Annotated in this window: 49 protein-coding genes (1 of these 49 cut by a window edge); 14 read left to right on the top strand and 35 right to left on the bottom strand. The window is 70.9% G+C overall.

Features of this window, described 5'->3' with window-relative positions:
• From ACIOGX_RS03420 to ACIOGX_RS03395, 6 genes are all read right to left on the bottom strand, one after another.
• Positions 1-546: the 5' portion of an FAD-dependent oxidoreductase gene (locus ACIOGX_RS03420; RefSeq protein ID WP_401909887.1), read on the bottom strand. It extends 909 nt beyond the left edge of the window; only the first 546 of its 1,455 coding nucleotides appear in the window; it begins with the start codon at positions 544-546; the stop codon falls past the left edge of the window.
• Positions 547-780: 234 nt separating this feature from the next.
• Positions 781-1,191 (bottom strand): PTS fructose transporter subunit IIA, encoded by a 411-nt coding sequence (locus tag ACIOGX_RS03415; RefSeq protein ID WP_356509471.1) that lies wholly within the window; start codon positions 1,189-1,191, stop codon positions 781-783.
• The gene (gene dhaL / locus ACIOGX_RS03410) at positions 1,188-1,802 is read right to left on the bottom strand and encodes a dihydroxyacetone kinase subunit DhaL (RefSeq protein WP_401910527.1); all 615 of its coding nucleotides are present in this window, start codon (positions 1,800-1,802) and stop codon (positions 1,188-1,190) included. The genes ACIOGX_RS03415 and dhaL overlap by 4 nt, the downstream gene beginning before the upstream one ends.
• Before the next feature lie 102 nt (positions 1,803-1,904).
• Complete coding sequence (gene dhaK, locus ACIOGX_RS03405) at positions 1,905-2,897, bottom strand: dihydroxyacetone kinase subunit DhaK (protein ID WP_356509473.1); 993 nt, start codon at positions 2,895-2,897, stop codon at positions 1,905-1,907.
• 170 nt (positions 2,898-3,067) lie between these two features.
• Positions 3,068-3,991, bottom strand: coding sequence for an RNA polymerase sigma-70 factor (locus tag ACIOGX_RS03400; RefSeq protein WP_356509475.1), 924 nt, complete (start codon positions 3,989-3,991; stop codon positions 3,068-3,070).
• A 34-nt stretch (positions 3,992-4,025) separates the two neighbouring features.
• Entirely contained in the window at positions 4,026-4,499 is a 474-nt protein-coding gene (locus ACIOGX_RS03395; RefSeq protein ID WP_401909883.1) for a carboxymuconolactone decarboxylase family protein, read from the bottom strand.
• Positions 4,500-4,755: 256 nt separating this feature from the next.
• On the opposite strand from ACIOGX_RS03395, the gene ACIOGX_RS03390 reads away from it, so the two are divergent.
• Positions 4,756-5,802, top strand: coding sequence for a hypothetical protein (locus ACIOGX_RS03390; RefSeq protein WP_401909880.1), 1,047 nt, complete (start codon positions 4,756-4,758; stop codon positions 5,800-5,802).
• A 171-nt stretch (positions 5,803-5,973) separates the two neighbouring features.
• Here ACIOGX_RS03390 and ACIOGX_RS03385 read toward each other — a convergent pair whose 3' ends face one another.
• Entirely contained in the window at positions 5,974-7,473 is a 1,500-nt protein-coding gene (locus ACIOGX_RS03385) for a phosphoesterase (protein WP_383968729.1), read from the bottom strand.
• Positions 7,474-7,753: 280 nt separating this feature from the next.
• On the opposite strand from ACIOGX_RS03385, the gene ACIOGX_RS03380 reads away from it, so the two are divergent.
• Positions 7,754-8,794, top strand: a complete 1,041-nt coding sequence (locus ACIOGX_RS03380; RefSeq protein ID WP_356509483.1) for an NlpC/P60 family protein — start codon at positions 7,754-7,756, stop codon at positions 8,792-8,794.
• Positions 8,795-8,920: 126 nt separating this feature from the next.
• On the opposite strand, the gene ACIOGX_RS03375 is transcribed toward ACIOGX_RS03380, so the two are convergent.
• From ACIOGX_RS03375 to ACIOGX_RS03360, 4 genes are all read right to left on the bottom strand, one after another.
• On the bottom strand, positions 8,921-9,823 hold the full coding sequence (locus ACIOGX_RS03375; protein WP_401909876.1) for a M56 family metallopeptidase: 903 nt from the start codon (positions 9,821-9,823) through the stop codon (positions 8,921-8,923).
• Positions 9,820-10,185 (bottom strand): BlaI/MecI/CopY family transcriptional regulator, encoded by a 366-nt coding sequence (locus tag ACIOGX_RS03370; RefSeq protein WP_129767620.1) that lies wholly within the window; start codon positions 10,183-10,185, stop codon positions 9,820-9,822. The genes ACIOGX_RS03375 and ACIOGX_RS03370 overlap by 4 nt, the downstream gene beginning before the upstream one ends.
• Positions 10,186-10,312: 127 nt before the next feature.
• Positions 10,313-11,362 carry a sodium:calcium antiporter gene (locus tag ACIOGX_RS03365; RefSeq protein ID WP_401909873.1) on the bottom strand — a complete coding sequence of 350 codons (1,050 nt, stop codon included), beginning with the start codon at positions 11,360-11,362 and terminating at the stop codon, positions 10,313-10,315.
• Between the two features lie 215 nt (positions 11,363-11,577).
• Positions 11,578-12,471 (bottom strand): MBL fold metallo-hydrolase, encoded by an 894-nt coding sequence (locus ACIOGX_RS03360; RefSeq protein WP_401909870.1) that lies wholly within the window; start codon positions 12,469-12,471, stop codon positions 11,578-11,580.
• A gap of 116 nt (positions 12,472-12,587) precedes the next feature.
• Here ACIOGX_RS03360 and ACIOGX_RS03355 point away from each other — a divergent pair, with 116 nt between their 5' ends.
• Both ACIOGX_RS03355 and ACIOGX_RS03350 read left to right on the top strand, forming a co-directional pair.
• A complete protein-coding gene (locus tag ACIOGX_RS03355; RefSeq protein ID WP_401909867.1) occupies positions 12,588-13,457 on the top strand; it encodes a LysR substrate-binding domain-containing protein in 870 nt (289 codons plus the stop codon).
• A 39-nt stretch (positions 13,458-13,496) separates the two neighbouring features.
• Positions 13,497-13,685: a hypothetical protein gene (locus tag ACIOGX_RS03350; protein ID WP_356509891.1), complete on the top strand. Its 189-nt coding sequence runs from the start codon at positions 13,497-13,499 to the stop codon at positions 13,683-13,685.
• A 51-nt stretch (positions 13,686-13,736) separates the two neighbouring features.
• Here the strand turns inward: ACIOGX_RS03350 and ACIOGX_RS03345 are convergent, their stop codons facing one another.
• Both ACIOGX_RS03345 and ACIOGX_RS03340 read right to left on the bottom strand, forming a co-directional pair.
• Positions 13,737-16,061, bottom strand: coding sequence for an FdhF/YdeP family oxidoreductase (locus ACIOGX_RS03345; protein ID WP_356509495.1), 2,325 nt, complete (start codon positions 16,059-16,061; stop codon positions 13,737-13,739).
• A 164-nt stretch (positions 16,062-16,225) separates the two neighbouring features.
• Positions 16,226-16,738, bottom strand: a complete 513-nt coding sequence (locus ACIOGX_RS03340; protein ID WP_401909864.1) for an SRPBCC family protein — start codon at positions 16,736-16,738, stop codon at positions 16,226-16,228.
• Positions 16,739-16,986: 248 nt separating this feature from the next.
• Between ACIOGX_RS03340 and ACIOGX_RS03335 the strand changes: the two genes are divergently transcribed.
• Positions 16,987-19,749 carry an ABC transporter substrate-binding protein gene (locus ACIOGX_RS03335; RefSeq protein WP_384765253.1) on the top strand — a complete coding sequence of 921 codons (2,763 nt, stop codon included), beginning with the start codon at positions 16,987-16,989 and terminating at the stop codon, positions 19,747-19,749.
• A 120-nt stretch (positions 19,750-19,869) separates the two neighbouring features.
• Here the strand turns inward: ACIOGX_RS03335 and ACIOGX_RS03330 are convergent, their stop codons facing one another.
• The 7 genes from ACIOGX_RS03330 to ACIOGX_RS03300 all read right to left on the bottom strand — a co-directional run bounded on the left by ACIOGX_RS03330 (position 19,870) and on the right by ACIOGX_RS03300 (position 30,253).
• Positions 19,870-21,144 carry an SGNH/GDSL hydrolase family protein gene (locus ACIOGX_RS03330; RefSeq protein ID WP_401910524.1) on the bottom strand — a complete coding sequence of 425 codons (1,275 nt, stop codon included), beginning with the start codon at positions 21,142-21,144 and terminating at the stop codon, positions 19,870-19,872.
• Positions 21,145-21,227: 83 nt separating this feature from the next.
• Entirely contained in the window at positions 21,228-23,642 is a 2,415-nt protein-coding gene (locus ACIOGX_RS03325) for a glycosyl hydrolase family 95 catalytic domain-containing protein (protein WP_401909861.1), read from the bottom strand.
• Between the two features lie 176 nt (positions 23,643-23,818).
• Entirely contained in the window at positions 23,819-25,714 is a 1,896-nt protein-coding gene (locus ACIOGX_RS03320; protein WP_401909858.1) for an alpha-galactosidase D, read from the bottom strand.
• A 155-nt stretch (positions 25,715-25,869) separates the two neighbouring features.
• The gene (locus ACIOGX_RS03315) at positions 25,870-26,793 is read right to left on the bottom strand and encodes a carbohydrate ABC transporter permease (RefSeq protein ID WP_401909855.1); all 924 of its coding nucleotides are present in this window, start codon (positions 26,791-26,793) and stop codon (positions 25,870-25,872) included.
• Positions 26,790-27,734, bottom strand: coding sequence for a carbohydrate ABC transporter permease (locus ACIOGX_RS03310; RefSeq protein WP_129767610.1), 945 nt, complete (start codon positions 27,732-27,734; stop codon positions 26,790-26,792). The genes ACIOGX_RS03315 and ACIOGX_RS03310 overlap by 4 nt, the downstream gene beginning before the upstream one ends.
• Positions 27,735-27,755: 21 nt before the next feature.
• The gene (locus ACIOGX_RS03305; protein WP_401759388.1) at positions 27,756-29,069 is read right to left on the bottom strand and encodes an ABC transporter substrate-binding protein; all 1,314 of its coding nucleotides are present in this window, start codon (positions 29,067-29,069) and stop codon (positions 27,756-27,758) included.
• A gap of 8 nt (positions 29,070-29,077) precedes the next feature.
• Positions 29,078-30,253 (bottom strand): ROK family transcriptional regulator, encoded by a 1,176-nt coding sequence (locus tag ACIOGX_RS03300; RefSeq protein ID WP_129767608.1) that lies wholly within the window; start codon positions 30,251-30,253, stop codon positions 29,078-29,080.
• Between the two features lie 179 nt (positions 30,254-30,432).
• Between ACIOGX_RS03300 and ACIOGX_RS03295 the strand changes: the two genes are divergently transcribed.
• On the top strand, positions 30,433-32,565 hold the full coding sequence (locus ACIOGX_RS03295; RefSeq protein WP_401909851.1) for an alpha-galactosidase: 2,133 nt from the start codon (positions 30,433-30,435) through the stop codon (positions 32,563-32,565).
• A 35-nt stretch (positions 32,566-32,600) separates the two neighbouring features.
• Here ACIOGX_RS03295 and ACIOGX_RS03290 read toward each other — a convergent pair whose 3' ends face one another.
• A complete protein-coding gene (locus ACIOGX_RS03290) occupies positions 32,601-33,467 on the bottom strand; it encodes a helix-turn-helix domain-containing protein (RefSeq protein WP_401909848.1) in 867 nt (288 codons plus the stop codon).
• Positions 33,468-33,708: 241 nt separating this feature from the next.
• Between ACIOGX_RS03290 and ACIOGX_RS03285 the strand changes: the two genes are divergently transcribed.
• A complete protein-coding gene (locus ACIOGX_RS03285) occupies positions 33,709-34,113 on the top strand; it encodes a cupin domain-containing protein (protein ID WP_401909845.1) in 405 nt (134 codons plus the stop codon).
• A 107-nt stretch (positions 34,114-34,220) separates the two neighbouring features.
• The gene (locus tag ACIOGX_RS03280; protein ID WP_401909842.1) at positions 34,221-35,258 is read left to right on the top strand and encodes an alcohol dehydrogenase catalytic domain-containing protein; all 1,038 of its coding nucleotides are present in this window, start codon (positions 34,221-34,223) and stop codon (positions 35,256-35,258) included.
• A gap of 154 nt (positions 35,259-35,412) precedes the next feature.
• Here the strand turns inward: ACIOGX_RS03280 and ACIOGX_RS03275 are convergent, their stop codons facing one another.
• From ACIOGX_RS03275 to ACIOGX_RS03260, 4 genes are all read right to left on the bottom strand, one after another.
• Positions 35,413-36,522, bottom strand: coding sequence for a glycoside hydrolase family 19 protein (locus ACIOGX_RS03275; RefSeq protein ID WP_356509899.1), 1,110 nt, complete (start codon positions 36,520-36,522; stop codon positions 35,413-35,415).
• A 244-nt stretch (positions 36,523-36,766) separates the two neighbouring features.
• Complete coding sequence (locus tag ACIOGX_RS03270; protein ID WP_401909839.1) at positions 36,767-38,308, bottom strand: hypothetical protein; 1,542 nt, start codon at positions 38,306-38,308, stop codon at positions 36,767-36,769.
• 291 nt (positions 38,309-38,599) lie between these two features.
• Positions 38,600-39,466: a dimethylargininase gene (gene ddaH / locus ACIOGX_RS03265; protein WP_401909836.1), complete on the bottom strand. Its 867-nt coding sequence runs from the start codon at positions 39,464-39,466 to the stop codon at positions 38,600-38,602.
• Between the two features lie 128 nt (positions 39,467-39,594).
• Complete coding sequence (locus ACIOGX_RS03260; protein ID WP_356509518.1) at positions 39,595-40,086, bottom strand: Lrp/AsnC family transcriptional regulator; 492 nt, start codon at positions 40,084-40,086, stop codon at positions 39,595-39,597.
• A gap of 246 nt (positions 40,087-40,332) precedes the next feature.
• Between ACIOGX_RS03260 and ACIOGX_RS03255 the strand changes: the two genes are divergently transcribed.
• Complete coding sequence (locus ACIOGX_RS03255; RefSeq protein ID WP_401909834.1) at positions 40,333-42,225, top strand: LamG-like jellyroll fold domain-containing protein; 1,893 nt, start codon at positions 40,333-40,335, stop codon at positions 42,223-42,225.
• A 108-nt stretch (positions 42,226-42,333) separates the two neighbouring features.
• Here the strand turns inward: ACIOGX_RS03255 and ACIOGX_RS03250 are convergent, their stop codons facing one another.
• Entirely contained in the window at positions 42,334-42,753 is a 420-nt protein-coding gene (locus tag ACIOGX_RS03250; RefSeq protein ID WP_401909831.1) for an SH3 domain-containing protein, read from the bottom strand.
• Between the two features lie 169 nt (positions 42,754-42,922).
• On the bottom strand, positions 42,923-43,576 hold the full coding sequence (locus tag ACIOGX_RS03245) for an N-acetylmuramoyl-L-alanine amidase (protein ID WP_356509524.1): 654 nt from the start codon (positions 43,574-43,576) through the stop codon (positions 42,923-42,925).
• 253 nt (positions 43,577-43,829) lie between these two features.
• Between ACIOGX_RS03245 and ACIOGX_RS03240 the strand changes: the two genes are divergently transcribed.
• Positions 43,830-44,480: a GNAT family N-acetyltransferase gene (locus tag ACIOGX_RS03240; protein WP_401909828.1), complete on the top strand. Its 651-nt coding sequence runs from the start codon at positions 43,830-43,832 to the stop codon at positions 44,478-44,480.
• Between the two features lie 168 nt (positions 44,481-44,648).
• Here the strand turns inward: ACIOGX_RS03240 and ACIOGX_RS03235 are convergent, their stop codons facing one another.
• The 4 genes from ACIOGX_RS03235 to ACIOGX_RS03220 form a co-directional block, all read right to left on the bottom strand.
• Positions 44,649-45,278 (bottom strand): DUF305 domain-containing protein, encoded by a 630-nt coding sequence (locus ACIOGX_RS03235; protein ID WP_401909825.1) that lies wholly within the window; start codon positions 45,276-45,278, stop codon positions 44,649-44,651.
• Positions 45,279-45,425: 147 nt separating this feature from the next.
• Positions 45,426-45,908, bottom strand: a complete 483-nt coding sequence (locus ACIOGX_RS03230; protein ID WP_401909823.1) for a DUF6153 family protein — start codon at positions 45,906-45,908, stop codon at positions 45,426-45,428.
• A 147-nt stretch (positions 45,909-46,055) separates the two neighbouring features.
• Positions 46,056-47,120: a FecCD family ABC transporter permease gene (locus ACIOGX_RS03225; RefSeq protein WP_401909819.1), complete on the bottom strand. Its 1,065-nt coding sequence runs from the start codon at positions 47,118-47,120 to the stop codon at positions 46,056-46,058.
• Positions 47,117-48,226 (bottom strand): FecCD family ABC transporter permease, encoded by a 1,110-nt coding sequence (locus ACIOGX_RS03220; RefSeq protein ID WP_401909816.1) that lies wholly within the window; start codon positions 48,224-48,226, stop codon positions 47,117-47,119. Before ACIOGX_RS03220 ends, ACIOGX_RS03225 begins: the two co-directional genes overlap by 4 nt.
• A 130-nt stretch (positions 48,227-48,356) precedes the next feature.
• Between ACIOGX_RS03220 and ACIOGX_RS03215 the strand changes: the two genes are divergently transcribed.
• Positions 48,357-49,418: an ABC transporter substrate-binding protein gene (locus ACIOGX_RS03215; protein ID WP_401909813.1), complete on the top strand. Its 1,062-nt coding sequence runs from the start codon at positions 48,357-48,359 to the stop codon at positions 49,416-49,418.
• 114 nt (positions 49,419-49,532) lie between these two features.
• Here the strand turns inward: ACIOGX_RS03215 and ACIOGX_RS03210 are convergent, their stop codons facing one another.
• Complete coding sequence (locus ACIOGX_RS03210) at positions 49,533-50,117, bottom strand: TMEM165/GDT1 family protein (RefSeq protein WP_129767590.1); 585 nt, start codon at positions 50,115-50,117, stop codon at positions 49,533-49,535.
• 458 nt (positions 50,118-50,575) lie between these two features.
• Here ACIOGX_RS03210 and ACIOGX_RS03205 point away from each other — a divergent pair, with 458 nt between their 5' ends.
• On the top strand, positions 50,576-51,205 hold the full coding sequence (locus tag ACIOGX_RS03205) for a hypothetical protein (RefSeq protein WP_383968641.1): 630 nt from the start codon (positions 50,576-50,578) through the stop codon (positions 51,203-51,205).
• Positions 51,206-51,439: 234 nt separating this feature from the next.
• Here ACIOGX_RS03205 and ACIOGX_RS03200 read toward each other — a convergent pair whose 3' ends face one another.
• Positions 51,440-52,375: a DUF2382 domain-containing protein gene (locus ACIOGX_RS03200; RefSeq protein ID WP_384765218.1), complete on the bottom strand. Its 936-nt coding sequence runs from the start codon at positions 52,373-52,375 to the stop codon at positions 51,440-51,442.
• 342 nt (positions 52,376-52,717) lie between these two features.
• Here ACIOGX_RS03200 and ACIOGX_RS03195 point away from each other — a divergent pair, with 342 nt between their 5' ends.
• Together ACIOGX_RS03195 and ACIOGX_RS03190 are read left to right on the top strand one after the other, a co-directional pair.
• Positions 52,718-53,779 (top strand): NAD(+)/NADH kinase, encoded by a 1,062-nt coding sequence (locus ACIOGX_RS03195; RefSeq protein ID WP_401909809.1) that lies wholly within the window; start codon positions 52,718-52,720, stop codon positions 53,777-53,779.
• Positions 53,780-53,974: 195 nt separating this feature from the next.
• The gene (locus tag ACIOGX_RS03190) at positions 53,975-54,649 is read left to right on the top strand and encodes an HAD family hydrolase (RefSeq protein WP_401909806.1); all 675 of its coding nucleotides are present in this window, start codon (positions 53,975-53,977) and stop codon (positions 54,647-54,649) included.
• 97 nt (positions 54,650-54,746) lie between these two features.
• On the opposite strand, the gene ACIOGX_RS03185 is transcribed toward ACIOGX_RS03190, so the two are convergent.
• Positions 54,747-55,805 carry a PHP domain-containing protein gene (locus ACIOGX_RS03185; RefSeq protein WP_356509544.1) on the bottom strand — a complete coding sequence of 353 codons (1,059 nt, stop codon included), beginning with the start codon at positions 55,803-55,805 and terminating at the stop codon, positions 54,747-54,749.
• A gap of 419 nt (positions 55,806-56,224) precedes the next feature.
• Positions 56,225-56,878, bottom strand: a complete 654-nt coding sequence (locus tag ACIOGX_RS03180) for an LAETG motif-containing sortase-dependent surface protein (RefSeq protein WP_356509546.1) — start codon at positions 56,876-56,878, stop codon at positions 56,225-56,227.
• Positions 56,879-57,150 lie beyond the last annotated feature (272 nt).

The raw sequence follows: 57,150 nt of genomic DNA, 5'->3' as shown, positions 1-57,150 counted from the left end.
ACGGCCGCCGGCCCCCCGCTCGCGCAGCCGGACGCCCCGGACGCGGGCCGCGTCGCCGATCAGCCCCACGACCTCCGTGCCCTCATGGAGCGTGATCCGCGGATCCGCCAGGACCCGGCGCCTGACGAGCCACTCCAGCACGGCCCGGGTGCCGGTGAGGAGATGGACGGTGGAGGGCGTACGCCGGTAGAAGCGTCCGTTCTGCCACTGCGCCAGGTCGCGCGGCATCCCGATCCGGGGCGCGCCGTGCTCCTGGAGTTCGGCCACGATCCCCGGAAGCAGCTCCTCCAGCGCCCGCTGTCCGCCTTCCAGCAGGCCATGGATATGCCGGCTCTGCGGGACGCCGGCCCGGGGCTCCGGTCCGCCGGGCAGGCGGTCGCGTTCGACGAGGGTCACCCGGTCCGCGTGGGCGCTGAGCGTCCGGGCCGTCAGCAGGGCCGCGATGCTTCCGCCGACGACCACGGCGTGGCGGGCCGGGCGGTCCGTCGGGCCGGTCGGTCCTTGCCCCTCGGCCCGGTCCGTCTCCACGTCCGCCGCGTTCACCATGCTGGTCCCTCCGGGGTCAGGCCGACGGGGCATGCCGACGCCGACGAGGCGGTCGCCGCCGCCGATCCGTGAGGGTTCAGTATTCCTGTGAGGTGATGCGCCGATCACGACGACTATGCGCCTTTTTCCACGCTTTCTCCGCCATGTGTCACCTCGGCGGGGGCGTCCCGATACGCCGGCCCGCCCGCCGCCGGTCCTTCCGTGCGGGAGCGGGCCGTTCCCCGCGGGGGCGGGTCATTCCTTGTGGTACTGGTACGCCTCCGCCGCCGCGGCGGCCACCGCGTCCAGGTCGCCGCCGGCCGAGGCGGTGACCATCGCGGCCACCGCGCCCTCCACGAAGGGCGCGTCCACCAGCCGGGCACCCTCCGGCAGTTCGTCCCCCTCGGCGAGCAGTGACTTCACCGTCAGCACGGCGCTGCCGAGATCCACCAGGATCGCGATACCCGCCCCCCGGTCCACCTCCCCGGCAGCCGCCACGATCAGCTCGGAGCTGGTGCCGAGCCCGCCGTCGGGGGTGCCGCCCGCCGCCGCCACCGGGGCGGTCGCACCGCCGCCCGCCAGCCCCCGCGCCAGCGCGGCGACGGCCACGGCGACCGGTCCGCTGTGCGACACCAGCACGATGCCCACCGGCGCCTCGATGCTCATTCCGTCGCCCCCGTCGCCCCCGCCGTTTCCGCGAGCGCGCCGATCAGCAGCGCGGACGAAGTGGCCCCCGGATCCTGGTGCCCGACGCTCCGCTCGCCCAGATAGCTCGCCCTGCCCTTGCGCGCCTGGAGCGGGACGGTCGCCAGCGCTCCGTTGTCCGCCGCTTCCGCCGCCGCCGCGAACGAGGTGCCGAGCGCCTCGACCGCGGGCTCCAGCGCGTCCAGCATCGTCTTGTCACCGGCCTTCGCCCCGCCCAGCTGGGCCACCGCCGCCACCCCCGTACGCAGTGCCTCGGTCAGCTGCGCGGACGTCACCTCGGTGGCGTCGCCGAGTGCCTTGCCCGTGCGCCGCAGCAGCGTCCCGTACAGCGGCCCGGACGCGCCGCCCACCGTGGAGATGAGCAGACGTCCCGCCAGCATCAGCACGGCGCCGGGCCCGGCCGGCTCCTCCTTCTCCAGAGCGGCCACGACCGCCCGGAAACCACGCTGCATATTGCTGCCGTGGTCCGCGTCGCCGATGGCCGAGTCCAGCTCGGTGAGCCGGTCCGCCTCACGCTCCACCGCGGCCGCCGCCGCGGTCAGCCAGCCGCGGAAGAAGCCGGTGTCGAGCATCCGGCCGGGATTCTGATCGGTCACGTGTGATCTCCTCGCCCCGTGGGTCGTGCCCTGCCGACCCTGCTGTCCGTCCCTGCCGTGCCGGGTTCCCCTCGGTGCTCAGCGGCCCCAGCGGAGCGCGGCGGTCTCGACCGGCGCGTCCCACAGCCGCAGCAGTTCCTCGTCCACCTGGCAGAGAGTCACCGAGCAGCCTGCCATGTCGAGCGAGGTCACATAGTTGCCGACGAGGGTACGGGCCACCGCCACACCCCGCTCGCCCAGCACCCGTTGGACCTCGGCGTTGAATCCGTACAGCTCCAGCAGCGGTGTGCCGCCCATGCCGTTGACCAGAACGATCACCGGGCCCGACGGCCGCAGATCCTCCAGCACCGCGTTCACGGCGAAGTCCGCGATCTCGTGCGACGTCATCATCGCGCGCCGCTCACGGCCGGGCTCGCCATGGATCCCGATCCCCAGCTCCAGCTCGCCCTCGGGCAGGTCGAAGGTCGGACTGCCCTTGGCGGGCGTGCTGACGGCGGTCAGGGCGACACCGAAGCTCCGCGCGCTCTCGTTCACCCGCCGGCCGATCGCCTCGACCCGCTCCAGCGGCTGCCCCTCCTCGGCCGCGGCCCCCGCCAGCTTCTCGACGAACAACGTCGCGCCCGTACCGCGCCGCCCCGCCGTGAAGAGACTGTCGGTCACCGCCACATCATCGTTGACCAGCACCTTCGCGATCTGTACGCCCTCGTCCTCGGCCAGCTCGGCGGCCATGTCGAAGTTCAGGACGTCCCCGGTGTAGTTCTTGACGATGAACAGCACCCCGGCCCCGCTGTCGACCGCCGCGGCGGCCCGCACCATCTGATCGGGCACCGGGGACGTGAAGACCTCACCGGGGCAGGCGGCGGAGAGCATCCCGGGCCCCACGAACCCGGCGTGCAGCGGCTCATGCCCCGACCCGCCCCCGGATACGAGCCCCACCCTCCCCGCCACGGGCGCGTCGCTCCGTACCACCACACGGTTGTCCACATCGACGGAGAGCTTGGGGTGCGCGGCGGCCAAACCCCGCAGGGCATCCGCGACAACCGTCTCCGGCACATTGATGAGCATCTTCATGGGTGACTCCTAGGTCGGCTGGCAGAACGGTGCGGCACGCCTCCGGATTCAGTATCGATCCAACGAGCCCGCGCGGCACGGTCTGTGGAATGACCCCTCGTCCCCGGGCACACGGCGGTAGGCTCGCGCGCGGGCCCGCCGCTCCGTGCCGAACAGCGGCACTCCCGAGGTCAGTTCGGCTGCCGGCGGACCCGCTTCACCTCCCGGTCGACGGCCCAGGCGTCGGCGACCGGCCCGATGTGGCCGATCTTGTCGGGATTGATCACCGCCCGGACGGTCTGAATCTGTCCGTCGAGGACATCGAGGACCAGGACATGGAGCACCTTGCCGTCCCGGTCGCGGAAGATCGCACCGGGCTGGCCGTTGATCTCGCGCGGCTCGAACGACACGTCGATCCGGATCAGCCAGGGGAAGACCGTGCCCAGCACCCGGGCCACGTTCTCCGCGCCCATGACGGCCTTGGCCAGCTGCGGGGCCTTCCCGCCGCCGTCCCCGACCATCCGCACATCGGCGGCCAGCAGCTCCCGCAGCCCGCCCACATCGCCGTCCTTGAGCGCGTCGAAGAACCGCGTCGCCAGCTCCCGCCGCTCCTGGCGGTCCGCCGCGAACCTCGGCCGCCCGGCCTCCATGTGCCGCCGCGCCCGCACCAGCAGCTGCCTGCACGCCGCCTCGGAACGCCCCACCGACACGGCGATCTCGTCGAACCCGAAGGCGAACACCTCCCGCAGGACGAACACCGCCCGCTCCAGCGGGCTGAGCCGCTCCAGGAGCAGCAGCGCCGCCATCGACACCGAGTCGGCCAGCTCCACCGCACGCGCCGGATCCTCGTACGGATCACTCAGCAGCGGCTCGGGAAACCACGGCCCGACATACTCCTCCCGCCGCACCCGCGCGGAACGCAGTACATCGATCGAGATCCGCGTCACCGCGGCCGACAGAAAGGCCTTGGCCGACGTGGGCCGGGTCGCCGAGCCGTCGAAGCGCAGCCAGGTCTCCTGTACCGCGTCCTCGGCCTCACCCACACTGCCCAGAATCCGGTACGCGATCGAGAACAGCAGCGGCCGCAGCTCCGCGAACTCCTCGACCTTGCTCACGTCGTGTCCCCTTTCCCCGAAGCGCCGATGCCGTTCAGTGGAGCTGTCCCGGCCGGTAGTCGCCGGCCGGCTGCCGCGTGATGATGTTCAGCCGGTTCACCGTGTTCATGAAGGAGACCAGGATCACCAGGGCGGTGAGCTGCTCCTCGTCGTAGTGCTCGGCGGCGGACGCCCACACCTCGTCGCCGACCCCGCCGGCCGCGTCCGCGACCCTGGTCCCCTCCTCCGCCAGCTCCAGCGCGGCACGCTCGGCGCCGGTGAAGACCGTGGCCTCCCGCCAGGCCGCGACCAGGTTCAGCCGCAGCGAGGTCTCGCCGGCGGCCGCGGCGTCCTTGGTGTGCATGTCGACGCAGACGGCGCAGCCGTTGATCTGACTCACGCGAAGCGCCACCAGTTCCTGTGTGGCGGCGGGCAGCGACGAGTCCTTGAGCGCCTTGCCGATCGACATGAAGTGCTTGACGGTCCTGCCGGCGGTCGGGTCGGCGAGGTAGTTCAGTCGCGCGTCCATGGTGTGTTCCTCCGTGGTTGTGTGTTGCTACACCCCTGAGACGAGGCAGCCCGATCCCCTGTGACACGGCCGTGTGTGACCTGCGTCTCCCTGCCCGGCCGGGCCGTGTCCCGCGGCTCCGGCGCGTGGCCGTAGCCTGGTGACCGGATTGAGCAGGGGCACGACAAGCCCCTCGCGGGGCCGGGGAACGGGGACTGGTGTGGGGTCGGGCGTGGCGCGTACGGCATGGGTTCGGTGGACGGCGTGGACGGCGGGGGTGCTGGCCCTTGTACTGCTGGCGGCCTGGATCTGGTGGCGGGAGAGCGACACCGGGGACCGCCGGCGGTTCGAGGAGACCATGAAGACCTTCTGCGGGGGCCTCCTGGCCCATGAGAAAAGCTCTCTGTTCGAGGGCCTTCAGCCCCACACGTCCCTGGCGAACGACCGTGCCGTCGCGCGCGACGCCCAGTACTGCCAGGTGAACCGGACGGAGGTGACCGTGGCGCTGCTCAGGGCCGAGGACAACGAGTTCCGGGACTGGGAGGAGGTCCTGCCGTCCTTCGGCGGCAGCCTGCTGCCCGTGCCGTTGACCGGTGGCTGGCGCGGGGCGGCCGACGGCGGTTCGGTCCGGGTCCTGCTCCCTTGCCGGGGGACCGACGACGTCGTCGCCGTCACGACCGGCTCGTACCTCTCCATGACCTCCTCCGAGGAGGACACGGAGCGCCGGGCGCGGAAGGACGGATGGCTCGACGGTGACCTGTACTGGGCGCGGTTCGCCACCGCGACGGCCGTCAAGGCTTCGGCGCGATGGGGCTGCGACGCCGAGAAGGGCGACGCCGTCCGGTCGCTGCCCGCGGTCCGGGGCGATTCCACGTCGACGACGTCGGCGAAGGGCACCTGCGCGGGTCTGCCGTTCGGCCGCGACGAGCGGCTGGACACGGTGTGGGAGACCGGGACCAGCGCCGCCGCCGTGTACGAGAGGTGCGAGGTCGGGGCCTACCACTACTTCGACGAGCGTTATCAGTTCACCGCCCGCTTCGGCCCGTACGCGTGGAAGGCGCGGGGCGATTCCCGTGACGGGAGCCTGGGCGAGTCGCGCGAGGCGGCCGGAGCGGACTCGCGCGGACAGTGGGCCAGTGCTCGCTGTCCCGGTCATTCCGGGCGGGCCCTGTTCACGGGACACGTGCCGGTCGAGGCGGCCACCGTGTGGCTGCCCGGCGAGAAGGGCGAGGAGACCTTCGGGCTGCCCGCGTTCCGGGAGTTCGCGGAGCGGTCGGCGAAGCGGCACGGCTGCACGGATCTGCGCCTGCCACCGGCCGGCTGAAGCGCTGTCGCGTGCCACCGCGGGCTGAAGCGCCGTAACCATCCACGCACGGTCCGGGGCGCGTTCGTCGCGCCCCGGACCGGCAGGCATCAGACGTGGGCATCCGGAGCCGGGGGACGGGGCTCTACCCGTGTCGGCGCGGCATACCGCACATGATCGCCGGGACGGGCCTCAGCGAACCTGGACGAAGACGGGGTTCGAGTAGAACCACAGGTCGTCCCAGGGGCTCTCCTTCCCGTCGGCGAGCGGCTCGGCCTCGTCCGTGCTCGTGCCGCGCACACGGGCGTAGAGGTCGCCCTCCACGTTCCGCAGGGTGTGCCGGATGACGTAGTCCCTCCCCTGCTTGTGCCAGTCGCGGGGGCCGAAGCGGGCGACGACCTTCGTGGTCGGGTTGGTGTCGGTGTCGAGGGTGGGGCTCGGACCGGTGATCTGACCCACGATCAGGTCGACGCGCCGGACCTCCGGCCGGTCGCCGTTGGCGTTCTTGCCCTCCTGCGGCCGGAACGTGATCTCGATCTCGACGTCGGTGCGGTTGCGGCTGCTCACGGTGAGGGTCTCGCCGACACCGGCGTCGCGACCGCGGTTGCTCGCGCTGACGTCGAGACTGGTGATCAGATCCCCGGTCCCGACCCAGATCCGCCCGTTGCGCAGTCCGTCCATGATGTCGGCGTAGTCCTGCCGGGCCAGCACATGGGTCTTGCTGTACTCGCCCGGCCAGAAGTCCGAGCCGCCGCGCGTCCAGTGCACGTGCGAGTCCGACGTCGCGGTGATCCACCAGCGCCGGCCCTCGCCGAGCAGCGCGTCCCAGAGGCCGCCGACGCGCGCCGTCATCTGGTCGAAGCCGCCGTGGGTGGGGTAGCTCCCGTAACCGCCGCGCGCGCCGCCGTTGAGCGGGCCGGCCTGGTGGCCGGGAGCGCCCTCGAAGCCGACGTAGATCTCCGGTGCGGCGTTGTTGCCGTTGCGGAACTCCCGCGGGGTGTCCTGCCCGTAGACGCCGAGACCGGTCGCCGAGCGCGAGGCGTGGTGGGCGATGACCAGCGGCTTGCGCCGCATGTCCTTCGCGGCCTTCAGGAACTCGATCATCTTGGGCTCGGTGTCACGGCCGCTGTCGGTGGGGAACGCGTCGAACTTGGCGAAGCGGCTCTCCAGCTCGAACAGCTGCTGTGCCTCGTCACTGTGGTGAGGGATCATCAGCGTGTGGTGGTCCAGAGCCGGTGCGTCGAACTCCATCCCCCAGAACTGCAGGACCCCGGGCACGAGTACGCGTGAGCGCAGCAGGTCGGGATAGGCCTGCTCCAGGTTCACCTTCGAGTGCGTCGGCCCGCCGTGGTCGGTGCACATCACCCAGCTCAGGCCGAAGTGCTTGGCCATGATGGCGTTGGTGACGATCGGGTAGACGGCGTCGGCGCCCTTGTGGAACGTAGGCGGGTTCGTCGTGGTGTCGAACTCGCCGCTGTACTCCGAGTGCACATGGTGATCGCCGGCCCGCCACGCGCGGCGGGAGTCGCCCGGCTTCCCGTGCTCGCGGTCGTCGTCGTCATGTGCCCACGCCTGGCCGGCGCCCACCAGCGGGCTCGCGGCCGCCAGTGTCGCCCCGACACCGGCGAACTTGACCAGTCGTCGCCGCGAGAGCGCCGCGGACTCGGGATCTTCGCTGTTTCTGTCCTTCACGATGGAGCCTCTCTTCAACAGCTCTGCGGGGGGCGATCACTGAGTCTCGGAGAGCAAACCGAACGCTGCATGAACAAAGGCGGGGAGTACGGCTAACAACGAACTCGTCTGGTACTAAACCTTTAAGTGGATTAGTGTTCGGGTCTGGCCTTCGTACGGTCGATCACCCGCAGGGGGTGGCGGCGGAGGCGCCGCCGGATCCGCCATGCCCGGGTGGAGCCGGAGGACAGCTGCGTTTGTTCCTCCGGTGGCGGGCTGTGGAAGAAGGAGCTCGCCTCTCGTGGCGTCCCACCGTCGTCCCAAGCAGTCGAACCACACCTACGCGACCGTTCTCTCGGTGACAGCCGCGGCCGCCGTCGCGGTGTCGACGCAGTCGGCCTCCGCCGACCCGCTGCCGGACCCGAACAAGAAGGGGGTACAGGCGCAGATCGACCGCCTGTACGAGGAGGCGACCCAGGCCACCGAGAAGTACAACGGGGCGAAGGAGAAGGCCGACGGACTCCAGAAGCAGGTCGACGATCTCCAGGACGCCGCCGCCCGCAAGCAGGCGGACCTCAACGAGTTCCGCGACCACCTCGGCTCGGTGGCCACCGCGCAGTACCGCAGCGGTGGCCTCGACCCGTCGCTCCAGCTCTTCCTCTCGGCCGATCCTGACGCCTACCTGGACAAGGTGTCCGACCTCGACCGGCTCAGCGCACAACAGGCGGGCACGCTGGAGCGGTTCCTGGGACAGCAGCGTGAACTGAGCCAGCAGCGCAGCCAGGCCGCGACCAAGCTCCAGGACCTCAAGGACACCCGCAAGGAACTCGGCAGCAAGAAGAAGACGATCCAGGGCAAGCTGGCGGAGGCGCAGCGGCTCCTCAACACGCTGTCGGCCGAGGAACGGGACAAGCGGGAAGCCGAGCAGGAACGGGCCAACCGGTCGAGCGACCGGGTCGACCTCGGCAACGAGGCCAGCGCGTCCCAGCGGACCGCCTCCGCGTTCAGCGCGGCCAAGAGCCGTGTCGGTCTGCCGTACGTCTGGGGAGCGGCCGGGCCGAACTCCTTCGACTGTTCGGGGCTGACGTCATGGGCGTTCCGCCAGGCGGGGGTGTCCATACCCCGCACCTCCCAGGCCCAGGCCAACGTTGGCACGCGCATCAATTCGCTGAGCGCCCTCAAGCCGGGCGATCTCATCATCATGCGCACCGACCTGAGCCATGTGGGCTTCTACGCGGGCAACGGCCAGATCCTGCATTCGCCCAAGCCGGGGGCCCAGGTGCGGTACGAGTCGATCGCGCGGAGCGGTATGCCGTTCATGTGGGGCGTACGCATCAGCTGAGAGCCCCGCCGCGAGGGGCCCGGCCGTGGGCGAGGCCCGCCGCACGACGGCGGACCGTACGAGAACCGGGCCCGCGTGTTCTCGGCCCATGCCGTCTCGTGCCCGCGTCGTCTCGGGCCGCGTGTCTCAGCCCAGTCCGGGAGGACACGCGACGAGAAGGGGCAGCAGCGGTGTCATGACGGCGGTCACGGCCATGACACCGCGGAGTGCCGGGTGAGCGCACCGCTTCCGCGCCAGGATCCGCCGGAGCCGGACGAGTGCCGTGGGGCCGCCCGCGGACAGTGCGCCCCGAGGGGCGGCGCTTCCCGACGCCATCTCGAACATGGCGGTCGCAAGCACCCCGTGCGGGTACCTGCGCAGAGCCCGGTCGTCGGCGGCCATCTCCAGCAGGAGTGGTATCTGCTCACGGAGATGCCGGGCCAGCGGCAGTCCGCGAAAGACCGTGGCGAAGGACTGGGCGGCGACCAGCACCAGGTGGTGGCGGCAGGCGATATGAGCCCGTTCGTGTTCCACCACAGCGCCCAGTTGCGCCGTGGAGAGCAGCTCGACGGCCCTCGTGCTCAGAACGATCCTGGGGCGGCGGCCCGGCAGACAGTAAGCGGCCGGTACGCCGTGCTCGATCACCGTGGCGCGCAGCCCCGCCGACGGGCGGCCGACCTTGTCCAGGATCCTGCGATGACCGTTGCGTGCCCGGCGTGCGCGCAGCGCGTGGAAGGCGAAACTCGCCGCGAGGGCGGTCACCACCGCCGCCGAGGCCGCGATGCCGAGACGCTCCACCGTGCCCCCGCCGGGCGAATCGATCCCCAGGGCCACCCGGCACGAGTAGAGAATGCCGTGCAGATGCGCCTTCGGGGTGGCGAGATGGAGCGCGACGAGGGCGACGCACAGGGAGAAGGAGACCGCGAACGCGGTCCACACCGTCGCGGCGAGCGCGGGGGACCGGTGTGTCCAACCGCTCCGCAGCATCACACGCGGGGCGACCCAGCCGACCGCGGCCGCGTAACCGATGAGGGCGAAAGCGGCGTTCATTCGGCGGGACGGCCGACGGTCCTGAGCGCCTCGCGCAACGCGGCCACTTCCTCGTCCGTCATCCGCTCGACGAAGTACGCGAGCGCGGCCGGCCGGTCCTGGCTGGCTCCCAACGCGTCCTCCATGAGGGCCGCGGAGTACGCCTCCCGGCTGCGCACCGGCGTGTAGAGCCAGGCGCGGCCCTGCTTCTCGCGGGTCAGCCACCCCTTGTTGTAGAGGATCGTGGCCACGGTCATCACGGTCGAATAGGCGGCCGGGCGGCGGGTGTTGATGTCGTCGACGACTTCACGGACCGTGGCGGGTCTGTCCCACTTCCACAGGCAGTCCAAGATCTCGGCTTCCAGCTCCCCCAGCCACCGCATGCCCCGCGTCCTCTCCGTCACCGCGTCCGTGCCACCGCGCCAACGGACATGGTAGACGTCACCGATCGGCGTCGGAGACGTACGGGAACCGGCACCGGCCGCCTCGACAGCCGCCACGGCGGTGTGTTCAGGAGAGGATCGGGACGAGCCCGGCGGCGAAGACGAGGTAGAAGCCCGCGGTGACGGAGAGGCGGGCGGGTGTGAGTCTGCGGGCGCGCATGGTCAGCAGCAGGTAGACGATCGCCGCCATGGTGATCAGCCCGGACCACAACAGCGCACCGTCGAACATCCAGGTGGTGAAGAGCAGGCCCAGACCGCTCGGCACCGTCGCCTGGATCATCATGGCGCCGGAGATATTGGCCAGTGCGAGCTGGGTCTTGCCCTGCCGCACCCAGATGACCGCGTTCATGATCTCCGGGAGCTCCGTCGCGATGGGCGAGAGCAGGAGCGCCGTCACCGCCGACGACAGCCCGAGCATCGGGCCGATGGCGTCCAGCTGCTTCACGAACAGCTGCGACGCGAAGAAGATCACGGCGAGTGTGGCCAGGGTCTGGGCCAGCACCGCCCAGGTGGCCGGGGAGGCGGCCCCGGGCCGGAACTTCAGCGGCTCCAGCTCCTCGTCCTGCCCGCCGCCCGCCTCCCGTCCGCCGCGCAGCTCCCGCCAGAAGTACACGGCGTACGCGGCGAAGAACAGAAACCCCAGGGCGGGCTTGAAGGTGAAGGCGACCAGACCGAGCGCGACCTTCACGGCGAAGATCGGCAGAAACCACTTCTGGTCCTTGGCCAGCCGCTTCATGTCCTTCGCGTCGCCCAGCGCCTCGCCGTCCGGGCCGCTCGGCGGCATACCGGTGTCGGCCAGGGCCTGCCGGCGTTCCCCGCGGCGCTTGAGGAGCAGCATCGTGCCGGTGACGCCGTAGGCGACGGTGGCCAGCGCGAGAGGGCCGCCCATCGCCGCCCCGACACCGATGTCCTTGGCCTCCTCGGTGGCGCCGGTGGTCACCGCCACCAGGGTGACCACCGACTCGGGCAGGGCGGTGCCGAACGCGGCCAGGATCGTGCCGACCGCCATCTTCCCGACGTTCAGGCGTGCGCCCAGCCACTCCACCGCGTTGACGAACCACTCACACGAGAGATAGATCGCCACCGCGCACACGATGAGCAGTACGAAATGGATCACGGGTATCGTCCGGCTTTCCCGCACCGGCGGGGCTTCGAGTCGATCGGCACGAGGAGCGGCGGAACGGCTTCGACCCCGCCGGCGCGCTGTTGTACGTCGTCGGCATCGGGCCGAAGGTCTCGCCCGCCCGCATCCTCACCAGAGACGGGCCCGGCCACCGGGAACCCGGGCGCTCCCGTGTGTCGACCCGTGTGCCGACGACCGGTGGTGCCGTGTCACGCGGGGTGCTCGGAGCAGAGGCAGCCCACGCCCTTCTCGATCCACTCCCGGCCCTCCCAGTCCGGATGGCGCTCGATCATCAGCGCCGCGATCTCGGCGGCGATCGTCTCCTCACCGGCCGCGGAGTCGCGCCGGAGCCACGTCTCGTCACGCAGGAGCCGCAGGTAGTCGCGTACGTCCGTGAGCAGTTGGGGGCCGCCGACATCGCCGTGGCCGGGCACCACGATCCCCGCGCCCTCGGCCGCCAGCCGTCCCATCACACTCAGCCAGCGGGTGCCCGAGACGTCGGTGTCATACGGCGGGAACCACGGGAAGATGGCGAACTGACCGGCCTCCACGAGGTCCCCCGTGAACAGGACATCCGCGTCCGGCACCCTGACCACCTGGTCGCCCCTGCTGTGCGCCCGGCCCGTGGCGCGCAGCTGTACCACCCGGCCCCCCAGGTCCAGATCGTACGACTCGTCGTAGACGACGTCCGGCTGTGCCAGTGCCACTCCCTCCAGCCGGCGCGCGACCGACTCGCCGAGCCCCCTGAACATGTCGAGATAGCCGGGGCCTTTCACCTTCAGATCCTCGGCCTGGGCCCGGTTGATCAGGAACGTCGCCTCACCGGCGAAAACCTGCGCACCGAACGCGTGCTCGGGATGAAAGTGCGTCGTGGTGAGGAAGAGCCGACGCCCTCCGGCGTAGTCGGCGGCGAACTCCAGCACCTTCTCCGCATTGCCCGGCCCCATCCCCGTCTCGACGACCAGCACGGCGTCCCGGCCGCCGATGACGCCGATGTTCGGCACGAGCTGGACTCGCCGATTCGGGATGACCACCAGGTCATCGGCCAGTTCCCGCACGTCCGTGAGGTGGACGGCAGGGTCCGGAATGGTGTGTTCGGCCATCGTTGGCTCCTTGGGCTCGCTGACGGTCACGCGAGGTCCCAGTCCAGCGCGGAGCTGCCGGAGGCGTCCAACACCGGTTCCGGCCCCCCGATACCGCACGGGTATCGTCGCCGCTGATGGACTTGCGGACGCTGCGCTACTTCGTGACGGTCGCCGAAGAGCTGCACTTCGGCCGGGCCGCCGCGCGCCTTCACATGACCCAGCCACCGCTGAGCCGCGCCATCCAGCGGCTGGAGACCGACCTCGGCTGCGCCCTGCTGGTCCGTTCGCCCACCGGTGTCGCGCTCACCACCGCCGGGGCCGTGCTCCATGACGAGGCACGCACCCTGCTGGACCGGGCCGAACGCGTACGTGCGCGCGTGACGGCCGCCGCGGGCGCCGCCACCCTCACCGTCGGGACCCTCGCCGACAGCGCCGAGCAGGCCGGCACACGACTGGCCGCGGCGTACCGGCAACGCCACCCCGCCGTCCGCGTCCGGATCCGCGAGACCGATCTGACCGACCCGACCGCCGGACTGCGCGCCGGCCTCGTGGACGTGGCCCTGACCCGGGCACCCTTCGACGACACCGGCATCGCCGTCCGCGTCCTGCGCTCCGACCCCGTCGGTGTGGTCCTGCGCGCCGACGATCCGCTCGCCGGCCGCGAGAGCCTGCGCCGGGACGAGCTGGCGGACCGGCGCTGGTTCCGGCTGCCCGAAGGGACCGATCCCGCCTGGCGGGCCTTCTGGAGCGGCCCCCCGGCCGCCGCGCGAGGCGACGGCCCGGTCGTGCGGACCGCGCAGGAATGCCTCCAGTCCATCCTGTGGGACGGCACCGTCGGCCTGGCACCGCTCGGCCACACCTTTCCCGAGGGCCTCACCTCCGTCCCGCTGACCGACATGCCGTCCAGCGACCTCGTCATCGCCTGGAACAGCACCGGCACCAGCCCGCTCATCCGCTCCTTCGTCCGTATCGCGGCGGCCGTCTACGGGCCGGCCACGACCTGAGAGGATGGCGCGGACCGCAACTGAAGGAGGGGGATGAACATGCTCGTGCTCGTCCTGTCGGGTGTCCTCGTACTCGCCGTCGGAGGGTGCGTCTGCGTCGTGTGGGCGGCCCGGGGCGGCCCGCGCTGGGTGCGCGTGGTGGCCGCCGCGACCCGGGCGGCGGGCGAACTCGTGAGCCGGGCGGGGCAGAGGAAGCGTTCCATCGGGAGTTCGAGCGCGGACGAATAGCCTCTGTCCCACCGGAGTTCGGCGGTTCCGATGACACGTCGTACCCGGCGTTCACGCGGACGAACGGGGCGCGGCCGCCTGCTGGGGCGAGGGTTCGAGGCGGATGACGATCCCTTTGGACGTGGGGGTGTTGCTGATCTCCGCCACGCTGTCCAGGGGCACCAGGACATTCGTCTCCGGGTAGTACGCGGCGGCGCATCCCCGCGCCGTCGGGTACGCGACGAGGCGGAAACCGTCCGCGCGCCGGTCGACGCTGTCGTGCCACACGCCGACGAGATCGACCTGAGCGCCGTCGGTGAGCCCGAGCGCCCGGATGTCGGCCGGGTTGACGAGCACGACGCGTCTGGATCCGTGGATTCCGCGATAGCGGTCGTTCAGCGTGTACGGGATGGTGTTCCACTGGTCGTGGGAGCGCAGCGTCTGGAGGAGCAGATGCCCGTCGGGGACGTGCGGCATCCGGAACTCGTTCGCGGTGAAGATCGCCTTGCCGCTCGGGGTCGGGAACACCCCTTCGTTCACCGGGTTGGGGAGGACGAACCCGCCGGGCTTGACCACGCGCTCGTTGAAGTTCTCGAACCCCGGGACGACACGGGCGATCCGCTGCCGGATGAGGTGGTAGTCGGCCTCGAACCTGTCCCAGGGCACGTCCACCGTGTCGCCGAGGGTACGCCGGGCGAGCTGGCACAGGATGGCCACCTCGCTGAGCAGCGTGCTGGAGGCGGGTTCGAGGTGCCCGTACGAGGCGTGCACCTGACTCATCGAGTCCTCGACGGTGACGAACTGCTCGCCGCCCGCCTGCCTGTCCTTCTCGCTCCGGCCCAACGTCGGGAGAATGAGCGCGATCTCCCCGCAGACGGTGTGTGAGCGGTTCAGCTTGGTCGAGATGTGCGCCGTGAGCCGGCACCGGCGCATCGCGCGCTCCGTGACCCCGCTGTCGGGCGTCGCCCGTACGAAGTTGCCGGCCAGACCGAGGAAGAGCCTGGCGCGGCCGTCGAGCATGGCCCGGATGGAATTCACCGTGTCCCAGCCGTGCTTGGCCGGCGGGGTGAACGAGAATTCGCGGCCCAGCGCGTCCATGAACTCCTTCGGCATCTGCTCCCAGATGCCCATGGTGCGGTCTCCCTGGACATTGCTGTGCCCGCGCACCGGGCACACGCCCGCGCGGGGGGTGCCGATGTTCCCGCGCAGCATCAGGAAATTGACGATCTCCCGGATCGTGGGGACGCCGTACTTCTGCTGGGTCAGGCCCATCGCCCAGCAGACGACGATCCGTTCGCTGCCCAGTACCAGGTCGCGCAACTGCTCGATCTCCGCGCGCGCCAGTCCGGTGGCCGTGTGGACGTCCTTCCACGACAACTGCCGCAGATGGGCGGCGAACTCGGTGAAGCCGCTGGTGTGGTTCTCGATGAACTCGTGGTCGAGCACCGTACCCGGACGGGCGTCCTCGGCTTCGAGCAGCAGCAGATTCAGCGCCTGGAAGAGGGCGAGATCGCCACCGACCCGGATATGGAGGAACTGATCGGCGATCTGGGTGCCCCGGCCGATCACCCCGCGCGGCCGCTGCGGGTACTTGAACCGGATCAGACCGGCCTCGTACAGCGGATTCACCGCGACGATACGCCCGCCGTTGCGCTTGGTCTCCTCCAGCGCGGTGAGCATGCGCGGGTGATTGCTGCCCGGGTTCTGGCCCACCAGGAACACCAGGTCCGAGTGGTGGATGTCCCGGAGGCTCACATCCCCCTTGCCGATGCCCAGAGTCTCCTTCAGCGCGGCACCGCTCGACTCGTGGCACATGTTGGAACAGTCGGGCAGATTGTTGGTCCCGAAGGCCCGCGCGAACAGCTGGAGCACGAACGCCGCCTCGTTGCCGGCCCTCCCCGAGGTGTAGAACACGGCCTCGTCCGGGGAGTTCAGCTGCCGCAGCTCATCGGCGAGCAGATCCAGCGCCTCGCTCCAGGTCACCGGTTCGTAGTGGTCGGAGCCGGCGCGCTTCACCATGGGCTCGGTGAGCCGGCCCTGCTGGTTGAGCCACTGATCCGACTTCCCGGCCAGCTCACTGATCGCATACCGCTCGAAGAACGGGGCGGTGATCCGGCGCGACGTGGCCTCGTCGTTGACGTGTTTGGCGCCGTTCTCGCAGTACTCGTTCCGCTTACGGTGCCCCGGCGCGGGATCCGGCCACGCGCAGCCCGGACAGTCGAAACCCTGGCTCTGGTTGATGTTCAGCAGGGTCAGGGCGGTGCGCCGCGGCGAGGTCTGCTCCAGCGAGTACTCCATCGCGTGCACGACCGCGGGCACACCCGTCGCCCAGGTCTTCGGCGGCGTGATGCGCGGCTTGTCGCCGCCGGGGTCGTCGACCGGTGGTTTCCTCGACACAAGTCTCAGCCTTTCGTTCGGTACGCACATCAGGTCCACGCCCACATCGGGTCCACGCCCACATCGGGTCCACGCCCACATCGGGTCCACGCGCACATCGGGTGCGCACGCACATCACACGCATGCGCACATCAGACGCACGCGCACATCAGGTCCGCGCACATTCAGCCCGTGGGCCAGGTGGGAACCCGCGGCGCTTCCTCGGCGGGATCCGGCCGCACCCGTCCGGACCGGATCTCGCCCCGCCAGCTGCCGGTCTCCCGTCCGTGAGCCTCGATGAACTCCTTGAAGGACTCCATCCCCCGGTGGACCCGGCCCCGCGCGAGGTGGAGGGCGCTTCCGGTCTTCTCGATCACTCCGCACGCTTCGAGGTCCAGCCGCAGGTTGACCCGCGTGCGCTCGGGGCCGAGGGACTCGAAGGTGACCGTGCCCTCGTGCCGGGGCTCGGTCAGCGTGCGCCAGGTCAGACACTCGTCGAGCCGCTGCTCCACGATCTCCACATCGAACTCATGGGTGACCGCACCGGCCCGGGTGACCCAGTGCGCCAGTGTGCGCTGGGGCTGATCGATGCGCTCCACCCCTTCCAGGAAGCGGGGGAAGCTCTCGAACTGTGTCCACTGGTTGTAGGCGATCCGGACGGGAACATCGACGTCGATCGACTTCTCGATCATGTTCATACTGACCTTCTCCGTAAGGTTTTTCCATTAGATAACGGTATATAACGGCACGCATGTTGTCGGCGGCACCCGGTCAGGCCGCGATCTCCCCGCGGTCCCCCGCGGTCCCCCGCGGTCCCCCGCGGTCCCTCCGTGATCCCTCCGTGGTTCTTCCATGGCCCCGCCGCTCCGTCCGGCGCGGCGGGCTTGCGCTGAGCGGCTCGGGCGAATAGACCCTTGTTCCTCAGGGGGAACGAGGGGGCCCGTTCATGACCGCAGGGGATCCGCACAGCCGTATTCCGGCGTATCCGGGCGTTGAACGTTTTGTCGACGCGTTCGACAAACTGGTGGTGCAGCCGCGGCGCAGCCGCAGCAGAGTGCCGGTCGTCCTGCTCAGCGAGCCGGGCGGCGGCGACGCGGGACGCCGGATCGTGGCGGGGCTCCGCTCACGGATGCGCGGCCGCAGCGAGGTGCTGGCCCCGCACGCGTACATCCCGCGGATCCCGGACGGAGCCGACCGGCCGCCGCTCGAACTCTTCGAGCATCTGACCCTCCAGCTCGCCGAGACCATGCCGCCCGGCACCGGTGAACTCCGGCCGCACAGCTACCGATTACTGCGCTCCGTCGTCACCGCGCCGGCCATCGAGGGGCTCATGGAGCGCCGCCACGCCGAGCTGCGCAACCACTGCTACGCGGAGCACCGCAACTGGTCCCGTACCGCACAGAGCCTGTGGTGGCTCGGCGGCCGTGACCAGGCCAGCGGCGGCACCCTGCTCGAACTGCTGTGGAACTTCATCGCGGGCCCGCTCTTCCAGCGGCTGCCGCGCGCCGTCTTCGGCTGGCGCGCCAACCGCCGCATGCTCGGGCGGGCCCGCAGCCGCAGCTGGTACGCGGAGTGGGTGCGCCGCCAGCACGGCAGTCCGCCCACCGACTTCTTCCGCTCCGCGCTCGACCTCGTACACGGCGAGCCCGCCCAGGAGCCGGAGCGCATGGACCGGGTGCTCATGCACGCCCTGCTCGCCGACCTCGACCAGGCGTGCCGGGCCCGTCTCCTCAACCCCTGGCGGCGGCGCCGCACCTCCCGGTTCGTGCTGCTCTTCGACGAGGCCGGGCCGGCCGACTCGCGTGCCCAGCGGTTTCTGCGTGAACTCCGCTCCGCCATGGAGGACTTGCGCTGCACCTCGGTCTTCGCGGTGGCGGGCGGCGTACGCTCGCTGGCCTCGCGCATCCCCGACATCGACGCGACGGGGCTCGCCCACGCCGGTGCCGAGCTGATCAACATCGAGCGGCGCGGGATGACACCGGGGCAGCCGACCGGCATCGTCGTGCCGGTGGACGAGGGGCCCGAGGACGACCAGGCCGCGGTGTACTGGCTCGGCCGCTGGCCCACACTGGTCACACCGTCCCCGCGCTGGGGTCCCGGCGCCGAGGTGGCGGGAGTGCTGAGCATCGGAGCGCTCGCGCTGACACTGGCGGCCGGTCTCGTCCTCGTACCGGACTTCGCGAGCCGCGAGCCGGACGACCCCTGCCAGGGCTCCACCTTCCTCGGCACGGACGGACAGTGCGTCGGCGTCGCGGACGGCGCCTCAGGCTTCGGCGGGGCCCCCGGTGAGCAGGCCGTACAGGCCGTCCTCCAGCAGATCGAGCGGCAGAACGAGGAGGTCGACTCGGCGCTCGAAGGCCGGGCCGCCGACGACCCGCGCCCCGGTCGCCGTACCGTCGTCTACTTCGGCCCGCTCACCGGCGGCGAGGACGCCGAGGACCCGGTGCGCGGCGGCACCCTGGCGGAGCTGCGCGGCATCGCGCTGGCACAGCGGCACATCAACGCCCAGGCGCTGCGGTCCGGCGAGCGTGTCCCGCTGCGGGTGCTCGCCGCCAACGCGGGCGACCGTTTCAAGGACGCCCCCGCCGTCGCCGACCGGATCGCCCAGCTCGCCGCGCGTGATCCGTCCATCGCGGGTGTGGTGGGCTTCGGGCAGAGCCGCCGCAACACGTACGACGCGATCCGTACCCTCGACGCGGCCGGCATCCCGATGGTCGGCACCTCGGGCACCGCCGACGAACTGCTCCGCCAGGGCGAGCACTACTACCAGATGGCGCCCACCGACGCGCGGGCCGCCGAGCTGATGGCGGCGTTCGCCTCGAACGCCGGGATGACCGCGGGCGGACGCACCGCACGCCGGGTGGCGCTCGTCGCCGACGCGACCGACGCCTACAGCAACAGTCTCGCCGCGTCCTTCCGCACCTCGTACGGGCCGGGGCGCACCGATGTACTCCTCTACACCCCCACCGACGCGCCGGAGCCGGGAGCGGTGCCCGGCGCGCTGGGCGGTCGGTCCGTACCGACCGTGGAGGATCTGGCCCGCGAGGTCTGCCGGTCCCTGCGGGAGGAGCCGAGGACCGCGGTGGTGTGGTCCGCGCGGGGCAGCCAGTTACAGCTGTTCCTCACCGAGATCGCCCGGCTCTCCGGCGACTGCCCGGAGATCAGTGTGCTCGGCGGCGACGATGTCACCACCGCGCTGACGGAGGACCGGCGCCTCTTGGACGACTTCAAGGGCCTCACCCTCTTCTACGCCTCGCACGGCTACGCCCCCGCGCAGGCGGAACGGAGCCCGGAGGCCGCCGCCTTCCTCACCGCGTACGACCGTGTGTACGGCCGCGACCACAGCGCCGCGACGCGAGCCATGCGCGGGGACGGCCATGTCGCCCTCGCCTGGGACGCGTTGCGCTATCTCGCCGAAGGCGTCGACCAGGCCTGGCGGACCACCGGCGGACGTGACGGCCGGCTGGACCGCACACTGCTGCAAGGTGTGCTCTACCAGGGTCTGGGCGACGGCGGTTTCGACGGGGCCACCGGCAGGATCGACGCCCATGGCGCGGCGGGCGGGGGACGGCTGACGGACGACAAACTGCTCGCGGTGCTGCGCGGCACCGACGACGAGCCGGTGACCGAGCTGCTGTGCGGCACGGTGGCGCGCGGCGACCGGCGCACGACCTGGGGGCCGGAGGGCAAGGAGCACCCCTGCCCGTAACCGGCCCCCGGCCCATATCCGGCCCCTGCCTGTGACCGGACCCCTGCCTGTGACCGGTCCCCTGCCCGCATCCGGTCCCCGGCTCGTGGCCCAGGCCCCCCGCGGTCAACGGCTCGCGGCTCAGCGAGCGCAGTGCAGAGCGGACAGATCGACGGCGTCGGCCATCGCCTGCATCCCCTTGTCGTTCGGATGGAGATGGTCGCCGCCGTCGAAGAACGGCATGATCCGCTGCTGGTCGTAGGGGTTGCGCGTGATCCTGTCGAAGTCCGTCACGGCGTCGAACGCGCCGCTGTTCCTGATCCAGTCGTTGACACCCCGGCGTACGGCCTCGCTCTCGGCGTCGTACTCGTACCAGCCCTTGAACGGCATGACGGTCGCCCCGACGACACACTTCCCCGCGGCGTGCGCGCGGTCGATGATCTGCCGGTATCCGGCGGTCAGATCGTCCACCGTGACACCGGAGTGCGCCTTGATGTCATTGATGCCCTCGAACAGGAAGACCGTACTGACCCCGGGGAGGGAGAGCACATCACGCTCCAGCCTGTTCAGCGCGGACTCCCCGGCCCCGTCCGCGAGTACCTTGTTGCCGGAGATGCCCTCGTTCGCGACCCCCTTCACCCGGCTGCCGGGAGTGGCCCGGAGCCGCTGGGACAGATAGTCGGGCCAACGGCGGTTCCGGTCCGTGGAGGAGGCCCATCCGTCGGTGATGGAGTCCCCGAGGGTCACCACCGCGCCGGTCCGCGCGGACGTCTCCACACTGACGGCGTCCAGCCAGTACCAGGAGCCCGTCGGATCCGTCCAGTTGGCCGCGCTCTCCTCCGCGGCGTGATCACCGGCGGCGGCGTAGTTGGTCTGCATGGCCATGCCGTGACCGGTCGTCGGCCCCCGCGCACCCGTCACATACAGACTCACGACCAGATCGCTTCCGGCGGCCAGTCCCCCCGGCAGGGCATCACTGAACACGGTCTCACCGGCCGGTACGGTGACGGACGCGGCGCCGCCGAACGTCAGCCGCCGGTTGGAGCCGCGGACCAGCTCGGCCCCCTGCTTCCGCAGCCCCGCGTAGGCGCTCGCGAAGGTGACCGGGTGGTCGCCGAAGGCGTTGGAGAGCCGGATACGCGGGTCCGTACCGCCGACGCTGGTGCGGACGATCAGCCGGTAGCTGCGGTCGGCGGGGCCGGCGCCCTGCCGCTCCGCACTGGCGCCCCAGGTGACCACGGTGTGCGTGCTCCGTCCGGCGGCGTGTGCCGCTCGCGCGGCTTGCGCCGACGACCCCGACCCTGACCCCGCAGACCCCGACCCCGCCGCCTGAGCCGGCCCCGACCCCTGAGCCGATCCCGCCGTCTGGGCCGCCCGCGCCGCCGGGACGGCGGTCGGCGCGCCGCAGACCGCCATGACCAGCGCGCACACGACACCCACCGCGCGGCGCCCGGCAGCGGACCGTACCCACCGGCCCCCCGGGCGCGCCGCGGCGGCCCTCATCCGAGGTTCCGCAGGGTGATGGACTCACCGGGTTCGAGGTTGATCTCGCGCGTCGTGCCTCCGGCGACGACGGTCGTGCGACGGCCGCCCACGCTCTTCAGCGTCGCCCGCGTGACCCGGCCGTTCTTCCAGCTGACGTCGGCGACGAAGCCGCCCCGTACGCCCACGCCGGACACCGAGCCGGAGGCCGCCCAGGCGGCGGGCAGCGCGGGCAGCAGCTCGATGTGCCCCGGCCGCGAGTAGACGAGCATCTCGATGATCGAGGCGGCCGTGCCGAAGTTCGCGTCGATCTGGAAGATGCCACGCCCCTGCTCGACCTCGTAGATGTCGAAGAGGTTCATCGCGCTGCCGTTGCTGCCGTTGGCCGACGGCTTCAGATTGGTGACGACGAGCCGGTACGCCTTCTCGGCGTCCTTCAGCCGGGCCCAGCACAGGCCGCGCCAGGCGTTGGCCCAGCCGAAGCTGTTCATCCCGCGCGCGTCGAGCAGGGCCGTCGCGCCGTCGACGATGTCCTTCGGCGTCGATCCGTCGGGACGGATCCTGTCGCCGGGGAAGAGCCCGATGAGCGGGGAGAGATGGCGGTGAGTGGTCTCGCCGAGGTTGTCGGGCGACATCCACTCCTCCAGCCAGCCCGTCTTCGGGCTGACCACGGGCAGATACAGCCGCTCCCGCAGCCCGTCGACGGTCCTGCCGTAGCCGGTGTCCCGGCCGAGGATCTCGGTCGCCGCACGGTAGTTGGCGAACAGGGTCCACACCACTTCCTGCGCGTAGGTGATGCCCTTGGCATCCTGCGGACCGTGCTCGGGCGACCAGTCGCTGTCGGCTATCAGGACCTCGCGTGCGACTCCGGACGCGTCGGTGACGGTGGTGGTGAGCAGGCGCGCCTCCCAGAACTCCACCGCGCCCTTGAGGAGGGGGTAGATCTTGCCGAGATACGCGCGGTCCTGGGTGTACTCGTAGTGCTCGAACAGGTTCTGGCAGAGCCAGGCGTTGCCGGCCGGATGCCACCACCAGCCGCTGCCGCCATAGGGGTTGGTGGAGAAGGCGACCGTCCAGCCGGCGATCTTGCCACTGGAGTTGCGGAACCTGTTGGCCGGGTCGTTGAACAGCCGCTGGGTGACATCGGTCCAGGAGGGCACCTGCGCGAGGCAGTAGTCGGCGAAGGCGTCGAAGCAGTCGGACAGACCCGCCCGGTCGGCCAGCCAGTAGTTCATCTGGACGTTGATGTCGGTGTGGTAGTCGCCCATCCAGTCCGGGTCGTTGCCGTCCAGCCACAGGCCCTGGAGGTTGAGCGGCAGGCTGCCCCGTGATCCGGAGATCATCAGATAGCGGCCGAACTGGAGGTAGGCGGCTTCGAGTTCCGGGTCGGGGACATTGTCCCGGTCGCGGGCCCGCACCCGCTCCCAGGTGTCGAGTGCACGCTGTGCGGCGGACGACGCGCCGAGGTCGATGCCGAGCTGTCCGAACACCGCGCGGAAGTCGGCGACATGGGTACGCAGCAGACTGGTCGCCGAGTGGCCGGCCGCGTCGAGGACCTTGGTCCTGGCCAGCCGCTCCGGTTCCAGGGACGGGTCGCGGAATCCCGCGGCGGCGTCGGGCGCGTAGTTGGTGCCGCCGCTGACGACGACGGTGAGGTCCCGGCAGCCGCTGAAGGTGATCGACGTACCGCGCACCCGGACCGTACCGGTGCTGCTGTGGGCGGTGACGGCCGCGCCGTACTTCAGGCCATTGGCGAAGGAGGCGCCGAACGACGCGTAGCGCCGGGCACTGTCGGCGGTGGTGGACTCGCCGTGTGTGCCGGCGAGGGAGAGGGTGCCGGTGTACGCGCCGCCGCCCTGCTGGGAGAAGTGCAGGACGATGGCGTCGTCGGGACGGCTGGCGAAGATCTGCCGCCGGTAGGTGACACCGGAGAGTTCGTACGAGGTGGTCACCAGGCCCTGGGCCAGGTCGAGGGTGCGGTGGTAGTCGTGTACGCGGCCCAGGTCGTGGTCCGGGAGGGCGACGGTGAGTTCGGCGAGCAGGGTGAACGAGCCGAAGTCGTCCCGGCCGTAGGGGAATTGGCCGTCGCTCTGGAGTGTGTCGTTGAGACCGCCGGTCCACAGGGTGGCGTCGGTGATCAGCAGGAGTTCGGCGGCCGGGTCGTTGCTCGCGAGCGCCCCGAGGCGTCCGTTCCCGACCGGCAGCCCCTGCTCGATCATCGAGCCGGCCGAGCCGGGAGCCTGCCACCACAGCTGGTTCCTCGCGGCGTCGGCCGGGGACAGCAGGGGCGATTCGGTGGGACGGAGCGGGGCCGCCGACGCGGAGAAGGCGGGCAGGGCACCGAGCGCGGTGGCCGCGCCGGCGGCGGTGAGCGCGAGGAAGCCCCTGCGGCTGGGGCGGTTGTCGGGGGAGGGGGTGTGCGGGATGTCCACGGGGTGCACTCCATATCCGGGGAGACGCGCAGGCGGGAACGGCGGCTGCGGACCGCCGGTGTGACGTCGGGGGGCGGGGGCGGGGATCACTCGATGGGTGTGCGGGGGCCGGTCAGGGCACCGCCGGGAGCCCGGCACGGGGCCCGGGTCGTGTCACCGGGCCCCGCGGGGGTACGTCAGGAACGCGGTACGTCGATCCTGTCGAGGTCGGGCGCGTATCCGCCGCCGCTGTCGAACGTGATGGTGTTGGAGCCCGCCTTCAGGGCCAGCTGGACGCTGACGGTCTTCGCGGTGCCCCAGTCGCCGGTGGAGGGGAACTTCAGACTGCTTCCGTTACCGCTGTTGGAGGAGACGGTCACCGAGCGCGCGTCGCCGCTGACGTAGCCGACCCGGACGGTGTAGATCCCGTCCTTCTGCACGGTGATGTCGTTGAACGTCAGCGTGCCGCCGGAGTAGAGGTTGCCGACCTTCTGGCCACCGGAGCACGCGTCGCATCCGGCGAGGGAGGCGTTGCCCGTCAGGGTGTTCGCCGCGGACTCCGCCTCGTACCCGGTGGTGGGCAGCGCCTCGCCGTTGGGCTTGACGGTGAACAGACGCGAGCCGTGCGCGGGCAGGGCCGCGGTGATCTTGTTCGCGTGGCGCCCGAGGTTCTCCTTGTTCCACAGGTCGCGTACGGAGGCGTTGCCGGTGAAGCCGAAGGATGCCCAGTGGGCGGTGACGGAGGCCGGCGAGTCGCCGAGGTTGAACAGGGCGACGGTGTAACTGCCGTCGGGGTTCTCGGTGCCCCAGACCTGCTGGTCGCCCATCGGGGTGACCGGACGCGCCACGGGCGCGTCGCTCTGGTCGACGGCGATGACCTCGCGGTTGGTCAGCAGCGAGACACCGTAACTGTCCAGCCTGGTGAGGTCGTCACCGGTGTACAGGGGCGACTTGCTGATGGCCCACAGAGTCATATAGCTCTGCCGTTCGGCCTTGGTGAGGCCGTCCATCTCCCCGTTGCCGACATCGATGGCGTCGAAGTCGTTCCAGCCTCCGGGGCCCGCCTTGTCGCTCCACGCGGGGGCGTCGTCCCACCGGTCGTTGACCGAGTTCTCCCAGGTGACGAGGGTGTTGCAGTAGCACTCGATGTCGGTGTCGATGCGCCAGCCGTTGGAGTGGCGCTTCCAGTCGGCGGCGTGGCCGATGTCGAGCGACCAGGAGAGCTGGAGATGGATCGGGCGGCCGGTGGCGGCGATGGCCTTCTGCCAGGCGGCGACATCGGCGACGTTGTCGTAGTTGTCACCGGACTTGAACGAGCCGGGGCCCACGCCGTCCAGCTTGAGGAAGTCGTAGCCCCAGTCGGCGAACAGCCGGGCCTGCGAGTCGATGTACTTCTGCGCGCACGGATCGGCGAAGTCGATCTTGTAGGAGCTGTCCCAGCCGTTGGTGGTCCGCAGGTCCGGGTGGACGATATCGGCGGTGGTGCAGCCGGGGGCGTTCCAGATCGGCACCTCGCCGTCGCCGTACGCCTCCTTCTCCAGGCCGACGGGCAGATAGATGCCCGCCTTGAGGCCCTTGGCATGGATGTGGTCCGCGACCGGCTTCATGCCGCGGGGGAACCGGACCGGGTCGTGCGTCTGCCGCCCGTACGCGTCGAACCCGGGCTTCCAGTCGTTGTCGCGCCACCAGCCGGCGTCGATGTTGACGCGGTCGTAGCCGTACTTCTTGAGCTTGGAGGCGAGGGCGTCCGTCTGCTTCAGGACGTTGGCCTCGGTGAGATAGCTGTAATCGCCGTCCGGGTTCAGCCCCGGGTACTTGGACGACTGCATGCTCCAACTGGACCAGCCCATATAGGGCTTGGCGGCGATGCCGGCGGCCTCGGCGGAGGCGGCGGCGCCCGCCGTGGCCGCGGCGCCCGCCGTGGCCGCGGCGGCGGACGAGGCCGCCGCGACCGGGGCCGGAGACGTGGCCTCGGCGGCGGGAACGGCCGTGGCGAGGCCGGCGGTGACGGCCAGGACCAGCATGGCTCTCATGGTCCGGCGCGCGGAGCCGGTCCGGGCGGCCGGCGGGGCGGGGTACGAGGATGACCGCATGGGTCGCACCTCCTGTTGTCGGGTCACGGGGATCGCGCGGGTGGAACCGGGCGGGGGACGTGCGTTCCTGACGGTGGGGGCCGGCCGGCCGCTCGCGGTGACGCTCGTACGAGCGGGGTGTCGGTACGTGGACCGGCGGTACGCGGGGCGGCGGCTCAGCCCTTGCCCGAGCCGATGGTGAGCCCGCTGATGAACTGGCGCTGGAGCGCGAAGTAGACCAGCAGCGTCGGGATCGCGGTCAGCAGGGCGCCCGCCGCGATGAGGTTCGGATTGGTGAAGTACTGGCCCTGAAGATTGGCGAGGGCCGAGGTGATCGGACGCTTGTCACCGGTCTCGATCAGCGCGAGGGACCAGAAGAAGTCGTTGTAGATCCAGATGGATTCCAGCGTGGCCAGCGCCGCGAACGCCGGGCGGCACAGCGGCAGCACGATCTGGAAGAACTGGCGCCACACCGGAGCGCCGTCGACGAGAGCGGCTTCGAAGATCTCCTTCGGGATCGTCTTCATGTAGTTGCTGAGCACGAAGGTGCAGAAGCCGCACTGGTAGGCGATGTGGATGAAGATGATGCCCCAGAGCGAGTTGTAGACGAGCAGGGAGTCACTCATCCACCCCGGCAGCGGTACCAGCAGGTACAGCCGGTACAGCGGCGTGATCAGCACCTGGGCGGGGATGAGGTTCCCCGCGGTGAAGAGGATCAGCAGCGCGATGTTCCAGCGGAAGTCGAACCGCGACACGAAGAAGGCCACCGCCGCGGCGAACAACAGGGTGCCGAGGACCGCCGGAATGGTGATGAGCACCGAGTTCCAGAAGAAGCGCGGCATCCCGGACTGGCTCCAGGCGTCCGCGAAGTTCCCCAGACCGATGCTGCGCGGCCAGGACAGATAGCCGTGCTTCGTGGTGTCGGAGTAGGGCCGCAGGGAGGTGTAGACGGCCCACAGCAGCGGCACGAGCCACAGCAGCGCGATGCCGCTGAGCATGAGGTGCCGTCCGGTCTGCCGCTTCGGCCCCCGGGGAGCCTCGGTGGCACGGCGGAGCGGGGTGCGCGACCGGGGGGCCGGCGGCGTGACGGTCGCGGTCACTGGTCCTCCTTGCGGAAGGTCTGGAAGAGGAACGCCCCGATCGCCGCGAGGGAGACGAGGAGCAGGATGACCGCGAGGGCGGAACCGTATCCGATATGGCTGGACTCACCGATGATGTTGTCGGTGATGAGCAGGGACAGCAGCTCCATGCCGGGCTTGCTGCCGGTGCCGCCGCCGAGTACGTAGACGATGTCGAAGGCGCGCAGGGACTCCATGACGGTGACGACCAGGACGATGATGTTGACCGGCTTCATGGCCGGCAGCACCACCCGCAGGAAGGTCTGGCGTCCATTGGCTCCGTCGAGCGCGGCGGCCTCCTTCAGGGCGGGGTCGAAGCCCTTGAGCCCCGCCAGGTAGAGAATCATGATGTAGCCGGCGTGCCGCCAGCCGGAAGCGACCAGTACGGCCCAGAGATTGAGGTTCGGGTCGCCCAGCCAGTCGATGTGGTGGCCGGGCGATACGGCGCCGATCACCCCGTTCAGCAGCCCGTTGTCCGGGTTGTAGATGATCTCCCACATGAAGCCGACGACCGCCAGGGACAGCACCATCGGCATGAAGATGGCCGTCTGGTAGATCCGGGTGAAGCGGATCTTCCGGTCCAGCTGGTAGGCGAGGAAGACACCGAACGGCGCGGGCAGCAGCACGGTGAACAGCAGCCAGATCACGTTGTGCCGCACGGCCGGCCAGAACGGCGGGTAATTGGTGAAGATCTGGAGGTAGTTGTCCAGACCGACCCAGTGGACGTCGGCCAGGTAGAGGCCGTCCCAGCTGGTGAAGGACAGACCGATGGAGGCCAGCGCCGGCAGCCACACGAAGACCAGCAGGGCGATCAGCGGGATGCCGACGACCACCGTCAGGAAGAGGCGGTCACCAGGACCGAGCCGGCGAGGACGGGGGTGTGCGCGCGACGGGGACCGGCGCGCGGTACGCACGGAGGACATGGTGGAACCTCTCCGGTGGGATCAGGCCGTGAAGAAGCGCGAGCGCTGCGACTCGATCTTCTTCAGCAGGGCCGAACCGTCGTCCGGGTGGTTGAGCCACTCGGTGAAGCCGGGCTGGACCACGGTGGAGATGAAGCCCGGGTCGCTGTCGCGGTCCCCGAACTGGGTGATGTGCTTGGCGTCCGCGATGAGTTGGGCGGACTTCTTCTGGAGCGCGTTGTACGAGCCGGTGTCGGCGCCGGAGTTGACGGCGACATTGCTCGGGTCGACGCCCATGTAGAGGTTCTCGGCCTTGGCCCCGCCGAGGAATTCGAGGAACTTCCGCGCGGCGTCCGGGTTCTTCGGCCTGCGGCTGAGCATGAAGCCGTCGGTGGGCGCCTCGACGGTGTCCTGACCGTACGCCGGGTCGATCTCCGGGAACGGGAAGAAGTCGATGTCGGAGCGCAGGGATTCGTCGGTGATCTGCTGGCCGAGGAAGAGACCGATGATCGCCATGCCGGACTTCTTGTCGAGCAGCGACTGCGCGGCGTCCTGCCACGAACGGCCGCCCGCGCCCTTCTGGTAGTGCGGGGTGAGCTCGCGCCACAGGTCGATGGTCCTGGCGGTGCGCTTGTCGGTCCAGGCGACCTGGCCCCGCATCAGGGACATGTGGAAGTCATAGCCGTTGGCACGCAGGTTGAGATAGTCGAAGGCGCCGAGGATGCTCCAGGTGTCGCCGCCGCCGTAGCCGGAGGCGATGGGGGAGAGGCCGTCCTTCTTCATCCGCTTCGCCAGCGCGGTGAACTGACTCCACGTCACGGGGATCTCGTAGCCGTACCGCTGGAAGACGCTCTTACGGTAGAAGACGGCCCACGGGTAGTTGTAGAGCGGGACGAAGTAGTACTTCCCGTCCTCCCCCTTGGACAGCTGCTTGGCGGCGTCGCTGTAACCGGCGCCTATCGTCTCCCACACGTCGTCGATGGGGCTGGCGAGGCGCTTCTTGGCGAAGTACTGCATGCGGTAGCCGGCGAACCAGGTGAAGACATCGTCCGGGGTGCCCTGGAGATAGGTGGAGATGCTCTTCTGGAACGTGTCGTGGTCGACGGTGTTCGTCTTGACCGTGAGCGTGCTGTCCTTCGCGAAGGCGTCCGTCACCGCGGCGTACGCCTTCTTCGGTGTGGCGTCCGCGCCGTTCGAGCCGAAGGTCACCGTCTTCGGGTCGGACGCGGCCCCTCCGCCGCAGGCGGCGAGGGCGGGCATGGCCAGGGCTGCGGCCCCGGCACCGAACAGCCCCTGGACCACCCTTCTGCGGTGTGGACCCACGGGGGTCCGGGGGGTGCGGCTGTGCAGCGTCATCGCTACTCCTATTGCGTGTCTGATCCGATGAAGGACTGGATCGCGGTGGCCGCGGCCCCGCGCGCCCACTCCTCGAAGGGCAGCGGACGTGTCATCACGTCGCACTGCGCGGCGGTGCCGAACGCGGACGCGGTGAACGCGTCGCGGATGCCCTCGGCGAACAGGTCGTACGCGGCCAGGCCCTCGCCGGAGATGATCACGCGTTCCGGACCGAGGACATTGACCACCGAGCCGATGGCCCTGCCGATGGCCTCGCCGGCCCGCGCGTAGACCCCACGGACCCCGGGGTCGCCGCCGCGGGCCAGTTCCAGCGCCTCGGCCGCGGTGCTCACGGGCCTGCCCGTGGCCTCCCGGACTCCGCGCAGGATCGCCGGGTCCGCGGCGATGGCCTCGACGCATCCGTTGTTGCCGCAGTGGCACGGCGGGCCGAGCGGGTCGATGGACAGATGCCCGATCTCGCCGGCCACCCCGTGCGCGCCCGACACCACCCGTCCATGCACCACCAGACCACAGCCGATACCGGCGCCCACGGTCACCAGGGCGAAGTCGGAGAGCCCGACCCCGGCCCCGAACCACTGCTCGGCGACGGTCAGCGCCCGTACGTCGTTGTCGACCGTGACCGGCAGACCGGTCGCGGTGCCGACGATCTCGGCGAGCGGGATGTCCCGCCAGTCCAGGAAGGGCGAGTAGCGCACCACACCGTCCGCGCGGTCCACATCACCCGAGACGGCGACGCCCAGCCCCCGCACCCGCACACCGAAACCGTCGGCCTCCAGGAGCAGTTCCCGCACCAGCGCGGTGAGGGCGGGGAGCACCGCCCCCGGCTCACGGTCCGTGAGCCGTACGTGCCGGGCGACCCGGATACGGCAGCACAGGTCGGCCAGGACGGCGATGATCTCGTCGCCCGTCACCTTGATCCCGATGAACAGCGCCCTGCCCGCGTCGACCCGTACCAGGTTCGCCGGACGGCCGAGCGCCGGCGGCGCGCCTTCGTCCACCCCTTCGACCAGATACCCGACCTCCATCAGCGGGCGCACCGCCTTGGTGACCGCGGCCGGGGACAGCCGGGCCCGCCGCGCGATCTCGGTCCGGGTGAGCGGGCCGTGGGACAGCACGGTCGTGAAGACCAGGGAAGCGGCCGGCGTCGTCGCCGGGACCGCCTCATGGGGAGTGGTTGAGCGCATGGCCGGAAAGCTAGGGTGATTCTTTTCTGCTGTCAATGAAAGAAGCAGACATCGTATGAAGAACCTTCTACGGGGGTCTTCAACCTGTAAAAGAGAGATCTGATGCAGGTGTTGACAGTCGATCGAAGGAGAGGTTGGCTGCTCACCTCTCCTGTGGCGCTATTTGAACGCGAGGATCAATGTCTCTGATCTCCTTCGCCCCGGCCTCCGGGGTCTGGCTGCTCTCCACCGCGCGCACGTCGTACGCGCTGCGGATCGACGACACGGGAGCGCCCTGCCACCTCGCCTGGGGACCACGGCTGACCCTCGCGGCGGCCGCGGAACTCGTCCCTCCGCCGGCCGTGGAGATCAGCAGCTTCGAGGGCCGCCCGGCGGCCGGCGAGGAGCTGCCCGTCGACGGAGGGGCGCGCTACGGAGCACCCTCCCTGCGGGTACGGTTCGCCGACGGCACCCGCGCCTTCGAGTGGCGGTACGTGTGCCACCGCAGCAGCGAACCGGCCCCGGGAACCGCCGAGTTGGCGCTGGAGTTCCGCGACCGCCACTACCCGCTCGCGGTCACCCTGCACTACCGCGTCCACGAGGACGCCGATGTCGTCGAGCGCTGGACCGTGCTGCGCAACACCGGCGAGGAGCCGCTCACGCTGGCCCGCGCCGACTCCGCGGCCTGGACGCTGCCGCCGCGCGACGACTACCGGATCAGCCATGTCACCGGACAGTGGTCGGCGGAGGGCGTGCTCCACCGGGAGCCCGTACCGCACGGCGAGACCGTGCTCACCAGCCGGCGCGGCATCACCAGCCACCACGCCAACCCCTGGCTGATGCTGGACGCCGGTGACGCCACCGAGGACCGGGGCGAGGTGTGGAGCGCGGCCCTGGCCTGGAGCGGAAGCTGGCACGTCACCGTGCAGCGCACCCCCGACGGACGTACGGCCTTCACCGGCGGAGCCGGACACGACGGGGTGTCACTCCCGCTCGGGCCCGGCGAGGAGTACGTGACCCCGCGCTACGCGGCCCTGTACACGGACGGCGGCTTCGGCGCGGCCAGCCGCGCCTGGCACGCGTACATCCTGGCCCATGTGCTGCCGCACCCCGAGGAGTCGCGCCCCGTACTGTTCAACTCCTGGGAGGCCACCGGCTTCGCGGTCGACGAGGCGGGACAGAAGGCGCTGGCGGCGCGGGCCGCGGAGCTCGGAGTGGAGCTCTACGTCGTCGACGACGGCTGGTACGGCGGACGCCGCGACGACACGGCCGGACTCGGCGACTGGGTCCCGGCGGCCCGGGGCTTCCCCGACGGGCTCACCCCGCTGATCGAGGAGGTCCACCGGCTCGGTATGCGCTTCGGCCTGTGGGTCGAGCCCGAAATGGTCAACCCGGACAGCGACCTGTACCGCGCCCACCCGGACTGGGTACTGCACTTCCCGCACCGCACCCGCACCCGGCTGCGCAACCAGCTGGTGCTGAACTTCGCCCGGGACGACGTCGCCGAGTGGGCGTACGGCTGGCTGACGCGGCTGGTCGCGGAGAACGGGATCGACTTCCTCAAGTGGGACATGAACCGCGCCTTCAGCGAGGCCGGCTGGCCCGGCCGCGAGGGCGGCGAGGACGTGTTGTGGACGCGGTACACCCACCACCTGTACGAGGTCGTCGACCGGCTGCGCGCGGACCACCCGGGGCTGCGGATCGAGACGTGCAGTGGCGGCGGGGGCCGTGTCGACCTGGCCATCCTCTCCCGTACGGACCAGGCGTGGCCGTCCGACAACACCGACGCGGCGGACCGCGTCCTGATCCAGCACGGTTTCGGCCAGATCTACCCGGCACGGACGATGGCGGCCTGGGTGACGGACGTGCCCAACCAGCTCACCGGCCGCTCGGTGCCGCTGCGTTACCGCTTCCATGTCGCGATGGCGGGGGTGCTGGCGGTGGGCGGCGATCTCGCGCGCTGGACGGCGGCGGAGCGCGCCGAGGGCGCCGAGTGGGTGGCGGAGTACAAGAAGGTCCGCCATATCGTGCAGCACGGCACCCTGCACCGGCTGCGCGGTCCCGTCGACGACGCGCCGTCCGCCGTGCAGTACACCACCACGGACCGGCGGGAGGCGTTCGTGCTGGTCTGGCAGCGGGCACCGCGCCACGGCACCCCGCGCCCCGCCCTCAGGCTCGCGGGACTGGACCCCGCCGCACGCTACCGGGACGCCCGTACCGGCGCCGTCCATCACGCGTCGGTCCTCACCGGGTACGGGATCGTGCCCGAACTGCCGGCCGGGGACTGGGCGAGCACGTCCCTGCATCTGATCAGGGTGGACGAGGAGGCGTAGGCGAGAGGCGGGGAGGGGCCTCGGGCGGCGCCGCGTCAGGCGCTCTCCGAGGCGGCCTTCGGGTGGTCCGCGGCCCATGAGGCCAGGATGCGCAGCCCGTCGTGGGAGGGGCTGCCCACCTCGGCGGTCCAGATGACGAGCTGCTGGTCGGGGTCGGTGCTCGCGGTCAGGGTGTCCCAGTCGAGGGTGAGGTCGCCGGCGACGGGGTGATGGAGCTTCTTGGTGCCCACACTCAGCGTGGCGACGTGGTGGGCGGCCCACCACTCACGGAACCGCGGGTCCTGGACCGACAGTTCGCCGACCAGCTCCGTGAGGCGCGGGTCGTCGGGATACGTGGCGGCTTCCATGCGCAATTGGGCGGCGCAGGTGCGCGCGACGGTCTCCCAGTCGCTGTACAGCGTCCTCATGGCGGGATCGGTGAAGACCAGCCGCACGTAATTGCGGTGCCTTTCCGGAATCCGGCCGAAATCGGTGACCAGGGCGGCGGCGAGCGCGTTCCACGCGAGCACGTCCATACGGCGGCCCAGGACAATCGCGGGCGTCGCGGTGAGGTCGTCGAGAAGCCGCTGCAATTGCGGCTGGACTTTCTGGAGTGCGCGCCGCCGGGGCTGCTTCTGGTCCTTTCCCGCCAGCCCGAAGAGATAGTCGCGCTGGTCGTCGTCGAGATGCAGCACACGGGCGAGCGCGGCCAGTACGGGCGCGGACGCCTGGATGCGTCCCTGCTCCAGACGGGTGTAGAAGTCGGTGCTGATCGCGGCGAGCTGGGCCACCTCTTCCCGGCGCAGGCCGGGCACCCGCCGGAGTGAGCCGCTGTCGGGCAGCCCCACTGAGCGGGGGCTGAGCCCGGCGCGCCGGGCCCGGAGGAACTCCCCCAGCTCATTAAGGTGTGCGTCGCGGTTCATGCGCACCAGTGTCCCACCGGCCGGCCCTCCTGTGAGGGGGACGGTTTCCTCCCAGGATGAATGCGTCCCGGGGAGGGAATTCTCCCCTTCGCGGGTGGGGTGCGGGAATGCCACTCTGCATGAGGTGGCCGGTGCGCGAAGAAGAACGCACGACCGCGTGGAACCGCCGATCAGCCGACCGCGGCGGCCTTTCCCTCTTTCTCATCCGCGGTGGCACAGCACGACGCAAGGAGCGACCGGCATGGAGAAGCTGCCGCAGAAGCCCTCGGCCAAGGGGCCGGACGAGATGTTCACCGGTGACGTGTGGTTCGACGTCATCTACGCCGGCCAGGAGCCGTCCCGTATGCGGGCGAACACGGTACGTTTCGCCCCCTGCGCCCGTACCGCCTGGCACACGCACGCCGTGGGGCAGACGCTGCACGTCACCGACGGGATCGGGCTGGTGCGGTCCCGCGGCGGTGAGGTCATCGTGATGCGGCCGGGAGACACCGTTCACACCCCGCCCGGCGAATGGCACTGGCACGGCGCCGCTCCGGACCACTTCATGACACACATCGCGCTGTGGGAGGGCCTCGGCGACGACAGCCCGGAAACCCGGTGGGGCGAGCACGTCACCGATGACGAATACCGCGGCGCGACCGGCTGACCACCGGAACCGCCCCACCGGAACCGCCCCACCGGAACCGCCCGACCGAAACCGCCCCACCGGAACCAACGAACCGCCATCCCCCCCATCACCAGGAAAGGTGCCTCATGCGAGCCACGTTCATGTACGGTCCCGGCGATGTGCGCGTCGAGAACGCGCCCGACCCCGTTCTGCGGCAGCCCACCGACGCGGTCGTGCGTATCGTGCGCGCCTGTATCTGCGGCAGTGACCTGCACCCGTACCACAACATCCCGGCCTCCGAGCAGGGAACGCCGATGGGCCACGAGTTCCTCGGCGTCATCGAGGAACTCGGTTCCGACGTCGCGGGGCTGAGGCGGGGCGATCTCGTCGTGGCCCCCTTCGCGTTCGCCGACAACACCTGTGACTTCTGCCGTGAGGGCCTCCAGACCTCCTGCCGCCACGGCGGGTTCTGGGCCGCGGGCGGTGTGGGCGGCGGCCAGGCGGAGGCGATCCGCGTCCCGCAGGCCCAGGGCACGCTGGTGAAGCTCCCCGTGGGCGAGGACTCCGCCCTGCTGCCGTCCCTGCTGACCCTGTCCGACGTGTACGGCACCGGATACCACGCGGCGAAGATGGCCCGTGTGAACCCGCGCACCACGGTGACCGTGATCGGCGACGGCGCTGTCGGGCTGATGGCCGTGCTGTCCGCCAGGCGTCTGGGCGCCGAGCGGATCATCCTCATGGGCCGGCACAAGGACCGCACCGACCTGGGACGCGACTTCGGCGCCACCGACGTGGTCACCGAGCGCGGTGAGGAGGGCATCGCGAAGGTACGGGAGCTCACCGGCGGCGACGGCACCCACACGGTGCTGGAGGCCGTCGGATACATGAGCGCGTACGAGATGGCCGTCGGCGTGGTGCGTCCAGGAGGCGTGATCAGCCGCGTCGGTGTGCCGCAGTACGAGGACGCCCCGGTCGGCTTCGGCAGCCTGTTCGGGCCCAACATCACGCTCACCGGCGGCCCCGCTCCGGTGCGCGCCTACATCGACGAACTGCTGCCCGGCGTCCTCGACGGCGAGGTCGAGCCGGGCCGTGTCTTCGACCGCACCATCGGCCTGGAGGAGGTGCCCGACGGTTACCGCGCCATGGACGACCGCGAGGCGCTGAAGGTACTCGTCCGCCCCTGACCGCATCCGGCATCCCTGACCGCATCCGGCTTCCCTGGCCGTATCCGGCGCGCGGGACGGCGCCCGACGTGTGTGACGCACGACGGGGGCCGCCCGGCGCGCGGCCGGACAGCCCCCTGGATCCTCATCGTGCCACGAGACCCTGTCCCGGTGGTCAGCAGTAGAGGTTGCCGCCCGGCGTGGTCCCGAGGATCGAGACGAAGCGCTGGTAGGCGTCGACGCGGCTCTGGACCTGGGCGGGGTTGCGCCCGTCGCACTCCAGGGAGCCGTTGATGCTGCGGATCGTCTGGCCGAACCCGCGCTGGTTGACCATCGCGTTGTGCGGGGTCATCGTGCCGGGGCCGGTCTGGGTGTTCCAGTACCAGAGGGCGGTCTTCCAGGCCACGGCCGCGTCGTTCTGCACGAGCCAGGGGTTGTTGAGCAGGTCGATGCCCAGCGCGTCCCCGGCCGCCTTGTAGTTGAAGTTCCAGCTCAGCTGGATCGGTCCGCGGCCGTAGTACGCCGCCTGGCCCGCCGGGCAGCCGTAGGGCTGGCCCCAGTCGCAGTAGTGCGGGTAGTTGGCGGTGTTCTGCTCCACGACATGGACCAGGCCGCCGGTCTCATGGTTGACGTTCGCGAGGAAGGCGGCCGCCTCCTGGCGCTGGACCGTCTCGCCGCCGGTCTTCGCGAAGGCCGGGTAGGCGCCGAGGGCGGCGGTCAGACCGCTGTACGTATAGAAGGGGTTCCGGCCGGGGAACATCTGGTTGAACTGGGCCTCGGAGACCACGAATCCGCCCGGACTCGGGTTGCCGCCGCCGGTGGCCGGAGCGGACCACTTCTGGTTCGCGGCGCCGGTGCAGGTCCAGATCTGCAAGCGGGTCCCGTTGGCCGCGTTGTTGCCGGTGACGTCGAGGCACTTGTCGGCCGCGATGCTGACGATGTCCCGCGCGGCGGACACGCCCCACCGCTGATTGGCGGCGCCGGTGCAGTCCCACAGCTGGAGCACGGCCCCATTGGCGGTCGAATTGCCGGTGACGTCCAGACACTTGCCGAGGGCCCGGATGGTGCCGTCCGAACCGACGTTCCACTGCTGGGCGCCGGAGCCGTTGCAGTCGTAGAGCTGCACGGGGGTGCCATTGGCACTCGACGCGCCCGCCACGTCGACACACTTGCCCGCCAGCCCGCTGATCTGGCCGGTGGCGGCCGCGGCGGGAGAGGCGGGGAGCACGCTCAGCAGTCCCACGACGAGGGAGCCGACGGCCGCGTACGCCGCCCTGCGGGTCATGGAGGCGTACCGCCGGGCGGCCACGCGTCTCCACTGAATCCTCATGCCCATGTCATACCTTTCGCGAGACTCACACCAGTGGGGGAGTTGACAAGGGAGTTCAGTACTTGATTCAAGGTGTGAGTGAAGCCCGCGTCAAGGGTTTGGTATGGACCAATCGGGGGTCGCGCGGGCGGCGCACGGGACACGCGGCGAAGTCCCGCCCACCGGAGGCGGACGGGACTCCTCGTACCTGCCGGGAACTCTAGAAGCCGGTGCCGAGGCTCTCGACCACGTAGGCACACTCCGTGTACGTGTAGCCCGGTTCGATCTTGGTCGTGTCCGTACCGGTCGAGGCGGAGCCGCCCGTGGACTTGTGCAGGAAGTACGTGGTGCCCGCGGGCAGGCTGATCGTCTTGCTGGGGTAGTTCTCGCCGCCCTGACAGGCGGCGGCCGACGCGGCCACGGAGCTCTGGTACCGCCTGCACCCGTCGCACGCCTTGAGTTTGACGCTGCCGGTGACCGGGCCCGTGTAGAGGATCTCGACCTCTTCGGGGCTGTCGTTGCTGATGGTGACGGTGATGCTGCCGCCGGAGGCCGTCGTGGGCAGACGCTTACCCGCGGCGGGCTCGTCCTGGGCTATCTCCGCGGCGATGGCGATCTTCTGCGCGCGCGCCCGGTTCTTGTCCTTCTTGTACGTGCCGGCGAAGTCGTCCATCGTCTTCCGCGCCTCGTCGAACTTGCCGTCCTTGTACTGGTCCACGCCGCACGCGTACGTACCGGCCTGGACATGCCGCTTCGCCTTCGCCGCGTCCTTGTCGAGGGCGGCGGACACGCCCGCCGCGTCGCCCGGCAGGTCCTTGGCCTGGTCGGCGAGGGTGCGCATCGTCTCGTTGGCCGTGCACGGTTCGCCGCCCCTCAGGTCCTTGGCGACCTTGTCGATCGCGGAGCTGACGGCCGGTTCGACCCGCGCGGCCTGCGGGGAGCGGGGGAAGGTGGTCAGCAGCTCGTAGAGGTGACCGCCGGTCTCCGCACCGCCCACGACGCTGCCGAGGCCGGGCAGCCCGCACTCGTAGAGCGAGGTGGCGAGCCGGTCGTCGGGCCAGTTGACCAGCGAGCCCAGCTCCTTCTCGCCGATGCTGTCCGGCACCGACCGCAGATAGTTCAGCGGCGCGATCGCCTCGCAGTACTTCCGCTCGTCGTACGGAGCGCCGATCGTCGTGTAGTACGCGTTCAGCCGCTCGGGAACGCGTTGGGCGGCCCGGGAGTCCGCGTGGTCCTCGCGGAGGCCGCGGTAGACGGCCAGCGCCTCGGTGTAGTCGGGTTCGGCCGCCTTGAACGGCTTGCTCGTGGCGGTCCGCACGAGCTGGTCGGCCCGGCCGAGGCGGTCGAGGAGCATCTGCTGCGTGGCCTCCTCGCGCGCCCCGTCGTAGAGGACCACCCCTCCGACCGGTGCGGCGAGCAGTACGAGACCGAGCAGCACGGCGACGGGCGACCGCGGCGGCCAGGCCAGTGGGGTACGCAGCCCGCGGGCCGCGCCGTGAGCGGCCGCGAGGGCCAGGAAGACGAGGTAGGCGGTGAGCACCCCACCGGAGACACCGTCCGGCTCCGCGGGAAGGGCGATCACCAGCAGGACGCCGGTCACGATCACGCACACGGCCGTCGCGAGCCACTGGCGCACGAGGGCGTAACCGAGCCCGAGGCCCGTGAGGTTGAGCAGGGCCACCGCGACGGCCCGCACCGGGTCCGCGGGACCGGGCGGCGGAGGCGGTGCGGCCGGCGGCTGGGCGGGCGGCGGAGGCACCATGAACCCCCCGGATCCCCCGAACCCCCCGGTTCCGCTTCCGGGTTCCCCGAACCCCCCGGTCCCTTTTCCGGTCCCACCGAACCCTCCGGCCCCGGTGTTACCTCTGTCCCCGCCTTGTTGATCCCAAGACATCTGGCCCCCCAATCGGTCGGACGCGACAAACGCGCCCGTTACCGAATTCTAGTGGCCAACTGCCCTGCCACACCTACCGATTGAGGCGCTCACGGCCGATCGCCCGGACCACGGCCCGGGGGCCGCGGGCCTGCCTTCGCCGACGGAGCCGGTCCTTCTTCAGGCCGGCGCGGTGACGGCGCGGTTCTCCAGCCCTTCGCGCGTACGGACCTCCCGCGTGCGGAGTTCCTGCGTACAGCATTTCACCCCGCCACCGGCCTTCCGGAATTCCGAGAGATCCACCGGGACCGGACGGTATCCGCGGTCCGCCACCGTCGCGATGAGACCGGCGGCGTCCTGGGCGATGACCACATGGTGCCCGTCCGACACGGAATTGAGCCCGAAACACTTGGCGTCCTGCGCTGTCGCGATCACCGCGTCGGGAAAGAGCGTTTCCAGCACACGCCGGCTCCCCGGTGAGAACGCGCCCGGATAGTAGGCCACGTTGTCGTCGTCGAGCGCGAACAACGCCGTATCCAGGTGATAGAAGAGCGGGTCGACAAGGCGCAGGCTGACCGTGGGCACACCGAAGAACTCCTGGGCCTCCTGGTGTGCCTGCGGCAGCGTACGGAATCCCGTCCCGGCGAGGAGTAGCCCTCCCACCGGTGTGAAGTCGCCCTCTCCCTCGCAGATATGGACAGCGCCGCCCACCTCGAATCCGGCGTTTTCGAACCATGCCCGGTAGTGTCCGGATTCCGGCTGCCGCTCCGGAGCGAGAAAGCGCGCCCCGAACGCCCTGCCGTCGAGCACCAGAGCCGAATTGGCGGCGAACACCATGTCCGGCAGACCGGCGACGGGCGTTACTGTCTCCACATCATGGCCCAGATCCCGGTACACGGAGACGAGGGATTCCCATTGCCGGAGAGCCAGCGCGGTATCCACCGGTTCCTCCGATGTCATCCAGGGGTTGATGGCATAGCGGACCTCGAAATACTCCGGCGGGCACACCAGAAAATGGCGTTTCCTCGCTGTCCGTCGCTCTCTCATGAACGGCCCTTTCCTGGAACCGGCGACATGAGCACCAGAATATGGAGCCCCGGGACACGCGAACAAGAGAGGAATGTTGCGCGGGACCGCAACTCTGTTGCGTGTGACGGCGCGAGAGCGGCTACTCGTTAATCCGCGATCCGGGAGAAGCGCCCCGAGCCCGCCTCGGGACTGCTCGGCAGCAGATGGGACAGCACGACGAAGCTGTGCGTCTCCTTCACGAACGATTCCGCGCGGATCCGTTCGAGGACATCCTCGAAGTGCTCGACATCGAGCGCCCTGATATGGAGGATCGCGTCGGCGCGACCGGTCACGGTGACGGCCGACTGGATCTCGGGGTGGTTCCGTACGACCTCCGCCAGCCGCTTGGGCGGCGCGGCCCCCTCGCAGAACACCTCCACATACGCCTCGGTGTGCCAGCCCAGCGCCGCCGGTGTGACCACCGTGGTGAAACCGGTGATCACCTCTTCCTGCCGCAGCCGGTCCACCCGGCGCTTCACCGCGGGCGCCGACAACCCGATGGACAGACCGATCTCCTTGAAACTCGCCCTGGCGTCGGCGATCAGCGCTGTGAGGATCTTGCGATCGAGGTCATCCAGGACAGTTCCGTGACGGCGCATCAGGAATCCCCTCCACTCGGGCGCACGCGCTGTCGCGCGGCCGTAGGACGATCTTCACGCATCACCACGACGGCGTCAGCGGTGCACCCGGCCGCGCCGGAGCCCACCGTACGATCCGGGCCACTTCGCGCCCTGTGGGCCCATTCGTGCGGCGGAGGGCGGCCACCGTTCAGCTCCCTGCCACCGGAAGGACACGGCCGATCAGCACAGTGCAGCGGACACGGACATCCAGTACATGGAGTGCGCATGAGTACGGCAGAAAGCAAGAAGAATCTGGACAGACGGGCGCTGCTTCAGGCCGCGCTCGTCGTACCCGCCGCGGGCGCCGCGGTCACGGCGCTCGACACCGTACCGGCGCGGGCGGCGACAGCGACGGCGGCGGCCACGGCAGGGGGCGGCGGCCGGTTCGACGCCGACACCCCCCGGTTCACGCTGGCCGTCCTTCCGGACACCCAGTACCTCTTCGACGCCGACAGCTCCGACCCGGCGCCGCTGCGCGAGACGTTCCGGTATCTCGTCTCCGAGCGCGGCGAATCCAATATCGCGTTCATGACGCACCTCGGTGACGTCACGGAACACGGCACCGGCGAAGAGATCGAACTCGCCGCCGACACCTTCCGTACCCTCCACGGCAAGGTGCCCTACAGCGTCCTCGCGGGCAATCACGACATCGACGGGTCGAAGGACGACCAGCGTGGCGACAGCGCGTACCTCAAGTCCTTCGGACCGAAGCGCTACTCCTCCATGCCGACCTTCGGCGGTGCCTCGCCCGACGGCTACAACAGCTACCACGTGCTGCGCGCGGCGGGCCGCGAGTGGCTGATCCTTGCGCTGGACTGGCGAGTGTCGGACAGCGGATTGCGCTGGGCACAGGGCGTGCTCGACAAGCACCCGTCCCTGCCCGCCGTACTGACCACCCACGACCTCGCCTGGGCGGACGACGACGGCGCGGCCCAGCTGTCGGACAACGGCAAGCGGCTGTGGGACGGCATCGTCCGGGGCAACGACCAGATCTTCCTGGCCCTGGGCGGTCACTACTGGCCGCCGGGCCGCACCGTACTGACCAACGACGCCGGTCATGAGGTACACGTCCAGATCACCAACTACCAGGACCGCTACTACGGCGGCGCCGGGATGATCCGGCTGTACGGCTTCGATCTGGCCCGTGGAGTCATCGACGTCGAGACGTTCTCCCCGTGGTTCCTCTCCCGCGATCCGGCGAAGCGGACACCCCTGGAGGCCGAGACCATCGAACTGACCGGCCCGGTCGACCGGTTCAGCCTGGACATCGACTTCACCGAACGGTTCGCGGGCTTCGCCCCGGCCACACCGCCCGCCCCGCGGCCCGCGTCCGCCGTGATGCCGCGCGGCACCGTCGCGTACTGGCGGTTCGACTCCTCCGGCCTGCCGGACGCCGGCCGGGCGGGCAAGCCCGTGACGGACGGCAGGGTCGCCCGTGACCTGACCGGCAACGGCAACGATCTGACGGTACGCAGGCTCCACGCGAGCGGCGCCGACGCGCTGACCTGGTCGGCCGAGCACCACCTCGGCCAGCCGGCCCACGCGAGCCTGCGCTTCGACGGAGGCAAGGCCCCGGACCGGGGCGCGGTCCTCACCACCGCGGCGGGCGCCCCGCTCAACAGCGCCACCTTCACCTCGGGTTACACCATCGAGACCTTCATCAAGCTCCCTGAGCCGTTCGACGGTGATCACGCCTGGATGGGGATCCTGAGCTGGGAGGGGCGCAACGGCGACGCGGGCAAGACGACCGGCTGGTCGCCCGACGAGCCGACGTGCAGCCTCAATCTCTCCCCGGAGCGATTCCTCCAGTTCGTGGTCTACCCGCAGCGCCAGGACGCCGACCCCACCTCCTGGAGCCACGCCGTCCCGGTGGGCCGCTGGATGCATATCGCCCTCGTCAACGACGGCCGCCGTACGGTGATGTACGTCGACGGCTCGAAGATCGCGCGGAACCCGGCCCAGAAGTCGACCGGTATCGCCACGCTGGGCAAGCCCTTCGTCATCGGGGCCACCCAGTTCGACGAGCTGTTCGGCCAGGGCTTCTACGGCTGGATCGGTGACACCCGCATCGTCAGCCGGGCACTCGCGCCCAAGGACTTCCTGACACCGTTCGCGTGACGCGCGGGCCGGGTGGCGGCGGGCTCACGTCCGCCGCCACCCGGCCGCAGGCGATCCGGTGGCCCTCGCCGAAGGGAACGTCGGGCACGCTCGCTCCTCGCGGGGCGGTCAGCGTCGGCAGAACGGCACCGGCGACTGGTTCTCGACGTAACGCGCCGCGACATAGCCGGGCCGTGCGTCCCCGAGCAGGTACCAGAGGCTGTTGCCGTCCACGTTCTCGCCCCTGACCTTGCAGAAGAGGGGGATGACCGTACCGGGCCGCAGACCGCCCAGATAGCCGGAGCGGGAGGCCGGCTCCTCACGGATGCTCAGGGTGATCCGCGAGACGACCTTGCCCCTGGGCTCACCCGCGGGCACCTTCGCGGCCCGCGGGACCGGGGCACCGTCCGCCGCGGACGAGACGGCGGGGGACGAGACGGCGGGGGACCAGGCGGCGCCGGCGGGGGTCGCGGCCAGCGGCCCGGCGCAGGCGATCACGAGTACGGCGAGAGCCGAGGCGACGCGGCGCCCCCTGCGGATTCTGGACACGGTGTTCTCTTTCCCCTGTGGGATGTCGGCCCCTCCTTATGGCACGGGGGACGGGACGGCCGCCAGACCGGCCGGGATTCCTCACCCGAACGGGGCGGTGTGCTCGTTGTGTTCGGTGGCGCGGCCGGCAACGGCCTCCGACCGCGCGCGTGGTGGAACCGCGGCCGGATCAGCCGTTGACCAGAGCGAGGTACCGGTCCCAGTCCCAGAGCGGGCCGGGGTCGGTGTGCGTGGCGCCGGGCACCTCGCTGTGGGCGATGATGTGTTCCCGTGTCCTGGGGATGCCGTATCTGGCGCAGACGGCGGCGGTCAGCGCCGCGGACGACGCGTACATCGCGTCCGTGAAGTACTCCGGCCTGTCCACCCAGCCCTCGTGCTCGATGCCGATACTGCGGGTGTTGTAGTCCCAGTTGCCCGCGTGCCAGGCGACATCCTTCTCGCGTACGAACTGCCCGATGTAGCCGTCGGCGGAGGCGACCATGTAGTGCGCGGAGACCTTCTTGGCCGGGTCCTGGAAGATCTTCATCGCGTCGGGGAAGCTCTCCTGCGTCACATGGATGACCACGAAGCCGACCTGATACGTGGCCGGACGGGCGGCCACCGTGTAGTTGGAGGCGCTGGCCGGGATCCAGTGGGTGGGCGGATAGGCGCCGGAGGCGCGCGGTCCGGCGCCGGGAGCGCTCCGTTCGCCCGGGGCAGGGCGTTCGCCGGCGGCCCGTGCGGTGGAGGCGGAGATCGTGGCGAGTCCCAGCGCGGCGGCGCCGAGACCGGCCCCGGAGCGCAGTAAGGCGCGGCGGGACTGGGTGGGGACGTGGGCTTCCATGGTGTCTCCCGAAGTGCGTGGCCCGGAAGGGGTGACGCGCGTAGTACCGGTTCCATGCTGAAGCTTCCACATGGTCATGCCAATAACCGCCCGGCAAAGAAAGAAGACGGCTCCCGGTCTGGACCTCTGGCATACGCGACGCCCCCCTGGGGGCGGTTCGTCGCACCGGCCCCGTCCCTCATCCTGTCCGGCGGCCCGGGTTCACGCAAAGGGCGCCCCGCGTCGGCTGTGACGCGGGTGTAATACTCACCCTATGGTTTCGCGAGTTACGCGTGTGGGTGACGGTGTGGCCGGTGCGACGGTCTCGGTCAGGCGGGCGACCGCGCGGGACGCCCGGCGGCTCACCCGGCTCGTCCGGGGCTCCCGCGCCTACGAGGGCCCGTACGCCCCGATGATCGCGGGGTACCGGGTCGGGCCCGACTACATCGAGACCCACCGGGTCTTCGTGGCCGTGGCGACCGGAGCCGTGACGACCGGAGCCGTGACGACCGGAGCCGTGGCGACCGGGGCCGTGACGACCGGACAGGCCGCGGGCAACGCCGAGGCCGACGCGGCGCGTACCGATGAACGGCTGCTCGGTTTCTACGCGCTCGTCCTCGATCCGCCGGAGCTCGATCTGATGTTCGTCGCGGACGCGGCTCAGGGGCTCGGTATCGGCCGCCGGCTCGTGGAGCACATGACGGACGAGGCACGTGGCGCCGGACTCGACGCCGTCCGTGTCGTCTCCCATCCGCCCGCCGAGGGTTTCTACCGCAGTGTGGGCGCCCGTCGCACCGGCACCGTCGCCGCGAACCCGCCGGCCGTGATGTGGGACCGGCCCGAACTGGAGATCCCGATTCCGGTCGTCGCGGTCGCGGTGGCGGTCACGGATCGTGGGGGGAGTGGCGGAGCGCCGCTCTCTTAGCGGAGCACCGCTTTCGCGACGGAGCACCTCGTGACGGAGAACCGCTCTCGTGACGGAGCGGCGGCCTCCTGACGGAGCGGCGCTCCCGGGGTGGAGCGCCGCCCACGACCGACCGGGGACCGGGCGTTCGGCGCGGTCCCCGGTCGCCAAGGCCCCCGGGCCCCGGTGCTACGTGTCGAGCAGGTTGTTCATCCGCGTGATCTCGGCGCTCTGGGACGTGATGATGGCGTCGGCCATGTCCTTGGCGCTCCGGTCGGCCCCGGCCGACTTCTCGGTCCTGGCCATCTCGACCGCGCCTTCGTGATGCTTGACCATCAGCTTCAGGAACGCGGTGTCGAACGCCGGGCCCGACGCCTTCTCCAGCGTGGACATGTCGCCCTCGGCCATCATCCCGGGCATCGAGTGCCCCGCGGCCGAGTGATCCGCGCTGCCCTGTGTGGGCACCTGCGCGCCCCAGGACGTGAGCCAGCCGGACAGGGTCCTGATCTCCGGGCCCTGAGCCTTCTTGATCTCGGCGGCGAGCTTCCTCACCTCCGGCGAGGAGGCCCGGGTGGCGGCGAGGTCGGCCATCTCCACCGCCTGCTGGTGATGCGGGATCATGTCCATCGCGAAGGACACGTCCGCGGCGTTGTGCGCCGGGCCCGCCGCCGCCGAAGCCGAAGCCGAGGCGGACGCGGACGTCGAGGCGCTGGAGGACGGGCTTCCGTTGTCCCCGCCGCAGGCGGCGAGGGTGAGCGCGGCGGCGGTCACGGCCGCGGCGGTGGCGGCCGTACGGGCCGTGTGACGGTACGAGGTCATGGTGGAACGACTCCTGTGCGTGAGGGGAGGATGAGGGCATACCGGAGGCGGCCACCGGCCCGGCGAACCGATCGACGCGGTCGACATGAATCGACGCGCATCCAACGTGATCGGCTCGGCAGCGGGCGACGGCCGCGGGAGCGGCGCCTATATACGCAGGAGTTGGAGTTCGCTCAACGAGGGAGGGGCCCGGTCGCCCGTCGCCGTTCCGGGCGCCTGTCGAAGCGCGACGGGCACGTCGAGCGGGCCGGCGGGCAGAGCGGCGGCGAGCGAGGTCGGCAGCGCGGGGCCGGCACCGACACCGGCGGCGGCGCAGGTTGCATCCGCATGGTCCAGATGCCCGCCGCCCCCGTGCTCCTGATGCGCGCAGTCCCCGTCCACCGCGCCGGCGGCCATGACATGACTGGACGGCGCGGGTACGGAGGACGGGGGCACGGAAGCCGATCGCGGGCCCATGGCGGACGCCGGAGCGGACGAGGCCGGAGCGGACGTGGCGTGCGCGTCCGCCGTGGGAACGGGCGACAGCCCGTGCATCGCCAGCAGACCGGTCATCACCGCGGTCACCAGCAGCAGAAGAAGAACCCGCGGCCCAGTGGGGCGGGTCCTGCCACGTGGCGACCATCGCTTCATACGATCATCGTAGACAATGCGTGGCGTCCACCATGGCGCGGCCCGGCCGTGAGGAAGCGACCTCTTCCGTCCGCCGGTCGGTGACCGACCGGCGGCGCCCGCGCGGCCGACCGCCGGCACCTGTGCGGCCGACCGCCGGCTACGGGGTCACCGGGGCCGCGCGTTCCTCTTCTCCCTGGACAGCAGCCACAGCAGATAGAGACCGCCGAGGGCGCCGGTGACCAGCCCCACCGGGATCTGGAAGGGGGACAGGAGCCGTTGGGCGAGCAGATCGGCGGTGGCGAGGATCAGCGCGCCCGTGAGCATGGCCGAGCCGATCGGGGCGCCCGGGGCCCGGGTGATTCTGCGGGCCAGTTGAGGGGCCGCCAGCGCCAGGAAGCCGATCGGGCCCGCGACGGCGATGGCCGCGCCCGCCAGGGCGACCCCCAGCAGCAGGCCGAGCGCCCGGACGCGCGCGATGTCCACCCCGAGGGCGCCCGCCGTGTCGTCCCCCATCTCCATGAGCCGCAGCGGACGGCCCACGGCCAGGGTCGCCACCGCGAGTACGGGCAGCGCGAGCGCCAGCGGAGTGACCTGTGGCCAGGAGACGGCGTTGAGGCTGCCGAACGTCCAGGCCTTGGCGCTCTCCGCGGATTCCAGATCGGCGCGGGTGATGAGGAAGTCGTTGACCGACGCCAGCATCGCGCCGACGGCGATACCGGCGAGCACCAGCCGGTTGCCCGAGACACCGCGCGACGCGGTGAACGCGTACACGACCACCGCCGTCACCAGCCCGCCGAGCACCGAGCCCGCGCCGACGCCGAGCCCGGCCGTACCCCCGCCGACCAGGATGACGACGAGCGCGCCACTGGTGGAGCCGGTGGTGAACCCGATGACGTCCGGGCTGCCGAGGGGGTTGCGCGACAGGCTCTGGAACAGCGCCCCGGACAGCCCGAGGGCCGCGCCCACCAGCAGCGCGGCACAGACGCGCGGCAGCCGCTGGCCGACGATGATGAACCGGTCCGTCCCCGATCCGCCGCCGGCGAGTACGTCCAGGATCCGGCCCGTGTCGATCCGGTACGTACCGGTGAACACGCTGAGCGCCCACACCACCGCGCATCCCAGCAGCAGAACGGCCGCCACGACGGCGGTACGGCCCGAGTAGCGCAGGGTGAGTGCGCCGGGAAGCCGCAGCACGCGCGTCGGGGCGGCGGGACGGTACGAGGTGTTCACGCCGCGACCCCCTTGCGCCTGACGACGAGCCAGAGCAGCGCGGGGGCCCCGACGAACGCGGTGACGATGCCGACCTCGATCTCGCCCGGCGGGGCGATCACCCGTCCCGCGATATCACTGACGAGCAGCAGGATGGCGCCGCCGGGCAGCGCGAAGAGGAGCAGCGGACGCAGGTCGGGGCCGAGGACCAGCCGCAGCACATGCGGAACGACGAGACCGACGAACGCGATCGGCCCCGCGGCGGCGGTCGCCGCGCCGCAGAGCAGCATGATCGAGAGGAAACCGGCCGCGCGTACCCAGGGGACCCTGAGGCCGAGAGCCGCCCCGGTCTCGTCCCCCAGCGCGAGCGCGTTCAGGGACGGGCCGAGCGCCAGCGCGATCAGCGTGCCGGCCAGGATGAAGGGGGCCGCGGCGGTGAGTGCTTCCGTACCCCGGTTCTCCAGCGCCCCCACCACCCAGAAGCGGTAGGAGTCGAAGGCCGTGGTGTTGAACATGGTGATGATGCCCGTACCGGCGCCGAGACTCGCGGACAGCGCCGCCCCCGCCAGGACGAGCCGGGTGTGGTGGTGGCCGCGGGTGGCGCCCGAGGTGAGCGTGTAGACGATCAGCGCGGCCAGGACCGCTCCGGCGAAGGCGAACCAGATGTATCCGGAGACGCCGGTGACATGGAACGCGGCGATGGCGATCACGACCGCGAAGGAGGCGCCCGCGTTGACGCCGACGATGCCCGGCTCGGCGAGCGGGTTGCGGGTGATGGCCTGCATGACGACCCCGGCCAGCGCCAGCGCGGCACCGACGACCACCGCGAGAGCGGTACGGGGCATCCTCAACTGCCGGACGATGATGGCCTCCGGGCTTCCGTCGTCATGGAGCAGCACACGCCCCACGGTTCCCAGGGGGATGCCCCGCGCGCCGACGCCCAGGCTGATCAGTACGAGCAGGATGACGAGTGCGAGACAGACGATCAGGGCGGCGAGGTGTTTTCCGCGCCGGAGCCCGCCGGCCCGTGGGCGCGTGCCCGGCGGGCCGACGGTTCGCCGCCGGTCGGGGCGCCGCCCGTCGTCGGCCGGGGCCGTCTGCTCCGCTTTCCGGGGAACCGCTTCCACGGACCCCGCCTTTCCGGAACGCGCCTCTCCGGAACGTACTTCTCCGGAACCAGCACCTCCGGATATGTGATCCATCGCATGACCGTCATACCTACTCATCCGCACTTAGGGAAGCCTAAGCTAATGCCTCGTGTACCGCTTCCGTGATCTTCCTCTCACCCGTCTCGTCAGTGGCGCGGCCGTAGCAGGCGCCCTGCTGCTCAGCGGCTGTTCCACCCACTCGACCGACGCGTCGGCCGACAGCGCGACGTCCGCCGCGCCGACCACACCGGCCGGGTCGACCCACACGGCGCCCCGCTCCGTGCCCAAGGGCATGGGAAGCGGAAAACCCGACGGGCAATTCCCGCGCACCGTCAGCCACTTCGAAGGCAGGACCACTCTTGAGGCCGCGCCGAAGAAGGTCGTGGTGATCTCCACCGGGCAGGCCGACGCGCTGCTCACGCTCGGCACGGTGCCGGCGGGTTCGACCCGCGGGGACGGGGCGGAGCTCGTACCCCGTTATCTGAAGGACGACTTCCCGAAGGACGCCGGGCAGCTGGCGAAGGTCGTGGACGTGGGCTCGCGGGTCGACCCGAACCTGGAGACCATCGCGAACATCAAGCCGGATCTGATCCTGATGAACATCGCGGGCAAGAACGCCAAGACCCTCTACACCGCGCTGACCGAGCTGGCGCCCACCATCGCCACCCAGGGCACGGGGCTGTACTGGAAGCAGGACTTCCTGCTCGTCGCCGACGGGCTCGGCAAGACCGAGCAGGCGCGGACGTACCTCGACGACTTCCACGCCGACGCGGCAAAGCTCGGCAAGCGCCTCGACAAGCCGGTGACCGTGTCCTTCCTGCGGCTGAACGGCGACCGGCTGCGGGTCTTCGGCGTGCCCTCGTTCACCGGGAGCATCGCCGAGGACACCGGGCTCGGCCGTCCCAAGAGCCAGCAGTTCGACAAGACCTCCCAGAACATCAGCAACGAGCAGCTGGACCGGGCCGACGCCGACTGGCTGTTCTACGGAGTCCAGGGCCCCGCGTCCAAGGTGTCCGCGCTGACGAAGGCACCGCTCTGGCCGACCCTGACCGCCGTCGCGGGCAAGACGGCGATCCCGGTCGACGACGACGTCTTCTATCTCAACACCGGGCCCGCGGCGGCCCGCGATGTCCTCGCCGTGCTCGACAAGCACCTGGCCCCGGCCGCCTGAGCGCCGCTGTCCCGTCCGGAGAATCGTCCTGTCCGAAAAGAAGCCCTGCCCGCCGGTCTTCACCGGCGGGCAGGGCTTCCTGGCGTTCGCCGCCCGCTCGGAGCGGGCCGGTCGTCAGCCCACGAAGATCTCGGTCACGGACCAGATCGCGAGGCCGAGCATGCACAGACCGCCGATGCGCTGGACGGTCTTGAGGGGGACGCGCGTGGCGATGAACCGGCCGGCGAGCAGAGCCAGCGCGGAGACGGACATCAGCGCGGCGGCAGAACCGATGGCGGTGGACCAAGTGCCGTTGCTGGCCGCGAGGTTGGCGGTGGTGATCTGCGTGAGGTCGCCCCACTCGCTGATGAAGACGGCCATGAAGGCGGTGGAGTAGACGGGCCAGAAGCCGGTGACGGTCTTCGTCTCGCCGTCCTCGTCCTCGTCGTCGCCTCCGCCGCGCAGCAGCATGAAGGCGCCGAACGCGAAGAGCGCCGCGGAGACGAGCTTGACGATCCAGCCGGGCAGGAGCCCGATCAGACTGCCCGCGCCGACGGCGATGGCGACATGCACGAGGAACGCCGTCGAGGTGCCGAACCATACGTAGAGCGGGCGCATGCGCGTCCCCATGGCAAGGGACGCGAACATGGTCTTGTCGGGGAGCTCCGCAAGGAAGATCAGCCCGAAGGCGGTGACGATCGCCAGGGGGTCGAGATGCATTCCGGGTGGCTTTCTCTGAGGGCCGGGCCCGGATCTTCGCGAAGCCCCGTACGGAGCCAGGAGGACACTCGGCCCGGCACGACGGTGGTGCCCACACAGCGTGGACACCGTCAATGCCTGACCGAAGGTCTCGCCCGCCCACTGGATCAGTGGGCCCGGCCACCGGGAACCCGGGGGTTCCAGTGTGTCGACGACCGGTTCGCGGGGCTACTCCCCTTCGCAGCCCCCCACACTACCTCACCCGTACGGAGGAGCCCACGCCGCCACAGGCCAGGGCCCGCAAGGGCTGTGCCGGGGGCCCGGTGCCGGCTGTACGTACGCCCGGTCAGGGGTCGTGTACTCCGTACGGCTCTGTCCGGTGGCCCGCTTTCGGAGCCTGTCGTGTAGTGGGAGCTGCGACCGCGATCGGGCGGACGCTGAGCTGCCCCTGGGGCGGCCCTGAGCTGGAGGAGACTTGTATGAGGATCAACACCAGGACAGCAGCCGCGCTGGCCGCGGCCGCACTGTGCGCCGGGGTGGTCGCCGGTTGCTCCGACAGCGGGAGCGGATCGGCCTCCAGGGAAGAGCCCGCGGACTTCGCGGCGGCCTCGGCCTCCACCTCCCCGTCCTCGTCCGTGACGAGCTCCCCGTCGGTCAACCCGTCCGAGGAACTGGGCAAGGTATCCGTCAAGACCGGACCCTTCGGAAAGATCCTGGTCAACGGCAAGGGCCATACGCTCTACCTCTTCGAGGCGGACAAGGCGAAGAAGTCCACGTGCACCGGCGACTGCGTGGCGGACTGGCCGCCCGCGCTCGTCACGGGAACCCCGCAGGCAGGCGCCGGCGTCAAGGCGAATCTGCTGACCACCACCACGCGCAGTGACGGGACCAAGCAGGCCATGTACAACGGCCACCCGCTCTACACGTTCAGGGAAGACACCAAGCCCGGCGAGACCAAGGGCCAGGACCTGACCGAGTTCGGCGCCAAGTGGTTCGTCGTCAGCCCCGAGGGCAAGGCCATCACCACCCCGCCGCAGAGCGCGAGCCCCAGCGCGAGCACCAGCCCGAGCACGAGCGCGAGCGCCAGCGTCAGCCCGAGCGCGAGCTGACGCTCGGTCCCACCGCTCGGTCCCACGTTCCCGCACCGGCGGTTCCACGTCCCCGCACCGGCCCGAACGCTCGGAGAGGCCATGCCGCCCACCCACCGTACGCGCCGGGTGCAGCAAGTCGCCGGGCGCCCTCGACCCCGGGAAGCCGGCCGCCGAGGGCGCGTACGGCCCGCCCCCGCCGGCCACGCGGACGTGGCGGGCGGGGGCGTTCGTGTACGGCGGATCCCGGCCAGGTCAGCGGCCGGAGCCGCGCCTGCCGCCCAGGCCCGTGTCGGTCTGATCGGTGTCGTACTCGATCTGTTCCTTGCGGACCTCGGTGGAGACCTCCTTCTGCTCGGTCACCTTCTCCGTCTCCATGCGCACGCGCTCGACCGGGACGGACTCCTTGCGGATGACAGGCTGTTCGGCGTGCAGGGTCACCTCGGTCTGAGCCTCCCCGATACGGGAGCTGCGGACGCCGGACCGGTCCTCGGGCGCGATCGCCTCGTGGATGACCCGGACCTCCTCGTGGCTGAGCGGCACGGAGGTGGTCACGTTCTCGGTCACCACGACCTTGCGCAGCCGGGCGTGGCCCACCTCGTGTTCCTCGGTGCTGACGTGCAGCTGCTCCTCGGACCGGATCAGTTCCTCGCCGTACCGTTCCTTGTCCTCGTCGGGCATCGAGCCGCGCACCCCGGCCATGGGCCGTGCCGCGCCGGCGGTGCCGGCACCCGGCCGCGCGCCGGCGGCCGTCCCGGCCCCCGTCCGCCCCGTGCCGGAGGCCGCGCCCGCGGCCGTGCCGGAGCTCGTGCCGGAGGTCGTGCCCGTACCCGCGGCGGTGCCCGAGGCCATGCCCAGACCGGCGCCCGTGGCGGTCAGACCGTAGTGCTTGTAGAGCTGCTTCTCCTGACTGGGGTCCAGATGCTCGTCCGCGTCCAGCCTCGGAGCCTCCTTGACGGTCTCCTTCGCGTACGGGACGTGGATGTCCTCACCCGCGCGGCGGGCGCCGGACAGCGGGACGAGGCTTTCCTTCATGCCGAACAGACCGGTCTTCACGGTGACCCACTCCGGGCGGCCCGAACGGTCGCCCACATAGACCTGGCCGACGTTGCCGATCTTGTCGCCGTCCTTGTCGTATATGGCCAAACCGTTGAGCCTGCTGGGGTTGTCGAACACGCCATCGGCTGACATCAGCGATCACTCCTCGCGTGGGGGAAGCGCGTCTGCGGGATTGGCCCCTCACGGTCAGGCGCGCACGACTCCATCGCGCATCCGTCCGGGACCCGTGGCAACCGGGGCGGCATGACGGCGTGGCCGGGACCTGGCTCCGGGTGCCTGTCGGACCAGCGTTCACGGTGGTCGGTGCCGTGGCGGGGGCATCCGGCGCTATCCGCCATTCGGGTGAATCCGATAAGGGGCCGACCGGCCCCGGCCGTTCCGCCGGGTCATCGGCGACCCTGGAAGGTGCGCGGCGGTGCCCCGACCGCCGGAGCGGACGCATTCCGAGGGACCGGACGTACGGAGAGCGCGAGCATGTCTGTCGAACGCATCGGCCTCGTGGTTCACCGGGGCCGCGCCGCGGCCGTCGAGGCGGCGAGCGCCGTCCACGCCTGGTGCCGGGCGCAGGGGATCCCGTGCACGGAGATCGATGTCTGGAAGGTCCATGAACCGCGCCACGGAGGCCAGGAGGAGGCCACCGCGGCCGGCCATCCCGACCTCGTACTGACCCTCGGCGGCGACGGCACGTTCCTGCGCGGAGCCCGGATCGCCGCCAAGAACGACGCGGCGGTGCTCGGGGTCGATCTGGGCCGGGTCGGATTCCTGACCGAGGTCCCGGCGGAGAAGGTCACGACGGCACTGGACGCCGTCCACGCGGGGCGTGCCGAGATCGAGGACCGGATGACGCTCACGATGCGGACGTCGCGCGTTCCGCAGATGCCGACCGTCATGGAAGCGCTGCTGCGCTCCAGCCAGGTGCCGTCGCTGCCGCCACCCCATGTCCGGCCGGACACCGCGGAGGGCGACGGCTGGGGGGTGGCGCTGGACATCGTCGCCGTCAACGACGTCGTACTGGAGAAGCTCGTCCGGGACCGGCAGGTCAGCCTCGGGGTCTATATCGCGGGCCGTCTTCTCGCCGCGTACTCCGCGGACGCGCTCATCGTGGCCTCCCCGACCGGCTCGACGGCCTACAGCTTCGCGGCCGGAGGCCCGGTGCTCTCCCCGCACATGGACGCCGTGGTCTTCACGCCCGTGGCCGCGCACATGACGTTCGACCGCACGGTCGTGGCGGCTCCCGACGAATCGGTGGCCCTGCGGGTACTGCCCCACTCCGGTGAGGTGGCGCTGAGCATCGACGGCCAGTTGCGCGGGGTGCTCGGGCCGGGCGACTGGGTCGGTGTGTACGGCGCCAAGTACCGGCTGCGGCTGGTCCGGTTGGGCCCGACCGACTTCTACACCCGGCTGCGCTCCCGCTTCCGGCTCACCGACGCGCCCGCGACGGCCGCGGACGGCGAGTCGGCCCCACTGTTCCGCCCCAACGCCCCGGTCCCGGACGACCTGGCCCATCTGCGCCTGCCGCCACCGCCCTCGGACTGACGGTGCACGCGGTGACGGTTCACGGGGTGCGGAACGGGTACGTCACGCGGCGTGCGAAGGCCGGTGGTTCACCCGTACGGCCCCGCTCAACCCCTTCCGGGCCGGGAGAAGACGGCATGATCAAGACGTTGCTCCAGGCATCCGGGGCGCCGGGGCGTGGTCCCGGGGCCCGACCCGAACGGGAACGGGACACATATGGCGACGCGCGCGGCACTGTTCGACATCGACGGCACACTCGTCGACACCAACCACCTTCACGTGACCGCCTGGTGGGAGGCGTTCCGCCAGGCCGGGCACACGGTGCCGATGTCGGCGATCCACCGGGCGATCGGCCTCGGCTCCGGCGATCTGATCGCGCATCTGCTCGGCGACGAGCGCGACCGTGGCCAGGACGCGCGGATCAGCGCCGCGCACACCACGCTGTACGGGACCCGCCTGGACCGGCTGCCCGCCTTCGAGGGGGCGGGCGATCTGCTGCGGTCGCTCGCCGACCGGGGCTGGCGGATCGTACTCGCGACCTCGGCGGGCGAGGCCGAGATCACCGCGCTGCGCGGGGCGATCGACGCCGACGACGTCATCCTCGGGACGGCGGGCGCGGACGACGTACCGGCGGGCGGGCCGGCCCCCGACCCGGTCGGCCCGGCACTGGAGCTGGCCGGGGTGCCGGCGGAACGGGCGGTGTTCGTCGGCGACTCGGTGTGGGACATGGAGGCGGCGACACGAGCCGGTGTCCGCCCCGTCGCCCTGCTGTCGGGCGGCATTCCGCGCGCGGCCCTGGAGTCCGGCGGCGCGGTGGAGGTGTACGAGGATCCGACCGATCTGCTGGCTCGCCTCGACACCAGTCTGTTCGCCGCGCTGGACGACGGCTGAGCCGGGCTCACCGGCAGACCGCCGGGCCCGGCTCGCACGCAGGGCGCTGAGCCCGGCCGCCGCGGTCCGGCTCTCCCGTACATACAGCGGGCGCCGTTCAGCCCGGGTCCGGGGCCCGGCGGGTCCGCGTCCACTCCCGCAGCCCCTCGGCCGGCCAGGTGTTGACGACCCGGTCGACCGGCACGTCGCACTCCTCCGCCCGCGCGCAGCCCAGGAGTTGCCAGTCGAGCTGCCCCGGCGCGTGCGCGTCCGTGTCGATGGCGAAGAAGACCCCGGCCGCCACCGCCCGGCGCAGCAGCCGGCGGGGCGGGTCGAGCCGCTCGGGCCTGCTGTTGATCTCCACCGCGGTGCCCGATTCGGCGCACGCCTCGAACACCGCGTCCGCGTCGAACGCCGACTCCGGGCGGCTGCCGCCCGATCCGCCGCGATCCCGCCGGCTCCGGCCGATGACCAGCCGCCCCGTGCAGTGACCCAGCACATCGGTCAGCGGATTGCGTACGGCGGCGATCATGCGCCGGGTCATCGGAGCGGCGTCCATGCGCAGCTTCGAATGGACGGACGCCACCACCAGATCGAGCCGGTCGAGCAGTTCCGGCTCCTGGTCGAGCGAGCCGTCCGGCAGGATGTCGCACTCGATGCCGGTCAGCAGCCGGAACGGCGCCCACCGCTCGTTCAGCTCCGCGATCACATCGAGCTGTTCGCGCAGCCGCCCGGCCGTCAGCCCCCGGGCCACGGTCAGGGTGGGGGAGTGGTCCGTGAGCACGGCCCATTCATGACCGAGCGCGGCCGCCGTCCGCCCCATCTCCTCGATGGGACTGCCGCCGTCCGACCAGTCGGAGTGCAGATGGCAGTCACCGCGCAGCGCCGCGCGCAGTGTGTGTCCACGCTCCGCGAGCGGCCCTGCGGCCTCCCGCTCCAGCCGCGCCAGATACTCCGGAACGGAGCCCTTCACCACGGCCTCCACGACCTGCGACGTCTTGGGACCGATGCCGCGCACCCCGCCGAGCGTGCCCGCCTCGGCGCGTCGCGCGACCTCCTCGGCGGGCATGCCGGCCACCACCGCCGAGGCGGTACGGAACGCGCGCACCCGATAGGTCTCGGCCCGCGAGCGCTCCAGCAGAAAGGCGATCCTGTCGAGAGCCTCCACCGGATCCATGGCGCCCCCAGCGTGTCGGTGGCCTGTCGGCGGGCTTTTCCGGTCCGGCGGCGAGGTCTCGCCGCCGGGTTCGCGCCGCCGGGGATTCGCTCCGCAGGCGGGTGTCCGGTCCATTGTCCGCGCGCGGGCCGCGCCACGCATGGCGAGGCCCCGCGGACGGGGGATGCCGCGGGGCCTCACACTGCGCGAGGAGTACGTCGGGGTGGCGCCCCACCGGGGCGGCCCGCCCGCTCCGTATCTCCTCGACTCCTCACACCGCCTGTGCCGCGGGGAGTCCGGCCGACGCGCCCCTGGCGGGCGAGCAGTCGTCCGGTCCATGCCTCATGGCCGGGTCACCGACGTCCGGGCCGCCGAGTGTTGGCGGTGAAGTCCGGACGGCGTCCGACGTGGCGGCGGGGCGGTGTGCGGGGAGCGGTCGGTCAGTTTCCAGCGGTACGACGCTTGCGCGCGGCCCACATGATGCCCGCTCCGGCGACCAGTACGACGGCGGCCGCACCGGCGATGAGCGGGGTGGAGCTGGAGGAACCCGTCTCGGCGAGGTCGTCCCCGGCCGGGCTCGGCTGCGACGACGGCACCGCGGGCGCCGAGCTGTCGGCCTCGTCCGTGGGCGTGACCGTCGCCGAAGGCGTCGGCGTGGGCGCCTCGGTGGTGGGCGTGGCCTCCGAAGGCGTCGGCGTCGGCTTCGGGGTCCCCGAGGACGGCGGCTGGCTGGGCTCCTCGCAGACCGGAGCGGTCTTCGTCTCGTCCTTCGAGAACTGGTCGCCGTCGGCGGCCACCACGATGAGACGAACGCTCAGCTCGCTCTTGTGCTCGGGAAGGTCGAGCTTCTTGTGGAAGTCGTTCTTGAAATTCTCCGTGGGCAGCAGGTCCTTGCCGTCCACGGTGACCGTCACCGTGTTCTTGTCGCTGTTGCCGTAGGCGGTCAGGTCGAGGCTGACCTCGGAGCAGGTCACCGACCACGTCGGCGTGTGCGCGGACGCGGGAACGGCCGACAGGCCGACACCGAGCGCACTTGCCGTGGCGACGGTTATGAGGGCGCTTCTGCGCCGCCATGATCCGCTGAATAGAGTCACAAAATCCTCCGCGATAACCGCGCCGCCCACGATGACGGCGCGCGCGCACAGTACCGCCATCCGCGCCGGTCCCCTCAACCGCCCCAGCCAACTCTCGCTCTCCGCGCACCCCATGGACCTGCTGAGACGCCGGAAAGTGGTCCGCCGGGCGGGCTCGGGCGGCGCGGGCGTGGCCACTGATCACATCCGGCCGGGCGGCCGGATCTCGCCGTCCTCGCTGATGACGCCCATGATTGCGGGGCCGGGAGGGAGCGGAGGGCGGTGTCCGTGCC

Source organism: Streptomyces sp. NPDC088147 (genome assembly GCF_044741565.1).
GTDB lineage: Bacteria > Actinomycetota > Actinomycetes > Streptomycetales > Streptomycetaceae > Streptomyces.
This window is presented reverse-complemented; position numbering and strand designations above follow the sequence as displayed.

Excerpts from the sequence above, each read along its gene's own strand:
- ACIOGX_RS03245 (WP_356509524.1), bottom strand. The coding sequence starts at position 43,576 with ATGGAAGCCCACGTCCCCACCCAGTCCCGCCGCGCCTTACTGCGCTCC.
- ACIOGX_RS03210 (WP_129767590.1), bottom strand. The coding sequence starts at position 50,117 with ATGCATCTCGACCCCCTGGCGATCGTCACCGCCTTCGGGCTGATCTTC.
- ACIOGX_RS03375 (WP_401909876.1), bottom strand. The coding sequence starts at position 9,823 with ATGAACGCCGCTTTCGCCCTCATCGGTTACGCGGCCGCGGTCGGCTGG.
- ACIOGX_RS03370 (WP_129767620.1), bottom strand. The coding sequence starts at position 10,185 with ATGCGGTGGCTGGGGGAGCTGGAAGCCGAGATCTTGGACTGCCTGTGG.
- ACIOGX_RS03185 (WP_356509544.1), bottom strand. The coding sequence starts at position 55,805 with ATGGATCCGGTGGAGGCTCTCGACAGGATCGCCTTTCTGCTGGAGCGC.
- ddaH (WP_401909836.1), bottom strand. The coding sequence starts at position 39,466 with ATGAGAGAGCGACGGACAGCGAGGAAACGCCATTTTCTGGTGTGCCCG.
- ACIOGX_RS03395 (WP_401909883.1), bottom strand. The coding sequence starts at position 4,499 with ATGGACGCGCGACTGAACTACCTCGCCGACCCGACCGCCGGCAGGACC.
- ACIOGX_RS03275 (WP_356509899.1), bottom strand. The coding sequence starts at position 36,522 with ATGACCCGCAGGGCGGCGTACGCGGCCGTCGGCTCCCTCGTCGTGGGA.
- ACIOGX_RS03235 (WP_401909825.1), bottom strand. The coding sequence starts at position 45,278 with ATGACCTCGTACCGTCACACGGCCCGTACGGCCGCCACCGCCGCGGCC.
- ACIOGX_RS03415 (WP_356509471.1), bottom strand. The coding sequence starts at position 1,191 with ATGAGCATCGAGGCGCCGGTGGGCATCGTGCTGGTGTCGCACAGCGGA.
- ACIOGX_RS03255 (WP_401909834.1), top strand. The coding sequence starts at position 40,333 with ATGAGTACGGCAGAAAGCAAGAAGAATCTGGACAGACGGGCGCTGCTT.
- ACIOGX_RS03360 (WP_401909870.1), bottom strand. The coding sequence starts at position 12,471 with ATGGCCGAACACACCATTCCGGACCCTGCCGTCCACCTCACGGACGTG.
- ACIOGX_RS03230 (WP_401909823.1), bottom strand. The coding sequence starts at position 45,908 with ATGAAGCGATGGTCGCCACGTGGCAGGACCCGCCCCACTGGGCCGCGG.
- ACIOGX_RS03295 (WP_401909851.1), top strand. The coding sequence starts at position 30,433 with ATGTCTCTGATCTCCTTCGCCCCGGCCTCCGGGGTCTGGCTGCTCTCC.
- ACIOGX_RS03355 (WP_401909867.1), top strand. The coding sequence starts at position 12,588 with ATGGACTTGCGGACGCTGCGCTACTTCGTGACGGTCGCCGAAGAGCTG.
- ACIOGX_RS03330 (WP_401910524.1), bottom strand. The coding sequence starts at position 21,144 with ATGGCGGTCTGCGGCGCGCCGACCGCCGTCCCGGCGGCGCGGGCGGCC.
- ACIOGX_RS03340 (WP_401909864.1), bottom strand. The coding sequence starts at position 16,738 with ATGAACATGATCGAGAAGTCGATCGACGTCGATGTTCCCGTCCGGATC.
- ACIOGX_RS03240 (WP_401909828.1), top strand. The coding sequence starts at position 43,830 with ATGGTTTCGCGAGTTACGCGTGTGGGTGACGGTGTGGCCGGTGCGACG.
- ACIOGX_RS03260 (WP_356509518.1), bottom strand. The coding sequence starts at position 40,086 with ATGCGCCGTCACGGAACTGTCCTGGATGACCTCGATCGCAAGATCCTC.
- ACIOGX_RS03305 (WP_401759388.1), bottom strand. The coding sequence starts at position 29,069 with ATGACGCTGCACAGCCGCACCCCCCGGACCCCCGTGGGTCCACACCGC.
- ACIOGX_RS03280 (WP_401909842.1), top strand. The coding sequence starts at position 34,221 with ATGCGAGCCACGTTCATGTACGGTCCCGGCGATGTGCGCGTCGAGAAC.
- ACIOGX_RS03310 (WP_129767610.1), bottom strand. The coding sequence starts at position 27,734 with ATGTCCTCCGTGCGTACCGCGCGCCGGTCCCCGTCGCGCGCACACCCC.
- ACIOGX_RS03190 (WP_401909806.1), top strand. The coding sequence starts at position 53,975 with ATGGCGACGCGCGCGGCACTGTTCGACATCGACGGCACACTCGTCGAC.
- ACIOGX_RS03195 (WP_401909809.1), top strand. The coding sequence starts at position 52,718 with ATGTCTGTCGAACGCATCGGCCTCGTGGTTCACCGGGGCCGCGCCGCG.
- ACIOGX_RS03270 (WP_401909839.1), bottom strand. The coding sequence starts at position 38,308 with ATGGTGCCTCCGCCGCCCGCCCAGCCGCCGGCCGCACCGCCTCCGCCG.
- dhaK (WP_356509473.1), bottom strand. The coding sequence starts at position 2,897 with ATGAAGATGCTCATCAATGTGCCGGAGACGGTTGTCGCGGATGCCCTG.
- ACIOGX_RS03285 (WP_401909845.1), top strand. The coding sequence starts at position 33,709 with ATGGAGAAGCTGCCGCAGAAGCCCTCGGCCAAGGGGCCGGACGAGATG.
- ACIOGX_RS03335 (WP_384765253.1), top strand. The coding sequence starts at position 16,987 with ATGACCGCAGGGGATCCGCACAGCCGTATTCCGGCGTATCCGGGCGTT.
- ACIOGX_RS03205 (WP_383968641.1), top strand. The coding sequence starts at position 50,576 with ATGAGGATCAACACCAGGACAGCAGCCGCGCTGGCCGCGGCCGCACTG.
- ACIOGX_RS03350 (WP_356509891.1), top strand. The coding sequence starts at position 13,497 with ATGCTCGTGCTCGTCCTGTCGGGTGTCCTCGTACTCGCCGTCGGAGGG.
- ACIOGX_RS03320 (WP_401909858.1), bottom strand. The coding sequence starts at position 25,714 with ATGCGGTCATCCTCGTACCCCGCCCCGCCGGCCGCCCGGACCGGCTCC.
- ACIOGX_RS03290 (WP_401909848.1), bottom strand. The coding sequence starts at position 33,467 with ATGAACCGCGACGCACACCTTAATGAGCTGGGGGAGTTCCTCCGGGCC.
- ACIOGX_RS03300 (WP_129767608.1), bottom strand. The coding sequence starts at position 30,253 with ATGCGCTCAACCACTCCCCATGAGGCGGTCCCGGCGACGACGCCGGCC.
- ACIOGX_RS03200 (WP_384765218.1), bottom strand. The coding sequence starts at position 52,375 with ATGTCAGCCGATGGCGTGTTCGACAACCCCAGCAGGCTCAACGGTTTG.
- dhaL (WP_401910527.1), bottom strand. The coding sequence starts at position 1,802 with ATGCTCGACACCGGCTTCTTCCGCGGCTGGCTGACCGCGGCGGCGGCC.